The organism is Paenibacillus jiangxiensis (genome assembly GCF_046098255.1).
GTDB classification, from domain to species: domain Bacteria; phylum Bacillota; class Bacilli; order Paenibacillales; family Paenibacillaceae; genus Paenibacillus; species Paenibacillus jiagnxiensis.
In genome coordinates, this window is the sequence record NZ_JBJURI010000016.1 from 1 (window position 1) to 57,671 (window position 57,671).

Sequence of the window (57,671 nt, forward strand, 5' to 3'; positions counted from 1 at the left end):
GGTGAGCATGATGTGCTTGGCTTGAACGGTGTGGGTTAGCATGAACGAGGACATCGGAAAAATTCAGGTTCAAGCGGCAACGAGGGCCAGGGTCTTTTATTTTTTCAGGGCTTTGCTCCGCTCCCTCCTTCTCTCTCGGTCGGTTTCACATCACCTAAACGCTTGCTTTCTCCTGAGATCGCCTCATAATCTCGAACCGATCTGTTTGCCCATAAGGCACGATAAAAAAATAATAGACCCATTCGATTGTCCTGAATAGCGTAACAACAGGCATTTTCGCGCCTCATTTGATCCGTTATTTTCTTTAACGCGCCTAAAGTATATTTTCGGTTCCCGGTTTTCTGGTTTGCTTCACCTGATCCAATGGGATAATCGTGCAAAGCTTCCGGGCAGCGAGTTCACATGACTTGCTATCAAGCGTTAACTTTCGGAGCATGAATCGGCAAACTTGCAAGGAGGGGATTCGAATTCCTCAGAACCCAGTAGCTACAAAGGTTTAAGTGGATTTAGACTCTGCGAAAGTTGAGTTATTATTTTCAACATATGAAAAATTCATAATAGAAAAGCTCTCCCCCGAATCTTCTTTTGTGCCCCAAGTAGCTTCCCACCGGAAACAGAAAAAAGAGGTGCGCGACCTAAGGTCGGCACCCCCTGCACCTGACAGTGAATTACCCCATATGATTGGCCAAATTAATCAGGACTGTCATCGTAAGCACGTTGACGATCGTGGAGAGCAGCACGGTCTGTGCCGCGAAATCCGGCTCATTCTTGTATTCCTCTGCCAGAATGGACGTATTGACACCCGTCGGCATCCCCGAAGCGATGAGCAGTGCCTGGGCAGGCACGCCTTTCAGGCCAAGCAGCATTATGATGGCAAAGCCGACCACCGGACCGGCGAGCAGCCGCAGAATCATACTGAGATATACAGCGGTCCGGCGCAGCCGGAACGGGTACTGTACAATTTGCGCGCCCAGGGTCAGCAGGGCGATAGCAACCATGGAGCGGCTTATATATCCCAAGGGCTCGGTCAGCATAGCGGGCAGTGGCGTATGCAGCACATTCAAGAGCAGGCCAAGAATAAGCGCGTAGGGAACAGGCATTTTCAGAAAGTTCAGCAAAATCTTTTTGGCGTTGGAGCTGCCGTTTTGGACAACGAAGGTGCCGTATGTGAACGTGATAAAGCTTTGAAAGGTCATGATAAGCGCCTGCACGGAAACGGCGGTCGGTTCTCCTCTAAAGACCAGCTCATTGATCGGCATCCCGTAATTGCCCGAATTGTCCAGCATTACGCTGTTGGTAAATGCTCCCCTCATGCCGGGAGAGTATTTCAATGAGCGTGCGACCGTCCAACTGATCAGGAAAAGAATGAATATATAAATGGCGTAGAAAAGTGCCACTTCACCAAGCAGCACCATCGAAATATTCGATTGATACAAGCTGAAAAACACAACTGCCGGTGTTATGTAGTAAAAATTGATTTTGGCAAGCGTGTACAGATCAAGCCGGAAGGAATACTGCATGATGCAGCCGAAGCCGATCAGCACCACAATGGGTAGCACAACATTGAGCAAAATCGTTAAAATCATGGAAGTTCATCTTCTTTCTGTCTGGTTCATTAAAGCTAAAAAGCACAGCATGCTTTTCATTATACTGCGAAATCAGGCTGAAAAGAGTGGTTTTTTCTGAAAAAAATTAAATTACAGCGCAAAATCATTATTCACTATATGAAAAATTCACAATAGTTAAAAGCTCCATCCTGCATCATACCAGCTAATTCCCAAGTCTGCTCTCGTTCCGTCCAAAAAGAAGCGAACGAACGTTCTTGATCACTCTTTGTTCCCTTTCAACATAAGGTAAACAAATTGAACACCTATTTACCGGTTGAAGGAGAGAAATAAATGCATCGTTTTTGGGAAAAGGTGATTAAACCCGTCATAACCGCCCATCAGCCAAAAAGCATTGTTGAGATCGGATCACTATCAGGCCTGAATACCGTGAAGCTGCTTGATTATTGCCAGCATACCGATGCGGTATGTCATGTGATCGATCCTCTGCCGAGGTTTGAAATTGAATGGGCGCAGCTTTGGTATGGAGAGAAGTTCAAGCTTCACCAGGATTTAAGCCTGAATGCACTGCCTCAAATTGAACGCTATGACATGATTCTTATAGACGGCGACCATAACTGGTATACCGTTTACCATGAGTTAAAGCAAGTGTCCGAAATGGCTGAAAAAAGCGGACAGTTCCCGCTTGTTCTGCTGCACGACACGGCTTGGCCATACGGAAGGAGAGATATGTATTACAATCCTGAAACAGTACCGGAGGAGTTCCGTCAAGCCTGCGAACTGAAGGGGATCGTGCCTGGCTCGTCAGCGCTTGTGGAAGGAGCTTTTAATTGGATGGTGCATAATGCGGTACATGAATACGGAGAGCGGAATGGAGTGCTTACGGCAGTGGAGGATTTTATAAAGCAGTACCCGGTTCCCTTGCGTCTTCACCTGCTTCATTCCAACAACGGTCTGGGGGTCCTGCTTCCTGAAGATTCCCCTCTGAACCCGATCGTATCCTTTATTTTAGATACTTCAGGATTGTAATGAGAAGGAGGCATCAGCAGCATGGTTTTGGTATCCATCATTATGTTGACCCATAATAAAACGGACATGACCCGGCGGTGTGTTGACAGTATTTTCAGGCATACGGATGTTCCTTTTGAAATCATATTTATAGACAATGCCTCAACGGACGACACGGCAGCCTATCTAAAGACCGTGCCCAAGTCAAAGGTGATTGAAAACAAGGAGAACAGAGGTTTTGCCGCCGGCTGCAATCAGGGAATAAAGTCTGCAGCCGGAGATTACATTCTCCTGCTTAATAATGACACCGTGGTTACGGCAGGCTGGCTGACCGGGCTGCTGGAATCGTTGAATGCTGATCCGCTGCGCGGAATTGTAGGGCCGGTGTCGACGAATGTAGCTCCCATACAATGTGTGTATGACCTGAAAGGTACGTCCATCGAGGACATTGACTCCTATGCGCATGAACGGAAACAGGCTTTTGCGGGCCAGGGCTTTTTTCCGCACAAGCTGATCGGTTTTTGCATGCTGTTCCGGCGCAGCCTTGTGGATTTAATTGGCGGGCTGGATGAACGCTTTTATCCGGGAAACTATGAGGATGACGATTTTTCCATTCGGGCACGGGCTGCAGGCCAAAAGCTGTGGGTGGCACAGGATACGTTTATTTATCATGAAGGGCAGGGCTCTTTTTCGGGTACAGCACGAACCAAGGAATACAGGCTGCAGTCTCTTGAAAATGCGCAGCGCTTCCGCGATAAATGGAATATCGGGCTGTCCGCCTTCGAGATTGATCTGAGGGGCTATAATCCGTCTGAGATCGTTGCCAAGGAAAATGTATTTCTTCCCGAAAGGCATGTTGTGCCGCTGTCATAACTGGAAATTGACGAACAGGCGGTCGGTAATATATATTAGCTGAAGAAATAGGCTTGCCGGGTAAACTTATCGTGAGGAGGGGGATTATGAATATAGCAAAAATAGAAGCCAACGGGGAGATTATTGCCGTCGTAAATGACAGCGAGATCAGGATTGAGGATGTTCAATCGGCATTGGATTTTGTGGCAACCGTAAGGTATGAAGCAGATTGTGATCGCATTGTAATCCCCAAATCGATGCTGAGTGAAAGCTTTTTCGATTTGAAAACACGGCTCGCAGGCGAAATTCTGCAGAAGTTCATCAATTATCGCGTGAAGGTCGCCATTATCGGCGATTTCTCAGCATATACAAGCCGCAGTTTTAAAGACTTCATGTACGAATGCAATAGCGGAAACGATATTTTTTTCTTGCCTGACGAACAATTGGCGATTGGGAAATTAAGTAAGATGAAATAGAGCGGAACAGTAGGTTTATAAAAGTGTCAGGGGATCAATAGTTCAATAACATAGCGGCAGCCCGGGACGATGCTTTTCGTTCATGGCTGCCGCTGTTTATTTTGTTTATTCTTTCCCGTCTCCTGGCGGAATTTCACAGCCATCCTCTGTACATACAGCACCGTCTGACTGGTCTTTGGGTTCTACAATTGTAAAAGGAGAGCGCTCGTTCCAGGCCTGCTGCAGCGCATCAGCGAATACTTCATCCGGCTGGGCACCAGAGATGGCGAACTTTCCGTTTAATACAAAGAAGGGGACGCCGTTAATACCGAGCTGCTGCGCCTGCGCTTCGTCTCTGCGCACTTCCGCTGTAAAGCTGTCGCCGGCAAGAACAGAAGCTGCTTCGGAACGGTCGAGGCCGACTTCCCCGGCCAGATCAGCCAGCACTTCAACGCTCCCGATATGCTGTGCTTCCTCAAGTACGGCTTTAAACAACCGTTCGCTCAGCTCTGCCATTTTACCCTGAGTGTCCGCCCAGTGAGTCAGGCGGTGCGCGTCAAAGGAGTTGGTGGGGACGATCGCATTCAGGTTGTAATTGAGTCCTACAGTCCGTGCCTGAGCCTCCAGGTTTTTATTCATCGCCTCGGCTTGCTGCAGGCTTACGCCATATTTTGCTGCCAGTTCCTCCGGCATGGTAAACTCTGATTCTCTGGCAGCGGCAGGATTCAGCTCAAAGCTGCGGAACTGCACCTTAACCTGATCCCTATGCTCAAACTGCGCCAAAGCATTTTCCAGCCGCCGTTTGCCGATAAAGCAAAAAGGGCACATAAAATCAGACCAAACTTCAATCATCATGAGGAAAACCTCCAATATATCCGAATAGCTATAACTCCATCAGTTACAACTATCTCATTATAAAAGATCATTACGTATAACGCAATTTGCGATTCCCAGAAAAAAACAAATTGTCAAACAGAAAAAAGTATGATATTTTTAATGCTGTAACCGGTTACACATTGAGGTGATCATATCATGGCAACAATCAAAGATGTAGCTGTTCTGGCCGGCGTATCGGTAGCCACTGTGTCACGAGTCATCAATGAAAGAGGCTACGTGCACGCCGATACACGCAAGAAGGTGGAGGAAGCCGTCAAGCAGCTTAATTTTTCGCCAAATGAAGTGGCACGTTCTTTATACAAACGCAAGTCCAAGCTGATTGGCCTGCTGCTGCCGGACATCGCCAACCCTTATTTTCCACAGCTGGCCCGTGGTGTTGAGGACCGGATGCAGGAGCAGGATTTCAGGCTGATTTTCGGAAACAGCGATGAGGATGAAGAGAAAGAGCAGGATTATATCCAGACTTTTATCCAAAATAATGTTATCGGTCTAATCTCTTCGACGAATTATCCTCACTCTTCAATATATGAAAAGTTGAAGATCCCGGTCGTGTTCCTTGATAGAACACCACTGGATAGGCCGTCTGTCTATGCGGATGGCAGAGAAGGCGGCCGCCTGGCCGCCAGAGAAATCATCAATCGCGGCAGCCGCCGCATCGCGGTCATGCAGGGTCCGGTACATATCAGGACTGCGCAGGATCGTTTTGAAGGCGCGGTCGAAGCGATCCGCCAGGTTGGCATGGACTACCATGTGGTGCGGACTACGTCCTTTTCTTTTAACGAAGCTGCATTGTGGGCGGAAGAGCTGTTCAGCAAGCACAGCGATACCGACGGGGTCATTGCCAGTAATGACATTACGGCTACAGCGGTGCTGCATGAAGCGCTGCGGATCGGAAGAAGGGTACCCGAGGATCTGCAGATTATCGGCTTCGACGATATTCCCATGAGCAGCCTGCTGACGCCGGCATTGTCGACCATCCGTCAGCCTGCTTACGAGATGGGCAGGGAAGCGGCCGAGCTGCTTATCAAGCTGATAGAACAGGCTCCAATCGATCATAAAAATATACAGATGCCCGTCGAGTTTATCGAAAGAGGCACAACGAGAAAGGTGATTTCGAATGGCTAAAATTTGCGTAATCGGCAGCAGTTCCATGGATCTGGTTGTTACATCCTCGAAGCGTCCGGGTGCAGGAGAAACCGTGCTGGGCGAAAGCTTTAAAACCGTTCCTGGCGGCAAGGGCGCCAACCAGGCCGTGGCTGCGGCAAGGCTCGGTGCGGAGGTAACGATGATCGGTCGGGTAGGCGACGATCATTTTAGCAAGGTTATTTTGGATAATTTTAAAGCCAATTCTGTAAATACACGGTATGTGGAACCGGTTACAGATATGGAGAGCGGAACAGCTCATATCGTGTTGGCGGAAGGCGACAACAGTATTGTCTTCGTTAAAGGAGCAAATGATGAGGTTACGCCCGCATATGTGGATAAGGCGGCTGAAGCGATCCGCAGCGCCGACATTGTACTGATCCAGCAGGAAATTCCGGAGGAAACGGTTGTTCATGTGAGCGACATTTGTGCCGAGAGCGGAGTCCCGCTGCTGCTGAATCCTGCGCCGGTAAGAAGAGTGCCGGAGGAGGTTATCAACAATACTGCTTATATCACACCGAACGAGCATGAAGCTGCAGTATTGTTTGAGGGTTTGACCCCGGCGGAGGCCTTGCGCAAATATCCGAACAAGCTCTTTATTACGGAGGGAAGCAACGGAGTCCGCTATTTTGACGGGGAGCAGGAGATCGTAGTTCCGGCTTTCAAAGTGGAAGCCGTAGATACTACAGGCGCTGGCGACACATTTAACGCCGCATTCGCCGTCGCTCTGGCGGAAGGAAAACCGCTGCAGGAAAGCATACGCTTCGCCAACCGGGCGGCATCGCTGTCTGTTACCAAGTTCGGAGCACAGGGCGGCATGCCGACACGCCGTGAAGTAGAGGAGAGCTTGTCATGAAAAAGCATGGAATACTGAACAGCCATATTTCCAAGGTGCTGTCTGATCTTGGTCATACGGACATCATTGTCATCGCCGATGTTGGCCTGCCCGTACCCGATGGAGTGCCCAAAATCGATTTGGCCTTAAAGCTGGGCACTCCCGGCTTCCGGGAGGTCGTAGACCTGGTCGCCGAGGATATGGTGATCGAGAAGGTCATTCTGGCGAAAGAAATCAGGGATGAGAATCCGGAAGTTATGAAGTTTATTACTGATAAATTCGGGGCCGACACGATTGAAGCTTCTGTCGGTCACGAACAGTTTAAAGCGCTTACCCGACACGCCAAAGCGGTAATCCGCACGGGAGAAGCGACACCATTTGCCAATTGTATTTTGCAGGCGGGTGTCCATTTCGGTTAAAAGGAGGGCTGCAGCATGCATATTCAGATGAAAGGCATTTATAAAGCGTTCGGAACGAATCAGGTGCTGAGCGGAGTGGATTTTGAACTGAAGGAAGGCGAAGTCCATGCCTTGATGGGCGAGAACGGAGCCGGCAAGTCAACATTAATGAACATTCTGATCGGTTTGCATCAGCGGGATCAGGGCACCATTGAGATTAACGGAAAAGAAACTTATTTCGGCAGCCCGAAGGAAGCGGAGCAGCAGGGAATCGCCTTCATACATCAGGAGCTGAACGTATGGCCGGAAATGACCGTGCTTGAGAACCTGTTTATCGGCAAGGAGCTGACTTCAAGCCTGGGACTGCTCAATACGAAGCAGATGAAAGCGCTCGCGGAAGAGCAATTCGCCAAGCTGGCGGTTCAGATTCCGTTGGAACACCCTGCGGGAGAATGCTCGGTCGGACAGCAGCAGATGATTGAGATCGCCAAGGCCCTGATGACGGATGCCAAGGTGATCATCATGGATGAACCGACTGCAGCGCTTACGGAACGCGAGATCCGCAAGCTGTTCGATGTCATCGCTTCGCTCAAGAAAAACGGGGTATCCATCGTATATATTTCGCACCGAATGGAGGAAATCTTCACCATCTGTGACCGCATTACTGTGATGCGTGACGGGAAAACCGTGGATACCAAGCCGATCCCGGAGACTAACTTTGATGAAGTGGTCCGCAAAATGGTTGGCCGTGAGCTCACAGAACGGTATCCTGCCCGTAACCCTTCATATGGAGAAGTTGTGCTGGAGGTGCGAAATGCAAGCCGCAAAGGACTGTTTCAGAACGTCAGCTTCTCTGTAAAAGCGGGCGAAATTCTCGGCTTCTCCGGGCTTATGGGCTCAGGGCGCACCGAGATCATGCGCGCCATCTTTGGACTTGATGTTTTGGACAGCGGTGATATTTTGATTCGCGGCAAGAAGGTTCACATTCGCAAGCCTGACGATGCTGTCAGACACGGAATCGGTTTTATTACGGAAGACCGCAAGGATGAAGGGCTGGTGCTGGATTTCTCCATCCGCGAGAACATGGCCTTGCCGAATCTGTTCAGCTTTTCAGCCAAAGGGTTCATTTCCGCCAAGAAAGAACAGGACTTCGTTGACACACTGATCAAGCGGCTGCAGATCAAGACCCAATCCTCGGAGACGGCAGCCCGGAATCTGTCCGGGGGCAACCAGCAGAAGGTGGTCATCGCCAAGTGGGTCGGTATCGGTCCGAGCGTGCTCATCCTGGATGAACCGACACGAGGTGTCGATGTGGGTGCCAAGCGGGAAATTTATCAGCTGATGAATGAACTGACAGACCGCGGCGTTGCAATCATCATGGTTTCGTCGGAGCTTCCCGAGGTGCTGGGCATGAGCGACCGGATCGCGGTAGTGCACGAAGGACACATTACCGGTGAGCTGGCCAAGGAAGAAGCAACACAGGAAAACATTATGACATTGGCCACAGGGGGGCAATGAGATGACAACTTTGCAAGACAACAAAACAGCCAAAGGCGGCTTCCGCCTTTCCAATCTGACACAAAAATTGGGGCCGCTGCTTGGACTGATCATTCTGATCGTTATTGTTTCGGTATTAAATCCCAGCTTCTTGGAACCGCTTAACATATTAAATCTGCTGCGCCAGGTCTCCATTAACGCGCTGATTGCCTTTGGCATGACGTTTGTTATTCTGACCGGCGGGATCGACTTGTCAGTCGGCTCCATCCTTGCATTATCGAGCGCCTTTGTCGCCAATATGATGCTGTCCGGTGTAGATCCGATTCTGTCCATCATCATCGGGGTGGCGCTCGGCGGCGTCATGGGTATGGTGAACGGCATCATGATCACCAAGGGCAAAATGGCTCCTTTTATTGCGACATTGGCTACGATGACGGTATTCAGAGGTTTGACACTTGTGTATACGGACGGCAACCCGATTACGGGATTGGGCGACAGCCTGCTGTTCCAATTGTTCGGTCGCGGTTACCTGTTCGGTATTCCGGTTCCGGCTGTAACGATGCTGATTACCTTCTTGATTCTGTGGATGGTTCTGCATAAAACAGCCTTTGGCCGTAAAACTTACGCCATCGGGGGCAATGAGAAAGCCTCCATTATATCCGGGATTAAGGTGTCGCGTGTCAAAATCATGATTTATTCTTTGGCAGGCATGCTGTCGGCATTGGCTGGAGCGATTCTGACCTCCCGTCTGAACTCGGCACAACCAACGGCCGGAACGTCCTATGAGCTGGATGCCATCGCTGCCGTCGTGCTGGGCGGAACAAGCCTGTCAGGCGGGCGTGGCCGGATCGTCGGTACGCTTATCGGTGTGCTGATCATCGGTGTTCTGAACAACGGCTTGAACCTCCTGGGGGTTAACTCCTTCTATCAAATGGTTGTCAAAGGTGTCGTTATTGCCATTGCCGTCCTGCTGGACCGCAAGAAAACGGCTTAAGGAGAGAGACGAACATGAAAAAACTAAGCTTATTCCTTCTTGTTAGTGCATTGATGATTGTTCTGGCTGGCTGCTCCCTGGAGCCTCCGGGCTGGGCGAAGCCTAATTCCGGCGGAAGCCAGGGACAAGTGAAAATTGGCTTATCGGTTTCAACCCTGAACAACCCGTTCTTCGTATCCCTTAAGGACGGGGTAGTTTCAGAAGCGGAAAAACTGGGCATGCAGGTGATTGTCGTTGACGCCCAGAACGATTCGGCGAAGCAGACCAACGACGTAGATGATTTGATCCAGCAGGGTGTAAACGTGCTGCTCATCAATCCGGCGGATTCTGCAGCCATTTCCACCGTTGTTCAATCTGCCAACAGCATTGGCATTCCGGTCATTACGCTGGACCGTTCGGCCGACAAAGGTGAGGTTGCAGCACTGGTGGCATCTGATAACGTCAAAGGCGGCCGTATGGCGGCGCAGTATATCGTAGATCAGCTTGGCGAGGGAGCGAAGGTGATTGAGCTGGAAGGTGTACCTGGGGCTTCCGCAACCCGTGAACGGGGACAAGGCTTCCATGAAATTGCTGACAAGCAGCTTAATGTTGTAGCCAAGCAAGCGGCAGACTTTGACCGCTCCAAGGGGCTGAATGTGATGGAAAACCTGCTGCAGGGCAACCCTGACGTGCAGGCGGTATTTGCCCATAACGACGAAATGGCGCTGGGGGCCATCGAAGCGATCCAAAGCTCCGGCAAGGATATACCGGTCATCGGCTTTGACGGCAACGATGATGCGATTAAGTCGATTCAGGAAGGAAAATTGACGGCGACGGTTGCCCAGCAGCCTAAGCTGATCGGCCAGCTGTCGGTGCAGGCGGCACGTGATGTGCTGGACGGCAAGAAGATCGAGAAGTCCATCCCTGCTGAATTGAAGCTGGTTACGAAAGAAAATGCAAATAAGTAAAGTTCGGTGAATGCAATCCCGTTCTGGGCATCAAGTGCCTGGGACGGGATTTTTTTCTTTTCAGTCTGGAAAAAAGTTAATTTTCGTACAGTACATGGATGTGTTGTAGGGCGGGAAAAATAAGCAGGAACACATAAGGAGGCGAGAGTATGTCAAATGACTCCACAAACGACACTTCCCGTTCAGCGGGAGGTTTCGGTGTCCATGAAAAGCTGGAGCTGCACGAGCTGCTTGTATTTAAGACAGGCTGCCTGACCAAAAGCCAAATGATGCTGCCTCAGGTTCAGGAAGATGATCTGAAAAGCATCCTGCTGACGGACATTCAATATGGAATGGAAGACGTGAAACAGCTTAAAGAAGCTTTCGAGCAAAAAGACGGAGGAATCCAAAAAGACGAAGGGGCCCAAAATGATAAAAATAAAGGCTGAACACAAATCGGACAAGAACGCGTTAACGGATCAGGCAATTGCATCAGAGCTTTTGAGCTCCGTAAAAAGCGGCATTATGAACTCCGCCATGGCATTGACCCAGGCAGCGACCTCCGAGACACGCAGTATGCTTTGCGACCAGCTCAGCAAAGCGGTGACGCTGCATGAGCAAATTTTTGATTATATGCATAAAAAAGGATGGTACGAGGTTCATGATATCGATAAACAGCTGCAAACGGATTTGCGGGCAGCGGACACGGCTTTAAATCTGCAAAATGACGATCAGGCAAAACAGTAATCACCGTCCGGAGAGCTTGGCGTGCAAGCCAGATCCTTTCCTTGAGAACCGCTGAGGTACAATCGGGAGTGTGAACTTACTATCATGACTATGGCCAAAAAGAATTCGCGGAAATGGAAGCTTGTGATTGCAGCCACTGCCTTGGCCGGTCTGGCCATGTTCGTTGGCATTGCTTACCATGAAGGTCATATGCCGGCAAAAAAGAAGATAAACACAATGAATACAGGCCTGCAGTCCACCATTCAGGCCATTCAGCAAATGGAGGAGACTTACCCTTACCGGAAGTATAAAAAAGCGGGGGCGCCAGCCTATTTCGGGGCCGGAAAGGGCTGCAATCTGATCGTCGTCCAACTCGAGTCTTTGCAAAATTTTCTGTTAAACACCTCTATAGATGGCAAAGAGCTGACGCCGGTCATGAACCGGCTGGCCGCGGAAAGTCTGTATTTCCCATACATATATCAGCAAATGGGACGGGGCAACACCTCGGATGCCGAGTTTTTGAGCAATACCTCCGTGTATCCGGTAGGCAATAAGCCGATGTCCTATGCTTATAGCGAAAAAAAGCTGCCCAGTCTGGCCCGGCTGATGCACAAGCAAGGGTATACGGCCAGAACATTTCATGTCAATAATATTACCTTCTGGAACCGGGATCAGCTGTATAAGGCTTTGAATTTCGATAAGTATTATGACAAGCCTTATTTTCGCAAGCAAAACTTCAACCGCTTCGGCGCTTCCGATGAAGAGCTTTTCCGGGTAGGTTTGAACAAGCTGACAGCACTGCAGTTCAGATGGAAACCATTTTACGCCCAGCTCATTACCGCCTCCAGCCATGCTCCCTTCACCATGCCTGCTGAAAACAAACGGCTGAAGCTGCCGGAGCGGCTGGAAGGGCAGCCGCTTGGAGATTATCTGTCGGCCGCGAACTACGCGGATTATGCGTTGGGTACTTTTATTGACGGTCTGAAAAAGAACGGTTTATGGGAGAAAAGTGTCGTTGTCGTGTATGGAGACCATTTCGGCCTGAACCGCAAAAAATTCAAGGCGAAGGAGATCAGCCAGGCGCTTGGCATTCCATACCACCGTCATATCACCAGATTCAATGTGCCGCTGATGATCCATCTTCCCGGCCAATCCGGGCGGGTGGTTGAACAGGTGGGCGGACAGGTGGATATTTTGCCGACTGTGGCCAACATCATGGGCATTGACCTGGCTGAGGAAGGATTTACCACCTTCGGGCATGATCTGATGAACATAGACCACAATATTATCGGTATCCGTTATTATTTGCCTACAGGATCGTTTTTTAATAATGATATTTTGTTTATCGCAGGCAAAAAGGGTTTTAAAGACGGCAAGGCGGTTTCGATCCGAACGCTGCAGCCGGTCAAGGATTTGTCGCCCTATCAGCCCGAGTATGAATATATCAGGAAATGGATGAAGCTTTCGGACAAGTATGTCAAGGAGCTGCCTGAGCTTGACGAATTTTAAATATGGTCCCATGCCAGGGGAGACCTTTCCATTCAGTGGAAGGTTTCCCTTTTTGCTTTTTTCGCGATTCACCCCGCCAATGTCCGAACCATATACATAACGGGTAGGCATGAGCCCGCTTTTTGAACGAACTAACCGGACTTGCGGGTGATCAAAAGGATACAGGAGGAGGGGAGACTTTATGATTCGGGCAACCAGAATAGCTGACCGTATTGGCGGAGGCGTAATGATTCTGACAGGTCTGCTTTCGCTGCGGGAAGCATACCGTCTTTATCCCTATCGATTGACAGAAGCTGTGGGAGATCATAGCGTTCCGGCGCTGCTCGGGATAGCGCTTGTTATATTGGGAGGCTGTCTGCTTTCAGGATGGAAAGCGGAATGGACGCGGGCCGATGCGAGGCAGGACTCCAAAGCTGGCAGGATCATGCTTCTTTGCGGGATATTGCTGATCTATGCTGGAGTAATGCCTTATTTGGGGTACTCCATAAGCACGTTCCTTGCAGGGATCGGGTTGTTTTTCATATTTGGCCATGGCGGGCTGTTGTTCTCGCTGCTGGCATCCGCAGCCGTTACGGCTTCGCTGTATGTGCTGTTCGTCGTTTGCATGCATGTAACACTGCCTGCAGGCTATGCGGGGTTTTAGGAAAGGGGGCATTTCATGGATTCGTTAAGCATGTTGATGCATGGAATGGCCATTGCGCTTTCGCCGCCCAATCTGCTGATGGCCGCCCTGGGCGCGCTGCTCGGCACCTTTGTGGGCATACTTCCCGGGTTTGGACCGACGTCCGCCATAGCTATTCTGCTGCCGGTCACGACCCTTATGGATCCGGTCCAGGGCATGATTATGCTCGCTGGCATTTATTACGGCTCCATGTACGGAGGCTCTACTACAGCCATTCTGTTAAATATCCCGGGCGAAGTGTCCTCCGTGCCGACCTGTCTGGACGGCTATCCCCTTGCCAGACAGGGCAGAGGAGGCCCGGCGCTCGGGATCGCCGCTATTGCGTCTTTTGCAGCGGGTATTATCGGAACGCTGGGCCTTGTCCTGTTTGCTCCCTTTCTGGCAGAGCAGGCGCTCAGCTTCGGTCCTCCGGAATATTTCGCTCTGATGCTGCTGGCCTTCTCCGTCATTATCGGTATTGCCGGCCGTTCCATGATCAAGGCATTGGCCATGTGTGCGCTTGGTTTTCTGTTTGCCTCAGTGGGGCTTGCGGCGACATCGGGCATGCCACGCTTCAGCTTTGGCAGCACAACGCTGACAGGCGGTTTTGAAATGGTGAGCATCATCATTGGGCTGTTTGCCATCACCGAGGTATTTAAAGGCATGGCGGAGGAGCGGGTGACGATTTCCAGTGTGGCCGCCGGCAGCCTCTATCCGGGAAGAAAGGAATTGCGCGCAAGTGCACCTGCCATGCTGCGCGGCGGGGTGCTGGGCTTTCTGCTTGGCCTGCTTCCGGGCTGCTCGGCTGCCGTTACCTCTTTTCTCGCTTATGATCTTGAGAAAAAAGTTTCGCGGAACCGCAAGCGGTTCGGCAGCGGAGCCATCGAGGGAGTGGCCGCGCCCGAAGCGGCGAACAATGCCACCAGCTCGGCCGGCTTTATTCCATTATTTGCGCTGGGCATTCCCGCTTCCCCGCCTTTGGCCATCCTGCTTGCCGGGCTGATGATCTACGGGCTGGCGCCTGGTCCTGTCCTGTTTGAGGATAACGGTCCGTTTGTGTGGACGATCATCGCCAGCATGTTTATCGGCAATGTTATGCTGTTAATCCTTAACCTGCCGTTGATCGGTCTGTGGACGAAGCTCACGAACATCCCTTACAGCCTGATGGCGCCCGTGATTCTGCTGCTGAGCGTGATCGGGGCCTATACGGTGCGCAACAGCATTTTTGATGTGCTGACCGCTGTGCTGTTCGGCGGCCTCGGCTATATTTTTCACCGTTATGGCTGGCCTGTGCTGCCGTTTGTGCTGGGCTTCATACTCGGGCCGATGCTGGAAAGCTCCTTCCTGCAGTCGATGGCTCTGTCAGGCGGAAGCTTTAGCGTATTTTTCTCCTCACCGCTCTCAGTAGCGCTGCTGATTCTGTCAGCGGTGCTGGTAGCTGTCTCGGTTTTTCTCAAAAGGCGTACGCTGCAGCGGGTCGAGGAGACGACAGGGGAGAATGCCGGAATGATTTCTTGAGGAGGTTATTAATGAAAGCTTGGTGGAGAAAAATTATTATGGTTGTGTCTGTTGTAGCTTCAGCCGCTGTGATCCTGTCCGCCTGTGCGGAAAACACCGCAACGGACAACGCAAGGGGCGCGGCAGCTGCTGCGGGTTATCCTGAACATGAAATTCAGTATATTGTTCCTTTTTCACCGGGAGGCGGGGTGGATTTGGTCGCGAGGGCGACGGCGGAATATGTGGGCCAGAAGTGGAACCAGACCATTGTCGTCGTTAACAAGCCGGGAGGAGGCGGGGCGGTCGGAGCTCAATTCGCGCTAAAGCAGTCCCCGAATAATGGTTATACCGTGCTGGCAGATAATAATTCAAGCACATCGATGCTGACTGCTGGTAGCAGCACACCGCCTGTACAGAATGATGACAGGGTGTTCGCGGCCCGCATTGTGGAGGACGCCCCGGCCTTTGCTGTTGCTGCCGACGCGCCCTGGAAGGATTTCAAGGAGTTTTCGGATTGGGTAAAGGCAAATCCGGAGCAGTTGACATGGACCAGTGTGGGGAAAGCCGGATTCTCGTCGTTTATCATGGCTGAATGGATGGAAGCGATCGGGGCGGATTTTGCCAAAACGCGCATGATTACGACCAAAGGGGCCTCCGAATCCGCGCCCATGGTTGCCGGCGGCCATGCCGTATTGGCCATTCATACGGTATCTGAGCTTTATCCGCTGGCCAAAGCGGGCAAAATCAGACTGCTGGCCGTGCAGGCGGAGGAGCGCAGCCCTTATTTTCCCGAGGTGCCGACCGCGGCAGAGCAGGGTGTCGAAGGTTTGACAATCCGCTGGTGGACCGGTCTGTCACTGCCTGCCGGTACGCCGGACGTCATCCGCCAGAAATGGGAGGAGACTATTGCACAGATGGTTAAGGACCCGGAATTTATCCATAAGTTAGAAAATATGAAAATGAAGGCTTCCTATGCCGATTCGGCCGCTTTCCAGGAAGAAATCAGGCAAGAGACGGAATATCTGAAAGAGATGGCACAGACGCACGGAATGAGAACTGAGTAAGCCGCAATAAAGGGGCACCCCTCAAAACCTTTTCAGGCGAGGTGCCCCTTTTCCTAAAGAGCCGGCGCTTGTTCAGCGGTGGACTGTTGTTCACGGCTGGCAAGACGCCGATGTGCGATATACAGGAAAGGAAGACCGGCGGCGGTCATGAGCGTCAGCGGAATAAACACGGTCAGGCCGCTCTCGGCGCCGAATTGATCAAGCAGCAATCCGCCAAGAACTGGTGCCAATACGTTGCCGAAGTTGTTGAAGCCGATGGTGCCGAAATACGTTCCCTTCAGCTCCGGCTTGGCAATGCGGTCCACAAGCATGTCCATCATCGTAAACAGCATCACTTCTCCGATGGTAAACACCACAACACCGATCATCATCAATGCGATACCTTCCGCGATGCCAAAAAGCAGGAAGCTCGCAGCGACACAAACATTGCCAACCATCAGCGGGACAAGCGGAGGCAAATGGCGCATCAGCCGCACGATCGGAAATTGCACAACCAGCACGGTTACCGCATTCAAAGAAAGCATATAAGAGAACACTTTCGCTCCATCGGCAAAGTCGGTGTTCAAGGCCAGATACTGCGCCAGTGTTGATTCAAAATGTCCATAACCCAGCACGCAAAAAACGGTGCCGATCAGCACGGGCAAAAAGACGCGGTCGCTGCCCGTAACCCGCAAAGCCTCGATCAGCTTTGGCGGATTTGTATCCGCATGGCGGGACAAGGCGGAACGATGAAGGGAAAACTGGAAAAACAGGACAGCTCCATAAGCTGTATATACGAGCGCGGCGATCAGAAAAGGAAATGTCGATTGCGCGGTACCCAGCTGCAGTCCGATCAGCGGCCCAAACACGACACCCATGTTGATCGCGGCATACCGCAGGTTAAATACAAGCAACTTATGCTCCGGCGGCGTAATGTCAGACAGCATGGCCCGTGATGTTGGCTCAAAGAAAGCGCGGGCCAGTCCGTTCAAAGTATTGAAGATAAAGAACATCACAAGATGCTCCGCGGTGGAGAAGCCAACAAACACGGCCGCCCAGCCAAAGATGGAGACGAGCATAACTATCCTGCGTCCAATGCGATCGGATATGTATCCGCCGTAAAAGCTGACAAGCACTCCGGCAAGCGAGCTGACGGCGACCGTGACGCCTGTCTGCGAAGGAGTGGCCCCCAGTACCTGCGTTAAATAAATGGAGAGAAAGGGAATGCTCATGGATGTTACAAGTCTGCCGAACAAGGTGCCGATAATGATCGTCCAGGCGAGAGGATGAATCTGCCGAATCGTGTGTGCCATCTTTTAGTTCTCCTTTAAGTGTGTACTTGCCATGGTGCTTCCCGGATCGGTCAGGGAACGATGTTCTCATTCTAGGGCAAGAAAAGGAGAAGAAAAAGTGTAAGCTTCAATTGCAACATTTCACCTTTTACCGGACGTATAATGACTTATTATCCATTGGTTCTCCTCTTGTCATGATCCCCGGATCTGATTGCGGAGCAGCCGGTTGATCGTTTCTCTGCGCAGGCCGATAAACTGGCCGATTTCGTCCTGGGTCAGAACATCCGTCAAAGTGGACGGTGCGATATAAGGCTGAATCCACGCTTGCAGCTTCAACAGTCTTTCAGCGGGAGATACTTCAGTTAATTGATCAATGCGCTGCTGCATCATGCGCAGCTTATCCTGCAGTTGCAGAGCAATGGCGCGGCACCGTTCCGGATTCTCTTCAAGCTCACGATACCAGTCTGAGCGGGGCAGAACGTCCACCTCGCTTTTCACCAGCGCGATCGCCGAACCGAAATACGGGTTGGGACTGATCAGGGAATGGTGGGGAATGGTTTCATTGGGTACAATGACGTTTACCAATAATTGCGAACCGTCCGGATGAATACGCACAATTTTTAACATACCGCTTTTCAGATGATAGAGAGGCCCCGTTTCACCTTGTCTGAACAGAGTCTCGCCTTTTTGCAAAATCATAATTATGCCTCCACATATACCCCAACAAAATGCCGAGATTATTTCCGTACAACAATTTATGAGATCACAATTATTATAGCAGTCCTCACTTTTGAGCTCCAAGTGACAGATTTGGGTCGCTATCATTCAACCTGAAATAAGGTACCCACAAGGCATATTGTGACTGCAATCACAATATGCCTTCCAGGCACCCTCTACAATGAACTTAACAGATGAAAACCATTCTCAAAAGGAGGGTGTAGACTTCCTGGTATCTTAGTTGGGACGGGGTGAGTACTCATATGTTCAAGCTTCCTTTTTCCTTTATTATTACGGGAATGATCAGCTTTGTGCTGTATCATGTTTTGACACTGCTCGACTTCGCAGGTTGGATTACTGACTATCCCCGGACTCCGGACGGCTGGTATATGGTGCATCTATTGGTTCTGGGCTGGGCGACCATGATCGCGATGGGGGCGGTTTATCAGCTGGTTCCCGTTGTTCTTCAATCCGCCATTTATAGCGAAAAACTTGGGTTTGTCCAGTACGGGCTGTTTACTTCGGGCACGGCAGGTCTGCTGTTCGCATTTCGTACGGCCAATGCCGGATGGATTGCCATTTGCGCAACAGCGGCATTTCTGGGCATTATGCTGTTTTTGTGGAACATCGGAGTCACTTTGTTAAAGAGCCGCCACTGGAATCCGGTTACCCTATGTACGGCCGCCGCAGTCAGTTATTTGGGACTTACGGGGATGAGCGGCATGCTGCTGGGCATGGATTTTCATTTCAATTGGCTTGGAATTTATCACGACCGTTTGTTCGGAGCCCATGTATGGCTTGGGATGACCGGATGGTTCGGGTTGCTGATCGTTGGTTTCAGCTATAAGCTGCTGCCCATGTTTTTATTGTCCCATCATTATCCTGAACGTTTGCAAAAAGTTATCATTCTATTGTGGAATGCTGCTGTGTGGTGTGGTGTTCTCGGTTTTATGACGGACTGGAGATTCGCCAAATCCACTGCCTTTCTTCTGCTGGCAGGGGCGTTGGTTCTGTACTGCTGTCATGTGCAGCAGTTATATGCCGTCCGCCATAAGCCCGATCCCGGCGCAGGTGTCACCTGGGCGGTATGGGCTGCAAGGCTGCTGGCGGCAGAGGCGGTAATTGCGTCTGTATCCTATCTGCTTATCCCGGATCAACTTTCTCATTCTTTCATTGTAATGATGGTGTGGAGTTATTTATATGGATGGGTCGGGATCACCATTATGGGTTATTTGTCCAAAATCGTGCCTTTTTTATGGTGGACACACAAGTACGGCCCGCAGGTGGGAAAGACCAAGGTTCCAACTATGGGTCAGCTTCTGCTGGACCGGCCGGTTCATACCAGTCTTGCGGTATTGGCTTTCTGCCTGCTGCTGCTTCTGATTGGCATGGGTTCAGGACAAAGTGTATTGGTGGGAGCGGCCGGCAGCACGCTGTCCATTGCGGCCTTGATCTACATGAGTTTAATAGCGCGTGTGTTTACAAAATAACGCAAGAAACAGGAGGGATAAATCATGGGCTTGCATGAAGAAACGGATATGACTGCAGCAATTATAGCCATGCTGAAGGAGGTATACGATCCGGAGCTTGGTGTGAATATCGTGGATTTGGGATTGGTTTACGGAGTGGAGTGTATAGAGGGGACCGCAAAAATCACCATGACCCTGACCACACCCGGCTGCCCCATGCATGACATGCTGGTTGGCGGGGTAAAACGGGCAGCTGCCGGACTCCCGGGAGTCCAGGAGGTTCAAGTGCAGGTTGTATGGGAGCCGCAGTGGAGTCCGGAGCAAATGTCCGAAGAAGCTAAGGAATGGCTGGGCTATATTTAAATCAGGGGGCGAAGGATATGGAGAAGATTAGCCGAACAGAATATCAGCAATTTAATAATGAGCATTTTACGAAAAAAATCTTGTTCAAGCATGGCCAGGCGGTCGTGTTTACACTTAGCTTCAGACCCGATCAGCAGCTTCCGGCCCACAGGCATCCTGGCAGCCGTTTGTATCTGACCGTGCTGGAAGGGGAAGGGACGCTCACTATCGATGGCAGCGATACGGACATTGTAAAAGGTGACGCTGTCCATTGCGAAGGAGAAGAGGAGTTCTCATTCCGCAACACGGGAACCGAATCGGCGGTCTTGTACGTCATGCTGAATCATATACCGGATGAACGATACGCACAGGATTTTTGATGAATGTGGGGTCCAAAAGAAAGGAAGATGCCTATGTTCAGGCACTGGTTAAATCTATTTATCATGATTGCGGTTTTCGCTGTCCTGGTTTTGACCGGATGTGAATCCGTCCCAGCACACGAATCGTCTGCATCAACGGAGACCGCCCAGCCAGATTTGCCGGAGGAAAAGCTTGATCAGCCTCCGGTAAAGCCGGTGATCCGCAAAGAAGGCGACCAGGTGTATGTCGATCTGACTGCCCAGGTAACAGATATTGAAATTGCCAAAGGTACCACCTATCATGCATGGACATTCAACGGCACCGTGCCCGGACCGGTATTGCGGGTGAAGGAAGGAGATACGATTCATATGACGCTGCGCAATCTGGATCCGAATTTGCCGCATTCCATGGATATGCATGCCGTCCAAGCGGCACCCTCCAAGCATTTTATTGATGTGAATCCCGGTGAGGATGGGACCTTTAAATATAAAGCGGATAATCCCGGCGTATTTATGTATCATTGCGGCACCAAACCTGTGCTGCAGCACCTCGCCAATGGCATGTATGGTATGATTATCGTTGAACCGGCGGCAGGATATCCGACTGATAAGATCGTTGATCGGGAGTATACGATCGTACAAAGCGAATTTTACAAGGAAAATGATCTGCAAGCCTTTAGTGAAGGGGAGCCGACACATGTGGTGTTCAACGGCAGCACGGAAGCGATGAAGGATCAGCCCTTTGCTGCCAAGGTTGGGGACAGAGTACGTTTTTATGTTGTAAATGCAGGGCCCAATCATGTCAGCTCGTTTCATATCGTAGGGGCTATCTTGGACCGGGTATACCTGGACGGAAATCCGCACAATGTGCTGCAAGGAATGCAAACCGTACTTATTCCTGCAGGCGGCGGGGTGGTCATTGAGACCGAGGTGAATGAAGAAGGAGAGTACACGATCGTTACCCACCAATTCAATGATGCGGACAGAGGGGCAACAGCGACTTTGTCGGTTACACGGTAGCTTCAAGATGGAGCGTTTGCGCAAGCGGAGGTTGTTATGTTTAAAATCAAAAGAATATATGATCAGCCTGACCCGGACGATCAGATCCGGGTGCTGGTGGATCGGCTATGGCCGCGCGGGATTGATAAACAGCGGGCACAGCTTACGACATGGATGAAGGAAGTGGCTCCAAGCGGTGAGCTGCGCAGATGGTTTGGACATGATCCCGCTAAGTTTACGGAATTCAGCAGCCTTTATATGGAAGAATTGCGGGGCGAGCCTGCTCAGCCTTACCTGCAGCAGCTGTGTGCTTGGGCCGATCAGCAAACGGTGACCCTGCTTTATGCGGCAAAAGATGAGCAGTGCAATCATGCGCTGGTTCTCAAACGAGTACTTGAAAATGCAAAACAGGAGCTTTAATAACTGTTCGCCCGAAAAAAAACTGTACACGCCAGATGGCGCGGTACAGTTTTTTAGGTTTGAATAGAGGAACAGCAGAACAGCAATCCGTCCATGATACGGTTTTACCGTTTCGAAATTTTCACTTTTGCCGTGCCATCTGCCTGTTCTTCCACCGTATAGGAGTAACCCAGGTTCGTGAGTTCCTCCATCAGGAATACGGGTACACGGTCATTATGAATCCAGATCTCATCCCCCGGGTGGCTTCGTTCCAATGCGGACAGCGTCCGAACCATGGGTTTTGGAGGCTCCAGTCCCCGGTTATCCAGCTGAATGATTTGCGGATCTGAGTTTTCAGTCCTTGTCCCGTGATCAGCATCAATTTCCTCTTCAGCAGGTGAAGCCGTGGTATGAACTTCTTCATGAAGCCACTGCCTGTTCTCTTTCCGGACAAGGGTGACCACCCAATGGTCCTGTGCTTTTCTCTCTGTTTTACTTACAAAACCCTTCATCTTAAGAAGCGTGATCAATGGAGAGGGTTTGATTGTAGCGTGGAGAATAAACATGTCGTCTTTATCCAGTTTTTTGACCGCGTCCATAATGATGTGAAACGGGTCGTTTTTATTGCGCAAATACGCTCTTACATCCAGCTCTACAATGTTGAATTGTTCCTGTTTCATGGATTTATCCCTCCCTCCCAGCCTGGGGGCTTTAACGAAACTTCTCACAGGCTTTTAAATTTTGCCGATTTTGACCTGAAAAACGTCAGGCCCCTCTTCGACGTACTCCCATGTGAATTCATTGGGGTGCATCGCTTCAAATTGATAGCGGAGAGGGAGCGGATCGTGGTCGTTCACCAGCAGCATCGCTTTGGACGACGGCAGAGCAGAAAATGTATCAAAGATAACCTTGTGCTTGAATTTAGGGGGATACTCCGTAGCGTTAATCATTGCGGCATATTGATTCATAATTGATTCCTCCTGATTGTTTGTAATTCCATTCACAACCTGATTATAAAATTGCTAGGGATTCAACCCTGTGATTAGACTCACTAAATGCAAAGCTAATGTCAGACGCAAAAAGGAAATCTGTTATAATACTCAGTAACTGAACCTAGGAGTGGAATTGCATGCATATCGAAATGAATGACATAACGAGAGATAAACTAAAGGACAGCCTCGGAAACCGTCCGGGATGCTTTAAACTTTTTATTGATACAGAGGACTGCGGGTGTAATGGTGTTATTGTTGTACTCATCGTTGATGGGCCTAATAAAACGGATATCCCTTTTCAGACCGAGCCGTTTACGTTTCTCGTAGACCCCCAGCAGAAGCCGCAGTTTGAAGAAAAGATGCGTTTACAAGCGGACGAGAATTATCCGTCATATAAACTGTCGAGCGATTCTACGTTCTACAGCAGCAATGTGCGGTTAAGGGATATGCGCGCATAATTCATTGAAATTTGGAGGGGGGGCAATAACAACAAAATTCATGTGATTCGACAACATTATTTGCGAGACTTCGACATTATGATTCTGGTATTTTGTTTCTATACCATAAACTTTGTATTTATGTAAATGATTTCAAAAGGAATCATGTATAGGTCAAAGATATGATTTTTTCAACAGATTCCACTTCTCTTCCAATGTAATCTCCACAACACAGTTGAACTATCCTCTCTTTCAGCAGTTTTTCTTCTATGTGAAACAAAAATCAATCATGACATGCATAATCGTAACGAAATCTTCTTTAGAAAAACCATATCTTCGTATAACAAGCGTATTTTATACCTATTTCTATTCTACTAACTATTTTTACTACGAACTGGAGGAGAGTAATGAACCCAATCAATGCGCTTAATAGAAGTATCCTGACCGGCCGGCTGTTGGATCAGCCCAGTTCTTTCATCCATGACGAGATCCTGGACCCCCAATTCAGGTATGAGGTTAATCATTTATTGCCCTATTACATACTGATAGAGAAAGTAATAACCATAGAGTACGAGCGAATGGGATTACTGGGATCTGAAGCCCGGCAGGATATTATGTTTCTGCTAGACCAGATTGACGCTGAGACATTAGCAGGCAGCCCCCAGGGCAACATGACGGATATTTTGTTTGCTATTGAGCGTTATGTGGAACAGAATGCAAGCTGCCCGATTACAGCGTGGCATCTCGATAGAAGTCGAAATGATGTACAGGCAACAGCCCAGCTGATGATGGCAAGAGACAAACTGTTGGAGATTGTTGAATCGTTGTTCGAACTTTCCGATGAGACTCATAAATTGGCGCAAGAACATATAGATGTTCGAATGCCAGGTTATACGCATTATCAATCAGCGCAAATCATTAGTGTAGGCTTCTTTTTTACAGCTCTCATTGAACAGTTAGGCAAAATCATCGATCGTTTAATAACTCAATGGGTGAGCATTGATGAATGTCCATTAGGTTCAGGTGCCATGTCTGGCCTGGAATTACAGTGGGATCGAAAACGAATGGCCCGTATGCTTGGCTTTGAAAGACCTTGTCGACATGCATTGATGGGCGTCGCTAATAAGGAATATATGCTGCTTATTGGTGCTGAACTATCGACTGCCAGTGTAACGTTAACTCGGTTTGTAACGGATTTTATGAACTGGGGAAGCAGCGAATACAGATTCATTGATCTGCCGGATCATTTGTGCGGGATATCTTCAGCCATGCCTCAAAAGAAAAATTTAACTATTTTAGAACGAATTAGAGGAAAGTTGACCCATATTTCAGCGTATTATGTTGATTTTGTAATGGGACAACAAAGGACCCCTTACACCAATTTAGTCGAGACAGCGAAAGAAGGGGGGAGCAACTTTTTATCGATGCTCACGACAATGCATTTGGCGATCAAGCTGTTAACTCATGTGATATCGAATATGCAATTTAATAGAGACCGAATGGACAAAATTTGCAATCAGGAGTTTTTCGGAGGATTTTCTTTAGCTAACTATCTGACTCAGCAGTTTGAAATTCCTTATCGGACCTCGCAAATTGTAGCCGGAAAATATATTACTAGCATGATTGAGCAAGAAAGACTACCCACGGACGTTGACCAGTGTTTACTTCAAGAACTGTGTCTCGAGTTTGGATTTCCGGCAGAGATCACAGAGGATGTATTGGTACGCCTGTTTTCTGTTGATTCTGGCTTATCCATGAAGCAATCTCTGGGTTCTACCCATCCTGATCAAGTGGCTGCTCTGCTTTCCATGCAGGAACGTGAACGACAAATACAAAGGGAGGACTTGCGCAAGAAAAAAGAGCAATGCCAAACATATTTACTTTAGTGAATCTAGGGGGATGGCCAGATGAGCTCGCATTTGGAAGAAAAAAATGTAGCCAAGCATATCGGAATCGGTAAGTCATTCGGAACCTTTGGTGAATTACTTCAGGGTGTGGGAACAGATAACCAGAACTTTCTGATTACCCTCCCTATCAGCCGTTATTCACAAGTAACGTTCGAGTCACAGCCGGACTTTCCTGATTTGATTGTGTCTCCTAGCTATAAATTGAAATCCAAACAAATAGCACTCCGGCTTCTTGGACTTTATAACCTTCCCATCGGTGGAGTGATTGAGATCTGCAGCAATATTCCGGTCGGAAAGGGATTGGCTAGCTCTTCGGCTGATATTGTGGCAACGGCTCGCGCCATTGATCATTGCTTTACTTTGAATATGTCAACAGAACTGATTGAACGGTTAATTCTGGAAATTGAGCCGACTGACGGTGTGATGTATGAGGGGATTGTTTCTTATTACCATCGTGATGTTAGGCTTCGCGAACGTTTGGGCCCCGTGCCAGACCTGTCGATTGTAAGCCTTGACGAAGGAGGTGAAGTGGATACCACCGAGTTCAACAAAATTTCCAAGCCTTTTGGCGCTGCAGAAAAAACGGAATATGATGAGCTTCTTGCAAGCATCTCCTCCGCGATAAAGAAAAATAACCTCAAGATCGTGGGCGAGATTTCTACACGCAGCGCGTTAATGAATCAGGGACTGCTGGAAAAGAAGCAGATGCATCAGGTGCTTGATATTTGCAATACGGTCAATGGTCTGGGCATTGTGATTACACATAGCGGTACCTGTATCGGAATTTTGCTGGACAAGTCCGATACGAACTACTGCCGGCAATTACATAAAGCTTACCATTTGATGAGGGAACTGAACGGCGAGGTTACGATTTTTCATACAAATGCGTAGCATTTTTAGGCATTACCTAATCAGAAACTATGGGAGGAGAATCAGAGTATGGAAACGGGTACACGCAAGTCCGCACTTTCTGCCGCCAAACAGGAGTTGTTTTATAAACTGCTGCACCAAAAAGGTGAAAGTCATGCCGTGCAGACAGCCATCCGTCCCGTATCGCGAACAGGGGATACGCCGGTGTCCTCGGCTCAAAAAAGACTTTGGTTTTTGGACCAGTTATATCCGCAAAACTCCTTTTACAATATCCCGTTCTTGTTTCGTCTCCAAGGGAAACTTAACACGGCCGCATTGTTAAGCAGCCTCCAGCACATTGTTGGCAGGCACGAATCCCTCAGAACCACATTTTCCGTCAACGATGGAGAGCCTGTGCAAATTATCCATGACCAAGCCGAATGCAAGTTTGAAGTGGTGGACTTAAAGGAGATCTCCGAAAAGGACAGAGAAGCTGCTGCAATGGACTTGTTTCAGCAGGAAGCGCAAACGCCGTTTGATTTATCCAAAGGCCCGCTGATGCGTTCCATCTTGATTTGCATGCAGCCGGAGGACCATTTTTTTATTCTCAATATCCATCACATTGTTTTTGACGGCTGGTCGACGGGGGTGTTGTGCCATGAGCTGGAGGTTCTGTACCGTGCCCACATCAACGGAGAAACTTCACCTTTACCGGCATTGACTATCCAATATGCAGATTATACTTACTGGCAGAATGAATACTTGAAAGGAAGCGAAATTAAACGGCAGCTTGCCTATTGGGGGGACAAACTGAGCGGAGAATTGCCTGTTCTTCAGCTGCCCTATGATTTTCCGAATCCCACCCACCAAACGTTTAAAGGAAAATATGCGCCGTTTGAAATTCCATCCGAGTTGACTGCTGCATTAAAGCAGATTAGCCGGGACCACGGGGCAACTCCATTCATGGCATTTTTAACGATTTATAAAATTCTCCTTTTTAGATATACAAGGCAAGCGGACCTAATAGTTGGAACGCCTATTGCTAATCGAAATCTGGAGGAATTGGAGAATCTGGTAGGTTTTTTTGTGAATACCCTGGTGATTCGCACATCCGTGTCAGGGGAAATGTCCTTTGTTGACCTTCTACGCCAGGTTCATCAGGAAACCCTGAATGCTTATGCTAATCAGGATGTGCCGTTTGATAGGGTTGTCGAGGCGGTGCAGCCTGAAAGAAATTTAAGTGGAACCCCGTTATTTCAGGTGTTGTTTAATTTGATCGATGATGTGAGTTTGAAGCTGGACGGATTGCAGGTTAAGTCACTTGAGGTTGATAATAAAACGTCAAAGTTTGAGATGGAGCTGACCCTGGTCGAAACCGCTGAAGGCATGTCAGGTGGGGTAGAGTACAGTACGGAACGGTTCAAGGAACGCACGATCACCCGGCTCATCGAACACTATATCCTTCTGATCAAGGATATCATCGAGAAGCCAAACCTGCCGATTTCACAGCTGCAGTTCATGTCTGATGAGGAACGCAGACAGCTCTTGTACGAATGGAACGAGACCGCGGTCCCTTATCCGAATGATATCTGTCTGCATGATTTTTTTGTACAGCAGGCTCAACTTATGCCCGATGAAATCGCCGTCTCTTTCCATGATGAATGCCTAACGTACCGGGAGCTGGATCATCTTTCTAACGGGCTGGCATGGAAGCTGCGGACGTATGGAGTAGGGCCGGATGTTTGCGTAGGCATCTGCTTGAACCGGTCTACGGAAATGATTGTTGCGGTACTGGGCGTGCTGAAGGCGGGAGGAGCTTATGTACCTCTTGATCCGTACTATCCGCAGGACCGTCTGATCTATATTTTAGAGGATACACAAGTTCCAGTAGTGATCACCCAATCCTCCTTAACCTCACTGCTTGGTAAAGTGAACACTAACCTGTTCCTGCTGGATAATATTGAAGAACTGGAGGCTTCCCCAGAGGCTCCAGAGACCGGGGTAGGTCCGGATCATATCCTTTACATTCTTTATACTTCTGGTTCAACAGGTAAGCCGAAAGGCATCATCATGAATCATCGTCCAGTTGTGAATTTGATCGCATGGCAAAATAAAAATTTGAAGTCGAGGCATCAGGCGAATGTACTTCAGTTCTCTACCCTCAATTTTGACATGTCCTGCCATGAGATATTTTCGGCATTCAGTAACGGGGGGAATGTGATTGTTGTAGATGAAAAGACTCGTAAAAACCCGGAGAGGCTGCTTGAGTTGATTGCAGGCCATCAGATTAAGCGTCTTCATTTACCTTACATCAGTCTTCAGCAATTGGCCGAAGCCGCTGAACAAATGGAAGAGATTAAATATGCGGTTACGGATATTACGGTCTCGGGCGAGCAATTACGGGTGACACCGCAAATTAGAAACTGGCTGAAAAAGCTGGGGAATTGTACGGTGCAAAATCACTATGGGCCAACAGAAACCCATGTTGTTACCGCCTATTTGATTGAGGATATCGATACGGTCCCATCGCTGCCTCCAATCGGCAAGCCGATTGATAACTGTGAGATCTATATCCTGGACAACCATCTTCAGCCTGTGCCCGTCGGCGTATACGGTGAACTGTACATTGGGGGAATCTGCCTCGCCAGGGGATATTTGAACCGGGAGGACATAACATCGGACAAATTCATTCCACATCCCTTCTCCAAGGAAGCGAATCAGCGCATATACAAATCGGGAGACTTGGCCCGCTTCCTGCCGAGTGGAGATGTTGAATTTTTAGGCAGAATCGATGAGCAGGTCAAAATTCGCGGCTTCCGTGTGGAGCCGGGTGAGGTCGAAGCGGTCATTAGCGCTTATCCGGGAATCCGCGAGACGGTGGTGGTTGGATGGAAGGACAATCATGCGCCGCAGGAGCTGGCTGCTTATATTGTTGCGGAGCAGACCATCGTGGAATATGAATTGAGGGACCATATGAAAAAGAAGCTGCCTGACTACATGATTCCTTCCATTTTCATGCAGATTGAGAAAATGCCTCTTACGCCAAGCGGAAAGGTAAGCCGGTCATCACTGCCGCAACCTAAACGCAATCTGGCTGCTAAGGAGAAAATCGCACCCATAACAGAGACCGAAAAGAGTATCGCCACGATTTGGGCTGACATTTTAGGCTGCGAGAGAGTTGGACTTAATGACCACTTTTTTGAGCTTGGTGGACACTCTTTATTGGCCATCAAGGTGATCTCGCGGATTAGAAACGCTTTTCAGGCGGATTTACCTCTGTATACGATTTTTGAGTTTCCACAGTTAAGCGACTTCGTCATGCAGTTGGAAACATACCTTGCACAGCATGAAAGCCTTGTAAATGAGAGTATCGTTCCTGTCAAGCGCGAGCCCTATATGCCGCTTTCCTTTGCCCAGGAGAGAATATGGTTTTTTGAACAGCTTCGGCAGGGGACATCGATGTATAACATCTCCAAGGCTTTAAGAATCAGAGGGGCGCTTGACACCGCTGCTCTGAAACAGAGCTACCAGCAGTTGATTAGACGCCACGAAACCTTGCGCACCAACTTTGTGGATGTGAACGGATTGCCGATGCAAGTCATTCATCCTCCCCGGATATGTCCAATACATCAGGTGGACCTGATGAGGTATGTAGATTCGGAGCGTCAAGAATCGGAACTCAAGGCACGGATTGCCAAGGAGGAACAGCGGCCGTTTGATCTCGCCCAGGATCCGTTAATCAGGACCTTCTTATACCGTTTGAATGATGAAGAATGGGTTCTGCTGCTGGTGGTGCATCATATCATATTCGATGGCTGGTCCATGTCTGTACTCGAGCAGGAGTTGTGGGAAATTTATGAGAGCTGCAAGCATGACCCAGCTTATCAACGAGAAGCTTTCCCCCTGCAATATGTTGATTATGCGGTGTGGCAGCGCGGCATGCTTCAAGGTACTCTATGGGACAGGCAATTGAGCTACTGGAAGAGCCAGTTGTATGGCAAACTCCCAATATTGCAGCTGCCAACCGATCGGCCGCGCGCTATAGAGCAGTCGTATAAAGGAGCAAGCATCCGCTTTGCCATGGATGAGCGGCTTGCTGCCCAGGCAAGGTTATTCAGCCAGCAAGAAAACGTATCTTTATATATGACGCTGCTTACTGCATTTAAAGTGCTGCTTTATCGGTATACCGCGGAGCAGGACCTGCTGGTTGGGTCCCCCATGACAAACCGCAACCGAATGGAATGGGAGAAACAGATCGGATTTTTCATCAACACCCTGGTGATCCGGACGAACGTGTCTCCGAAGCTTACGTGGAGGGAAGTGCTGTCCAGGGTGAAGAAGGTGGCCATGGAGGCCTTTGCGCACCAGGATATTCCCTTTGAGAAATTGGTGCAGGAACTGCACCCTGAAAGATCACAAGGTTTTTCCCCCGTCTTTCAGGTGATGTTTTCCGTGCAAAACGCGCAGCATGATGCCTATCCAACCTCAGATCTGCATTTCAGCCATTATGAGCTGGAGAATATCAATTCACTGTTTGATCTGAGTATGTTCGTGGAGGAAGAAAGGGAAAAAATCAACGTAACGATTGAATATGCCGCGGACTTGTTTGAGGAGGCGACGATAGAGCGATTTGCCGGGCATTATTTGCAATTGCTTGCGGGCATGTTACGACAGCCAGACGAATGCATTTCCCATGCCCCTTTACTGACGGAGGAGGAGCGGCTGCTGCTCGAAGATTGGAACCACACGAATGCGACCTATTCGGAGAACAGCAGCATGTACGAGTTATTTGAAAAAAACGTACATCGACGTTCGCAGGCTGTGGCCATTGAAGACGGTGTCCGGCAGGTCACTTATCAGGAGCTTCATGCGCTGGCCGAGGAAATTGCGTCTATGCTTCGTGCCAGACAGGCGGGAGCAGGCATGGTCATTGGCATTTATCTGGAGCGCTCGTTGGAGCTGGTTGCGTCTATGCTGGGGGTTTTGAAAACAGGTGCCTGCTTTGTCCCGCTCGATCCTGAATATCCGGCTGACCGGATCATGTGGATGGTTGAGGATAGCCGTATGCCTGTCATCCTGACTCACTCCCAGCTTACGAGCCGGTTGCCGGTTGAAACTAAGCGGTTAATACAGGTTGATCAGCTCGCTCCAGGAGAAGGAACAGACTGTATATTGGATCACTCTGCCGTATCCGCTGATCAGCCCGCGTACGTGATCTATACTTCCGGTTCCACAGGCAAGCCCAAAGGGGTTATGATTTCGCAGCGCTCACTGGTGGATCATGTCCAGTCGGTCATGGTGGATAACAAGCTGAATGAAGAGGATCGGATTGTACAATTTTCAGCGATCAGCTTCGACTTTTCTATCCATGAAATATTTCCGGCTCTGCTGGCGGGAGCGACATTGGTGATGCGTCCGAAGTCGGTGCTGGATACACATGAATTTATACGCTGGTTAAGTGTCAAGCGTATTAGTGTGCTGTACCTGCCGACGGCATATTGGCATCTCATGATCAGTGAATGGGAAGACACTGATGCCTTTCCTCCTTCCTTAAAGCTGCTGTCTGTCGGGGGAGAGAAAGCCTCATCGGTCATGTACAAGAAATGGAGGCAAATCACGCAAGGGCGCATTCGTTGGAGCAACGCCTACGGACCGACAGAAACAACGGTAGCGGCGACTGCTTTTTACGATGATCTTGACCCGCTCCATGGGGAACACACCGATATCCCTATCGGAAGGCCTTTGCCGAACACGCAAATTTATATTTTGGACGATCTATTGCAGCCTGTCCCGATTGGGGTTGCAGGAGAATTGTATATAGGTGGAACTCGCCTGGCCCTAGGCTATCTACAACAGCCTGAGTTAACGTCGAAGGCGTTTATTCCGCATCCGTTCCGTCAAGGGGAACGTTTATATCGGACAGGAGATTATGTGCGTTATCGGCCCGACGGTCAGGTCGAATATATCGGAAGAAAGGATTCACAGGTAAAAATCAGGGGCTATCGTGTGGAGCTGGGAGAGATTGAAGCCTGCCTGGAGCAGCTCTCTGAAGTTGAACAGGCACTGGTAATGGTCAGAGAGGATCTGGCTGCTTCGGAGAAGCAACTTGTTGCTTATGTGAAATGCGCAGACGGGGAGAACGCACTGGACCGAATTCGCCGGGAAGTAAAGCAGCATCTGCCGGCATATATGCATCCTTCCTTATTTATCGCACTGAAGTCTTTCCCAGTGACAGCGGGGGGGAAGGTAGACCGGGAGCTTCTACCCAAGCCGGATGTTTACCCGGCAGCAGGTCCTGCTCAGGAGATGCCCTCCAATGAGACGGAGGTTAGATTGCATCGGATTTGGCGCCAAATCCTGCAGCGTGAAGCTGTCGGCACGACGGAGAGCTTTTTTGACATTGGTGGCCATTCTCTGCTCGCTACCCAGGTCATCTCACTGATCCGAAAGGAATTTGCCAAAAATGTGCCGATGAAGACGATATTCGATGCGCCGACGATTGTCGAGCTGGCTCAAACCATAGATGTTATAAATTCGGATGAGCCGGACAGCAAGATATCCATTCCGAAGGTATCCAGACAAGCCAGAGGTATAAAATCTTAAAGTTGTCATTTTATGCTTATAGGAGGCTGTCCAATTGAGCACATCGTTCATTAGTAACCACTATGTGTTTCCAGCTTCTTTTGCCCAGAGAAGGATATGGTTTGTACAGGAAACGATATCCGATCCTTCCGTCTATCATGTGCCGTTGCTGTATAAGCTTCAGGGGCCGATTCAAATGGAGCTGCTCCAGCAATCTGTCAATAAACTGGTGGAGCGGCATGAATCCTTGAGAACGTATTTTGCGATGGAGGACAATGAAATTGTGCAAGTTATCGTTCCTGAGCTGGACTGTGCCATAGACCATGTTCAGGTCCACGCCGAAGCTGTCATGCAAGTACAGGGGCGGATTATGGACGATATCCGCAGACCGTTTTCATTGGAGCAAGCTCCGCTTTTTCGTATGACTCTTTATTCCATCAATCCGCACAATCACTATCTGCTGATCAATATGCATCATATTATTACGGATGGTTGGTCTTACTCCGTCTTCATGCGGGAGTTGAGTATGCTGTACTCAACTGCGCTGAGAGGAGAGGAAGTTGAGTTGCCGGAGCTGCCTATTCAGGTCGCTGACTTCTCCCAATGGCAAAAAGAGAATTTACAGGGAGGATTACTGGAAAAGCAACTTTGCTTCTGGGAAAAGCATTTGGAAGGGGAGCTGCCTATTCTCGATTTGCCCGTGAATCCGTCCAGGCCGAGTGTGGTCGACAATACAGGCTCTTCCTTTGATTTTACCGTTCCACTTGAGCTCTCCGAGAGATTTGCCCAGCTTTGCAGCAGCAGCGGAACGACCTTATATATCGGCTTATTAGCCGTATATCAAGTGCTGCTTGCCCGCTATTCGGGACAAGACGATATCATTACCGGTACACCGATTGCGAATCGCCATCATGATCAGCTTGAGAATGTAATCGGGATGTTTGTCAACACGATAGTCTTGCGCTCTCGGCTGCGTCATAATCCGACTTTTCGGGATATGCTGCGGAAGCTGAGAATGGCGGCCATAGAAGCCTATGAGCATCAGGATACTCCCTTTGAAATGCTGGTAGATCGTCTTTCTCCGGAAAGAAACCTTGGACAGACACCGGTATTTCAGGCGATGTTCTCTTTCCAGAATCATCCCAAGCTGGAATTGGAGTTGCCTCATATTCATATAACTCCCGTGGAGTTGGACTTGGGTACCGCCAAGTTTGAGCTTTATCTGGACATCACAGAAACAGCGGATGGTTTGTATGGGGTTCTCGAATACCAGAAGCAATTATATGATCACAAACTTATAGAGCAGCTGTCCGTGCATTTTATCGGCTTGTTGGAGAGAATTTTAGAAGACCCTGACCAACGTGTATGGCAAATTCCTTTTATAAGTGAGCAAGAAAAGCAGAGTCTGCTTGACCAGCTTCACCATCAGTCCAATATCGGTCTCCATTGGCAGGACGACGAATGCTGCCATCAAAGATTTGAGAGGGTAGCCGCTTATGCACCCGATGCCATAGCCGTTAGCTGCAGTGGACAGACGCTCACCTATTTTGAACTAAACCAAAGGGCCAATCAAATAGCTTGGCATTTACGGAAGCGTGGCATTGGCCCCGGGTCTGCTGTAGGAATATGGCTCGATCCTTCCTTGGACTTCGTTCTCGGCATACTTGCAATTTGGAAAGCAGGCGGCTGTTATGTTGCCTTGAATCCTGATTATCCAGTGGAGAAGAACCGTTCCACGCTGCAAGCAGCGGACTTATCTTACATCCTTACGAATCCAATGAATCAAAAGGATATTCCGGAAGGCCTTCATACGGTCATCTGCCTGGAACAGCTTGGGCCTTTGGGAGAGTCAGACAGCAATCCTTGCTTCCCAGCAGCTTCTCATCATGCGGCATATCAAATGTATACCACCGATGCGTCCGGCAGCCTTCAAGCTGTCATTGTGCCTCATTACAGGCTGATGCATTTGTTCGAAGCGGCAGCTGGGGAATTTGGGTATCAGATCAACGATGTCTGGACTTTACTGCATTCTCCGGATAGTGGGCTGGCTGTTTGGGAAATGCTTGGCCCTCTTCTGTCCGGTGGGAAATTGGTGATCGTACCCAACTGGATTGCGAAGTCACCTAAATATTTGCATGAGCTGCTGATCAAAGAGAAGGTGTCGATGCTTACTCTGACGAATGCGTCGTTCTTCTCATGGGTCGCTATGGACGAGATCAACATGAAGGACAAGCTTTATCTTCGTACAGTCTTTGTCAAAGGAAAGATGCTGGCAGCGCCACCCCTGGATGACTGGTTTAAACGCCATGCCCATTCACGCCCCGAGCTTATTCAGATGTACAGCAGCGATGAGCTGGGAGGGCCAGTTAGCTATCGGACCATTCAGACGCATGGGGACATTGGAGGAAGAACGAATCGGAGGATAGGTGTTCCTGTGGGCGGACTGGCGATTTATATTTTGGATGCCAATGGCGAATTCGTGCCTGCAGGCGCTGCGGGAACGCTTTATGTGGGAGAACCGGACACAGGCAGCGCAAGACTGTTTCATACCAAGTGGGTCGATAGGCGCTGGAGTTATCATACCTTGAATCAAAACAGAGGCGTCTGGTTGTACCGGACTGACGATGTCGGACGCTTGTTGCAAAATGGTGAAATCGAGTATTTACGAAGCGCGGGGGAACACGCGGAACTGGGCGAATTTTATGCCGGGCTTGAAGAAATAAGAAGGGCTTGCATTCAACACAGCTTCATACGGGAGGCTGCCATCCGGGCTGTTCGGGATGAACATGAAGTGGAGCAGTTGACGGCTTATCTGGTCGCTGAAGCTGATCAGGGCGTATCCATGCAAGAGGTGCAAGCTTATCTGCGGGATAAGCTGCCAGAGTATATGATTCCGCCAACGATGCATTGGGTTGAGAGCCTGCCTCGTCAAGAAGATGGAGAGATTGACTATAACCTTCTGCGAAGACAAACGGAGCATAAAGCAAAACAGCGTTCCTATTCTCCGCCTTCCAACTGGATGGAAGAGGAATTGGCAGGTATTTGGGAGCGTAGTTTGGAACTCCCAAAAGTCGGTGTGGATGACAATTACTTTGTGTGTGGAGGAGACTCCATTCGCATGTTATCGATGATTGCCCTGGCAAGAGAGTGCAATTTGCATTTTGACATCAGGGACCTGCTGTCCCATCAGACGATCCGGGAGCTGGCGCCGCATGTCAAGATGGTGCAGCAGACATCACAAGCCCCTGAGGAAACGTTTGATTTGGTCCCGGATACAGATCGGGCAAAGCTTCCTGGGGATGTAACAGATGCTTATCCGCTGACTCAACTGCAAAGCGGCATGCTGTTTCATAGCGAATTGTATCCCGAATCCAGGCTGTACCATGACATGCTTCGCTTTTCAATTCATGGCCCTTTCCCAAAAGATGTGTGGGAGAATGCTTTACGGAAGTTGATTGGCCGTCATCCGATTTTGTGCACCACCTTCGACTTGTCCAGTTACAGTATGCCTCTGCAATTGGTGCACGAAGCAGGTGAACTGCAGTTCAAGTTCTTCCAATTAAGCGGATTGAACCCGGAGCGTCAGCAGGAATGGATTCAGAATTGGGTGGAGCAGGAACTGGATACGCCCTTTGACTGGAGCCGTTCATTGTTCCGAGTCTATATCCATCAGCTTGCGGATGATTGGATTCAACTGTTTGCAGTGTTTCACCACTCCCTTCTGGACGGCTGGAGTGTGAACCTTATTATGGTAGAGCTGTTTGAAACGGTAGATCGTATCCTGCAAGGGCAGGAGTCAGAAAAAGTATTACCGTTGCAGTCCACATTCAGGCAGTATGTCAAAGAGGAATTGGATGCTGTTCATTCCGCAGAGCATAAGCAATACTGGCAGAGGCAACTGGAGGGATTTTCAAGAGTCAAGTTGCCACAATGGCAGGAGAGCACACCCAAACCTCCGGAAATGAGAATCAGGGAGGTAGAGCTATCTACATCTCTTTCGCAGGCTGTGCAGGCTTTGGCACAGAGGACGCTGATTCCGGTCAAAAGCTGGCTGCTTGCTGTTCACATGCAAATATTAAAAACGTTGACTAATCAGCAGGACATTACGACAGGGGTGCTTTTTCACGGTCGTCTAGAGCAGAAGGACGGAGACCGGGCCCTGGGTTTATTCCTGAACACGCTGCCTTTCCGTATGCAGCTGAATGGCGGAACCTGGGCACAGATCGCGGAAAAAGCATGGGAGACCGAGAGGGAAATGCTGCAATACCGCCGATATCCCATGGCACAAATTCAACAGGATGCAGGTGGAGGCAAACTATTTGAAACCTTTTTTAACTTCACTCACTTCTATGTGTCTGAACAAAAAATAAATTCTTATGCGAAATTGCGCATTCGTGAGGAGCTGGGCTTTGCTGACAACAGTTTCCCGTTCGGGGTTGAATTTTCGCTGGAGGGGGAGAACCCTGAGTTAATCTTGAGGCTCCGCTGGGATCAAGCTCTCTTCACCGAGGCGCAAATGGAGCGGATTACCGGGTACTATCAGAAAGCCCTGGGAGGAATCGCTTACCATACCCATGAAGTGGCTGACCAATTTACCTTGCTGCCGGACTGGGAGCTTCATGAAATTGCACAGTGGAATCAAACGTCCCATCATTTTCCGGAAACCCACCTGATTCATGAGTTGTTCGAGCAGCAGGCGATGAGAACGCCTGACCAAGTGGCTCTGATTTATAAGGAGCATCGGTTAACCTACCGCCAATGTAATGAAGAAGCAAATCGAATCGCCCATTACTTACGAAAGCAAAACATAGGATCGGAGGTAAAAGTAGGAATTTGCCTGGAGAGGTCGGTAGAGATAGTTACGGCCTTGATCGGTATCTTAAAGGCGGGCGGCGCGTATGTACCTATTCATCCGCTTCATCCAGTTGCCCATGTCCGTGGATTAATCCATGACGCTGAGCTGGGGCTCGTCATAACAAGCGAAAAATGGTCTTCGTTATTTAACGATTACGAAGGCACCGTTTTGTACATGGAGCGGATTGGAGAGAATTTGGCTGTTGAGTCTGTGGAAAATGTGAATGCCCCGGCCAATCCGGAGCAGCTTGCTTATATGATTTATACGTCCGGCTCTACCGGAAAGCCCAAAGGTGTCTTGATAGAGCATAAGGCGATTGTCAATCGGCTGCTCTGGATGCAGAACAGGTATCAGCTGAATGAAAATGACCGGGTGCTGCAAAAAACGCCATTCACATTCGATGTCTCGGTATGGGAGTTCTTCTGGCCTTTATTGGCTGGAGCCGCCCTTGTCATTGTGGAGCCAGACGGACATAAAGACCCGGAATATCTGGCAAGGCTCATCGGGGAGGAGCGCATTACAACTATTCATTTTGTCCCTTCTATGCTTAATGCTTTTCTATCACAAGCCGGAGTAGAGCAGTGCACAAGCCTGCGGCGGGTCATCTGCAGCGGAGAAGCGCTATCCCCCGCGTTAAAGCAGCTATTTTTCGAGAAGCTGTCCTGTGAACTGCATAATCTATATGGCCCTACAGAAGCGGCCGTGGATGTGACCAGTTGGGAATGCAAACGTGAGGATACCCAGGTGCCCATAGGTTATCCGATCGCCAACATCTATATCCGATTGTTGAATGAACAGATGCAGCCAGTACCTGTTGGTGTGCCCGGTGAGCTGTATATTGGCGGCGTTGGCTTGGCTCGCGGGTATCATAACCGTCCGGAGTTAACCGCCGAGCGATTCATAGCGGACCCGTTCAGCAAAGATCCGCATGCGCGTCTCTATAAGACAGGGGATGAAGCAAGGTACCTGCCGGGCGGGGCAATTGAATATATTGGCCGCCTGGATCATCAGGTGAAAATACGCGGTCATCGTGTCGAATTGGGAGAAATCGAAGCCAGGCTGGCAGAGCATCCTGACGTTAGAGAATGTGTGGTTCAGACCATGGAGGACCCGCACCAGCACCTGCAATTAGTTGCCTACATCGTCAAAAAACAGCCTGACATTCAGATTTCTGTAAAACAGTTTTACGATTTTCTGAGAGAACGGATTCCTGAATATATGATCCCGGCCCGTTGGATGTTTATCGATGAGCTGCCGCTTACGTCGAGTGGAAAAGTGGACCGAAAAGCTCTACCGCGTCCGGATATCAGTTCTATCACGCAGCAGGATGCCGAATATCAGGTGCCAAGGGATGACTTGGAGCAAAAGTTGGCAGCCATTTGGGAGAAGGTCCTTCATATATCTGAACCTGGCATCAAGGACTCCTTTTTTCACCTGGGTGGAAGCTCGCTGCATGCCGTTCAGCTTATGGCAAGCGTGGAGCGGGAGTTCGCTCGTAAATTACCGTTATCCACCATACTGGAGAATGATACGATTGAGCGTCTGGCAGAATTGCTGAGGAATAAACAAGAATCGGAGCAGAAACCGCCGGCTCTTGTAACTTTAAGATCCTCCGGCTTCCAGCCACCCCTGTTCTGCATTCATCCTGTGGGAGGAAGTGTCATTTGCTACAATGCTTTTCCAAAAGCTTTAGGCGAAGATTGGCCCGTGCATGCCATTCAAGCAGAGCACGGAATGGGGGACCATCCACCTTCTTCAATCAAGGAGATGGCCAAGCAGTATGTCCGGCTCATAAGGACGGTACAACCCGCTGGACCTTATTCACTGCTCGGCTGGTCGTTCGGCGGAGTTGTCGCTCATGAAATGGCCTGCCAACTCCGGATGGAAGGAGAAGCTGTTGCCATATTGGCGCTGTTGGATGCAAGACTCAAGTCCCCGGATGATGGCGAGCCTGAGCTTTCGGAGAAAGAATGGAAGGATTATTTCCTGAATGATTTGGCAGCTGTGCAAATGATGGGAAGAGACAACGGGGAAAAGGAGGCTTGGGATCAGGGAGAGGAAGGCTTGAGTCATTTTTATAGTTTATTTAAATCCAACTATAGGGTGATGCTTAGGCATGTTCCCCAATGGTTTGATGGAACGTTAATCTGGTTCAGGGCTAGAGAGGAAGAACCAGACTTCGCCACGGATAACGTCTGGAGCAGTCATGCAAGGCAAGTCAACAGCATCATGCTTGAGGGAGACCATTATTCCATCATGAATGCCGCGAATGTACAGCGGATTGCAGCCTATCTGAAATCCTATAATCCTGAAGTGAAGGGGTCGGTCTGATTGTCAGTCCAATTGCTGTATAAAACGCTTATAAATAACGAGGGGCAATATTCAATTTGGCCTGCGGAAGAAGAAAATGCTTACGGCTGGCAGAGTACGGGCTTCGAAGGAACGCTTGAAGAATGCCTGAAGGAGATTGGGAGTGTCTGGCAGGATATGCGTCCATTAAGCTTGCGGCAGAAACCTGCGAATGAAGATGAGATACTGAATGTGGGGGCGATTTCCGCCAGCTCCGAGCATTTGGAGGAGGAGAGCTCTTGGAACGGGACCGTCAAGCCATTGACACCTTCCTCCTGCATTCACCAGTTATTTGAGCGCCATGTCCGCATGGCTCCCGATTCCTATGCTTTAACCTATAATGGCCGCCATATGACTTACCGGCAATTGAATGAAGAGGCGGAGGCATTAGCGAACAGATTGGCACAATTTCAGATTGGGCCTGACAGCATCGTTATGGTGTTAGCCGAGCGTTCCTTTGAACTTGTGATCTCTCTATTAGCTATCCTGAAGGCAGGTGGCTGCTATCTGTCCCTGGAGACAACGATTCCGCGGGCACGGCTGGATTTTATCATGGGGGATGCCGATCCTGGGCTTATCCTAACCCAACATAAATTCAAAGAGCATTTCACGAATCAAGCTGTTCCGATACTGCTGCTGGATGACAAAGAGGTTTTCGTCGGCCATAACCCTCAAAGAATCAAGGTGGAAGCAAATCCGGAGCATCTAGCTTACATCAGTTATACATCAGGTTCCACAGGCACTCCGAAAGGGGTATGTGTGCCGCATAGAGCCGTTGCGCGTCTGGTTAATAACCCGAAGGATTTCTCTTTTACTTCAGAGGATGTATTTCTTCTCATTTCACCGGTAGCTTTTGATGCCTCGACCTTTGAAATTTGGGCACCGCTCACCAATGGGGGACGGCTCGTTATTTATGACTGTGGGATGATTCAGCCAGATTTGTTGGCAGATATCATTCAAACGGAAGGCGTTACGACCTTGTGGCTAACGGCTGGACTATTTCAGGTCATGGTTAATTCCTATCTTGAGGCCTTTGCCGGCCTGAAGCATGTTATAGCGGGCGGGGACGTGATTTCCCCCGTACACCTTGAGCTTCTGTTGAAAGCTCATCCGCATTTGTTGTTTACCAACGGATATGGTCCCACTGAAAATACGACCTTCTCCACTTGCTGGACAACAAATCAGATGACTACCCATTCAACGGTGCCGATTGGCTCGCCAATAAACGGAACCTGGGTTATGATCTGTGATTCCAATTTGAACCCGTCATCCGTGGGGCAGGAAGGGGAATTGTATGTTGCCGGAACGGGATTAGCCCGCGGTTATCTCAATAATCCGGTGGAGACGGCGAGCAGGTTCATTCCCAATCCTTGGAGCAAGGTTCCGGGGGCAAGAATGCTGAGGACCGGTGATCTTGCCCGCTGGCTCGAGGACGGCAGTATCGAGTTTATTGGACGAGCGGACAGGCAGGTCAAGATACAAGGCTACAGGGTTGAACCGGATGAAATTGAGCTAGCTATAATCAAACATTCAGATGTACAGGCTGCAGTAGTTGCGACGCAAGAGGATGGGTTTGGGAACAAGCGCTTGCTCGCGTATGTTGTACTCCGGGATTTCGTCACCAATGAATCAGAGTCTTTGGCCAGTTTGCATGCCTATTTGTCCCGACAACTGCCCCCCTATATGATTCCATGGGCCATGATGCCCATAGCGGAAATGCCATTGACGCCCAATGGGAAGGTGGACCGCAATCAATTACCTGCGGCCGTGCGCTCACCACGCAGATTGAATACCCCATATACTGCGCCACGAAATTCGGTGGAATCAGCTCTTGCCAGGCTGTGGGGAGAGACTTTGGCGGTTGAGCCTGTCGGAATCCACGACAATTTTTTCTCGATTGGCGGCGACTCGCTTACACTATCCGAGTTGATTGTAAGAATGGAGACCATGTTGGATACGGCTATATCCGCCCGCTTTCTCTATCTGAAACCAACAATTGCTGAGCTTGCCGTGATGATCGAAGACAGTAAACGGGCCGTAAAAGGCTAACCCAAGGAGGAGAGGACTATGCCAAACACCAATGTTATGGATTCATCCCATGTGAACATAGCGGAGGTCAATTTATTGGACCCGCTGTTATACAGCCACGGGGAGCCTCACGTTATATGGGACGCGCTGCGCCGCCAGGCTCCGGTTCATTGGCAGCAGGTTAATGAAGATATAGGTTTTTGGTCGATTACCAAATATAAAGATGTGGTCCAAGTCTTAAGGGATTATGACACATTTACCTCCGAACGGGGAAGCCTGCTGAACTTACTTGGCAGGAAGGACCCGGCGGGAGGGAAGCAAATGGCGGTTACAGACCCGCCGCGCCATACCCAAATCCGGCGTCCATTGCAGCGGGGCTTCAATCACAACTCGATTGATAAGCATGAGGATCAAATACGTACGGAAATTCGGAGACTGCTATCTCCTTGCCTGGAACCAGGCGGGGTTGATTTTGCCCGCGCGATGTTTACGATGTCGATTGCCGTAGCCGGGTGTATTTTGGAGCTGCCGGAGGAGGATTGGCCCATGCTTACCCGGCTTACCACCATGGCGATTGCTCCAGATGATGAAGAGTATGTACTGCAGGAGGGCAGTGCGGCGACCCTGCAAAGAGCACATCGGGAGTTGTTTGCTTATTTTCAGGACATTGTGGGTCAGAGACGGCGGTCTCCCGGCGAAGACTTGATCAGTATTCTGCTGAACCTGGAGGTGGATGGGACCAAACTGGACATGGGAACGGTGATTTCCAACTGCTACAGCATCCTTCTTGGAGGAACGGTGACCACACCTCATGCAGCCAGCGTGTCTTTTCTGGAATTAATCAGGACTGATTTGTATAAGGAATTCGCTGCACATCCTGAATGTATGGACAGCGGACTGGAGGAGGTATTCCGCTGGTCGTCGCCAGCCAGCCATTTCATGAGGTATGCAACACGGGATACCGAAATCAGAGGCACGCGAATCAAGGAAGGGGAGGCGGTTGTTGTATGGCTCGGTTCTGCCAACCGGGATTCGGATATTTTTACCGATCCTTACACATTTGATATCCGTCGCACACCCAATCCTCATATTGCATTTGGCAGTGGCGCCCACTATTGCATTGGGCATAAAACTGCGAAACAAACGATGAACATGTTGTATGAAGAGTTGTTTGCCAATTATGATGGCTTTGAAATCATGGGTCCTGTTGAATATTTGGGCTCGAACTTTATTTCCGGTCTCAAGCATTTGCCAGTCCGCGGACACCTGCGAAAATCGTAAGGAGTGGATGTACAGTGGAATATGTGTATCAAGGAGCGGAGGCTCAGAATAGTCCATGGTTTCTCAAAGAGCCCTCTCCATTGTCAAAGGCTCGGCTGTTCTGCATTCCTTATTCCGGATGCGGAGCGAGTATGTACCGTCATTGGCCCGAGTTCATTGGAAGGCTTGAGGTATGTCCGATCCAGCTGCCTGGCCGTGAAAACCGGTTTCATGAACCGACCTACGCCTCCTATGAGCAATTGGCGGGAGAGATGAATGAGGCGCTGCTGCCATACATGGACCGTCCGTTTGCTTTTTTTGGCCACTGCGGTTCTGCGCTACCCAGTTACGAGGCATCCTTCCAGCTGGTGCAAAGAGGAGGACCGCCGCCAGCGCACTTGTTTATATCGTCACAGGTAGCGCCGCATCAGGGGCCGTATGGAAGGTTTTTAGATTTGAACGATCATGAACTTGCGGCCGAAATTGAATTGTTAATGCGCAAAATGGGGGGCACACCGCTACCTGATATCATCGAACTGAATACAGGAATCATGCGGTCTGATTTGGAGGCGAACCGACGTTATATTCAGAGTCAGCCGGTTCAGCTTCCCTTTCCGATTACAGCGATCGGCTGGAACGGGGACAAAGAGGTGGCCCCGTCTCTACTAAGCGGCTGGGAAGAATATGGGGAAGCTTCCTTCAAAGTTCTGGATGGGGATCATCATCAATTTCTACAGGCGCCATTAGAGCTTATATCTGTTATAGCAGAAGCTATGAGACTTTATGTTTGAGGGGGTAATACATGGATAATCTCAATAAAATTGAAATGCGCAGCGATACCTTTACCTTGCCTACCCCTGAAATGATGGAAGCAATGCTTCATGCTGAACTGGGGGATGACGTCTATGGGGAGGACGTTACGGTCAAGAGGCTGGAAGCCAAGGCGGCAGAAATGCTGGGGAAGGAAGCGGCAATTTTCATGCCCAGCGGAACGATGGCGAATCTTGCTTCGATCATGGCTCATTGCCCGCGCGGCTCAAAGGTGCTGGTGGGTGATGAATCGGATATCTACATTTATGAAGCGGGAGGCGCGGCTGTCTGTGGAGGAATCATGTATGAGCCGGTCAAAACTCAGGCTGATGGGCGGCTGGATTGGGAGGATTTGCAGAGAGTCTTTCCTCGTGACCCGACCGATCCGCAATTCGCCTTGCCTGCACTGCTCTGCCTGGAAAATCCCCACAATCGCATGGGAGGACGGGTACTGCCGCTTTCCTATCTGAAAGATATCCGTGCTTTTGCAAGTGAGCGGCAGATCGCTGTACACATGGATGGTGCACGCATTTGGAACGCTGCTGTAGCTTTGGGGGTTCCGGCGGCAGCAATTGCTCAATATGCCGACTCGGTGCAGTTTTGCCTTTCCAAAGGACTGTCTGCTCCGATTGGCTCGATGGTGGTTGGAAGTGAGGCTTTTATCGGGAATGTATACCGGATCAGAAAAATGCTTGGGGGAGCAATGCGTCAGGCTGGCGTGATTGCGGCCGCAGGTTTGGTGTCACTGAACGAAATGATAGAGCGACTGGCGGAAGATCATGCGAATGCCAAACAACTAGCTTTAGGATTATCCTATATTTCAGGAATCTCATGCGACCACCATGCCGTTGAAACCAATATTGTATTCTTTCGTGTTACGGATCCCAGGTTTACGTGGGAACAGCTTGTAGAAGAATTGCGTCACAAAGGCGTGTTTGTTGATGAACTCGGCCATGGCCGCATACGCGCGGTGACTCATGCGGGGATAAGCTCCAGGCATGTCGAGCAGGCCTTAACAGTGATCAAAGAGACTTTTACGTAAACAGTTAAGGGAGGGGATGGCTTGAAATTTCCGGATCATTGCATTCACGAGCTTTTCGAGAAGCAGGTCGAGCAAACTCCGCGACATACCGCTGTCATCATGAATGATACATGCATTACATTTGAGGAATTAAATAGACAGTCTAATCGGTTTGCACACTATTTAACCCAAAAAGGAGTAGCTCCGGATGTGGCGGTAGGCGTGCATATGAATCGCTCGCTGGAGCTAATTGTTGTGCTGCTCGGCATCTTAAAAGCTGGCGGCGCCTATGTGCCGCTGGATACGGAAGCCCCGTTATCCCGGAAGCAGCAGATTTTAGAGGACGCCGGTGCCCGAATCTGTGTGACCGAGCCTGATTTACTGACAGATACTCTATTCGAATCCGTAGCGGCAATTGAATATGGAGGGTTATTCTCCGAATTGAAGTTCTTCGCTGATAGCAACCCGGGTATTAGAGTTGAGCCTGAACATCTTGTATCCATCTATTATACTTCCGGTTCAACTGGCAGGCCCAAGGGAGTAGCAAATATGCATCAGGGCTGGGTCAATGCCATACTTTCCATGCAGCATGCCCTTCAGCTTCAACAGGGAGAGACAGTGCTGCAGAAGACCACATTAACCTTTGACGACGCTGCTCTTGAAATATTTTGGCCATTACTTACTGGTGGCCGGATTGCCCTTCTTGATCCGGGAATGCACCGGGATCCTGAAGCGATCATTGATGCTGTCCTTCGTTATGATGTCTCCTTCTTGGTACTTGTTTCAAGTATGCTGAGCCGAATACTGGATGTTATTACACCGGAACAGGCGCAGAGCATGAATTGCCTTAGAGGTTGCTTCGGTGGAGGGGAACCCCTATCTACACAGTTGGGGCGCCGATATATGGAGAAAATGCCTGGCACTCTATACAATCTTTGGGGTGCAACGGAGGTATCCATTGGTTCTACGCTGCACGCTTGTACCGAAAAAGACTTGGAAGTAGATGGCCAAATGAGTATCGGTCAGCCGCTGGTTAACAGCCGGGTCTATATTTTGGACCACAACTTGCAGAAAGTGGCGGCGGGTGTAACAGGAGAGCTTTATGTTGCGGGTAAAGGGGTCTCCAGAGGATACATCAATGATCCCGAGCGGACAGGCAGTTTTTTTACCGAAGATCCGTTTGTAGCCGGTGAACGCATGTATAGAACGGGAGATCAAGCCTATTTTCATGAGGATGGGAGCGTTCAGTTTGTAGGGCGGTCGGATCATCAGGTCAAAATCAGGGGGATCCGCGTAGAGCTTGGCGAGATTGAGGCAGTGTTAGGGGCCGATGCTGCTATTAAAGAAGCAGTGGTTCTTCTCCGGGAAGACATTCCGGGCATCCAGCGGTTGACCGCATATGTCGTACTGTATCCGGATCAGCCTAAGACCGTCCGGGAGATCAAGGAAGACTTGAAGCAACAACTGCCCGCGTATATGATCCCGCATTTTTTCATGCTGGTAGATGAGCTGCCTTTGAACAGTAACAGTAAACTAGATCGGCTTGCCCTGCCGGCACCAGGACTTTTTCATAGTGAACATCAGGCGACCTATGCAGCACCGCAGACACCTATGGAGGAATTTTTGGCGGCCGCGTTTGCGGATGTTCTTCAACTGGAGCGGGTGGGAATAACAGATGACTTTTTTGAAATCGGTGGAGACTCCATATCCGCATCCAGGGTGATCTCTATCCTCCGTTCACGTGTGGATGCCGCTCTTCCTTTGACCTTGATATTTGAGAAAAGAAATGTACAAGAGCTGGCACACTTTTTCAGCGAAAAGGGTTATGTAATCCGCGACGCGGACAGGCATCCTTTATGGATAGCGGAAAAACAAGACAATAAATATGCCGAGATGTCTTTTGCACAGGAGCGCATATGGTTTGTTCAGCAAATGGACCCGCTTGAGCCTGCTTATAATGAACCTTTGGCTTATTGGATTGAAGGAAGGCTGGATACAGAGGCGCTTCATTCCGCTCTAAACGAGATTGTACGGCGGCATGAGGTGCTGCGGACCTCTTTCACAGTCATCAATGACCGGCCTGTACCGCAGATCGCCGATCAGCTTGTCCTTGATATGCCTGTCCTTGATTTGGCCATGAATATGAGCGGGGATGCGGAAGAGTTTATTCAGTTCAGGCTGACCGAAGAATCCCGGGTGCCTTTTGATTTGGAAAAGGGGCCACTAATCAGAACAGTTTTGTATCGAATGAACGGGGAAAAATGGATTCTGTTCATTAATATGCATCATATTATCACCGACGCTTGGTCGAATGTCATTTTTCTGGAAGAATTAAATCTACTGTACACCGCTTATCTGGGGAACAAACCGAGTCCGCTGCTGGACCCGCCTTTTCAGTACACAGCTTATGCTTCGTGGCATAAAAATTGGCTGCAGGAGAGCAGACTTCAAGAGCAGCTTGCATTCTGGAGAAGAGAATTGGCCGGGGAAACGCCGGTTTTACAGCTGCCGACTGATTTTACAAGACCACCGCTTCTGACCTATGAAGGGGATAAAATCCATTTTATGCTGCCGCCGGAGCAGGCATCCCGGATTCAGGGGCTGGGCCGGCAGACAGAAGCATCCGTATATATGGTATTGCTGGCCGCGTATAATATTTTACTTCACCGGTATTCCGGTCAGAAGGATATCTTCGTAGGCTCACCAATCGCGAATCGGAATCAGCATGGGCTGGAACGGATCATCGGTTTTTTCGTGAACACGGTAGCCATCCGCAGCCATTTCTCGGGAAACGATAGTTTCCTTGCCTATTTGCGGCAGGTCAGGGAGCACTGCCTTAACGTTTATGATCATCAGGACATACCGTTCGAATATTTAGTAAGAGAATTGCAGCCAGAAAGAAATCATACATATTCTCCACTAGTCCAAGTGATGTTTGCCTATCAGAATGACCTGGAGGAAATGTTGCAGCTCGGTGATCTTACTGTAAATTCGATCGAGGTCAATAGCAAGACATCGCGCTATGACCTTACACTTTTTTTCAAAGAAACGGCTTCCGGCCAGTTGGCAGGCACGTTCGAGTTCAATACCCGATTGTTCAAGAAGGAAACAATACAGCGAATGCTTGAAAGCTTTACAACCTTGTTAGACGCGATTTTGACCCAGCCTGAAAAAAGTATAGCAAATCTGCCCTTACTGTCGGCTGACGAGCAGCGGCGTGTCCTGTTTACGTGGAATGATACCTATGTGCCTTTTCCTTCCGAGCTTTGTCTGCATGAGTTGTTTGAGCATCAGGTGCAGAAGACCCCCCAACATATAGCGGCAGTTTACAAGGGGAAGGAAATCTCCTATGAAGAACTTGAAAAGCAATCCAATCAATTGGCTCACCATTTGCGGCTGCACCATTTAGGTGACAAGAAGGTTGTAGCTGTATGCGTGGAGCGTTCTCTCGAGCTTGTGATCAGCCTTATGGCGATTTTAAAAGCAGGAGCCGCCTTTTTGCCCATAGATATGGAACTTCCGCTTGGCCGTATTCAACATCTGCTGCAAGATGCGGACGTGAAGGTCTGTCTTGTACAAGAACATTTGAGACAAAAGCTGAGGCTGGATGGAGTATCCTTCGTATGTCCAGATTCGGATGGGGAGATCATCAGACAACAACCGGCACACAAACCCGAACGCAGTGCAACAGCAGATTCGCCAGTCTCGATTTATTATACCTCCGGGTCTACCGGCAGGCCGAAGGGGGTGATCAACCTGCATCGCGGCTGGGTGAATAGAATGTGCTGGATGCAGAACCATTTTCAATTAAAACCGGGCGAAACCGTCCTGCAAAAAACGACCTTGACCTTCGACGATGCAGCGGTGGAATTTTTCTGGCCACTGATGTGCGGTGGCCGTATAGCCCTGCTGGAACCGGGCTTGCACCGCGATCCGCGTGCCATCATTCAGGCATGCATACAGTACGAAGCCGTTCATGTCCAGTTTGTGCCCAGCATGCTGAATTTGGTGCTGGATGAGGTTACACCGGAGGATCGGAAGCAGCTTCATAAGCTTCGAAGCACAATATCCTCTGGCGAGGCACTGACGGCCAACACGGTCAGACGTTTCTTTGCCAAGATGCCCGGAACGCTTAATAATACTTGGGGAGCAACAGAGGTTTCTATTGATTCCACGGTCCATGTGGCTGTGAAGGAAGATATGGAGGTGGAGGGAGCAGTATGTATCGGGAAACCGATTGATAATAATCGCTGTTATGTGCTGGATGAAAACCTTCAGCCCGTACCGCCAGGAGTTACAGGCAGCCTGTATCTTGCCGGCACTGGGCTCGCTCAAGGCTACTTGAATCTGCCGGAGAGGACAGCGCAAGCGTTTATTCCGGACCCTTTTGTCCCGGGTGAGTTGATGTACCGAACAGGCGATCTTGGATTTTATCGTCCGGATGGTTCGCTGCGGTTCATTGGCAGGTCTGACAATCAGGTGAAGATTCGGGGCATGCGAGTGGAATTGGGCGAGATTGAAGCCGTTCTGTTGCAGCACATGAAGGTGAAGGAGGCTGTGGTTATTGTCGATGAGGAAGAGCCAGGCATCCAGCGGCTGCTGGCTTATGTGGTGCCGCTGCAGACAGAGAACGATATAAGCGAGGAGCTTCGGCAGTTGGCAAAGGAGATGCTGCCGGATTATATGGTGCCTTCATTCATTATGCTGCTGGACCGGATGCCTCTAAATGCCAATGGAAAGGCTGACCGCAGCCAGTTAATCAAGCCGGACCGAACTCTGCATTATACCGGCGCCAGCCTGATTCACCCGCAGACGCAGATGGAGGAGTATCTTGCCGGGATTTGGCGGGAGCTGCTCAGCATGGAACTGATCGGGGTAAAGGATAACTTTTTTGACCTGGGGGGGCACTCGCTATTAGCTACGCAAGTTGCATCCCGCATCCGCCGCCAGCTGGAGGTAGAAGTACCTTTACGGGAATTTTTTCTCCACCCCACGATTGAGCAGTTGGCTTTGAAGGTGGAGGAGCTTCTGTATGAGAAGCTTGAACAGATGAGTGATGAAGAAGTAGATACGTTATTGAAATCATAACCAACCCATTCCATGCATAACCAGAATATCTGAGCTTGAAGGAGGTTGCCGCTTGATCTGCACAAATATGATAGATGCCATAGGGAATACTCCACTGGTGCAATTAAGGCTGAGTAATCATGAAGGTGGAAACGTGTATGCCAAGCTGGAAATGCAGAATCCTTTTGGCATGAAGGACCGGGTTGCCAAGCAAATTATATTGGAGGCAAAACGCACCGGCCAACTGAAAGAAGGAGCCCCCATTATTGAGAGCTCCTCCGGGACGATGGCTTGCGGTGTTGCCATGGTTGGAACCTATCTGGGACATGAGGTTCATATTGTTACGGATCCTCGTATCGACCCGATTACATTGGCAAAGCTGACGGCAATGGGCAGCAAAATTTATATTGTAGATCAGATGGGCGTAAATGGCTGGCAGAGCGCGCGCTTGAACCGTCTATATGAATTGATGGAAGAACTGCCTGGCGCCTACTGGCCAAGACAATATGAAAATCCGGATAATCCCGGTGCCTATCACTCGCTTGCGCTGGAGGTCATGAATGAGCTGGAGCATGTGGACGTCCTGGTAGCATCTGTGGGGAGCGGTGGATCAATGTCAGGTACGGCCCGCGCTCTAAAAAGCTATAATCCGAATCTCAAAGTAATCGCGGTAGATTGCATAGGCAGCGTTATTTTTGGTCAGCCGGACAAGCCCGAACGGCTGCAAGGCGGTCTTGGTAACTCTTTGGTTGCCTCTAATGTGGATCATGCGCTGGTCGATGAGGTTCACTGGCTCAATGATGAGGAGGCATTCGCCGCAACGCTTGCGCTCGCGGCGGAGCAGAAGATATTTGCCGGCAATTCCTCCGGCTCCGTATATGCCGTAGCCAAGTGGGTCCATTCAAACGTGCCTCAAGGGGTTAATATTTTGGCCATCTTCCCTGACAGGGGAGACAGATATGTAAATACGATCTATAGCGAGCGTTATAGAATGGACAAACAAATTGAAAGGCTTCATCTGCCTGAGAACCCGCAGTATGTGCCGTACCAGACGGTCGTTACCTCATGGTCGTATTCCAGCCTTTCAGGGGTGATGCATCGTGTCTAGGTTGCTTTTTATTGAGGCCAATACAACGGGGACGGGGATGATCGCACTAACCCGTGCCGCATCCTGGGGGCTGAAACCACTATTTTATACGAACAATCCCGACAGATATTCAGGATTGGCAGAAACGGGCTGTCAGGTTCAGGTCTGCGATACAAATCATCTGGAGAGCCTGCGGCAGCATATTAGGGACACAATGGACCCACAGGACATCCGCGGCATTACGACCACAAGCGAATTTTACTTAGAGCAGGTGGCTGCGCTAACCGCTGAATATCATCTCCCGGGGAATCCCGTTGAGGTTGTCCGCAAGGTGCGAAATAAAGGCGAAACACGCAGGACGCTTGCACAGGCGGGAATTCTTCAGCCCAAATTTGCGGTAATCCATAATGAATCTGAGGTTGAAGCAGCAATTTGGAAGATTGGTCTCCCTTGTATTATAAAGCCGGTTGATGATAGCGGATCAAATGAAGTCCGTCTGTGTTCAAACCTGGAGACTGTACTACAGCAGATATCGCAAATCCTTGGACATAAGGTTAATGTGCGCGGGCAAGCGACAGCGGGAGCGGCTTTGGTGGAGGAGTATGTCCAGGCCCCTGAGTTCAGTGTGGAGACAATGAGTTGGCAGGGGAAGACAGAGGTCATTGGTATCACGCAAAAATCGCTTGCAGGACTTCCTTATTTCGTGGAAGCGGGGCACTTGTTTCCTGCTCTGTTGGACAGGGGGCAGTCCAATTCGATGATCCGTTCCGTGTTGGATGCCCTTCATGCGGTGGGCTTCCGCAATGGAGCAGCTCACACGGAGGTGAAGTGGACCACGCAAGGCGGCTCCATTATTGAAATCAATGGCCGTTTGGCGGGAGGAATGATTTCTGAGCTGGTCCGTTTGACGACAGGGATCGATCTTCTGGAACAGCAAATATTTTGCTCCTATCAAGGTCCAACCGTGAAAGAGGTGGTGTGCCAGGGTACGGCGGGAATCCGGTTTCTAATCACAGAAGCAGCTGGAACGGTCGAGCAAATCAGTGGCCTGGATGAAGTAGCCCAAATGAGCAATGTGAAGGAAGTAAAGCTTAACATTCTTCCGGGAGATTATATATCTCCTCCACAAAACGCTTACCAGCGTTTAGGATATGTGATTGCTCATGGACCTACAGCCGAAGAAACGACTCGAATTCTTGACCATGCTATTCAAAATATTCAAATTATGACTGGTTAACATGATTAGGGAGGCTCCTATGAGCAGAATTTCACTTGGTATATTAAAAAAGCCGGATTTTAGGAATTTCTGGCTTGGCCACACTGTATCATCATTTGGTGTTCAAATTACAACAGTGGCCGTTCCCTTAATTGCGGCGCTGACGCTGGAGGCTTCTTCTCTTGAAATGGGGATTCTGTCCGCTGTCGAATTTTTGCCTTTTTTGCTGATCAGCTTGTTTGTTGGTGTATGGGTGGATCGCAAGCCCAAGCGACCGCTCATGATTATAGCCGATATCGTGCGGGCAGTTGTTTTGATCGGCATCCCAATCAGCATCTATTTTAATATATTATCCATGCCTATCCTTTATGTGATTGCAGCCGTGGTAGGAATCAATACCGTTATATTTGAGATAGCCCACGCCTCATATCTGCCAACGGTGGTCAAAAACGAAGAGCTGGTTGAGGGAAACAGTAAATTGGAATTCAGCAGCTCCAGTGCCACAGTCGTGGGACAAAGTATCGGCGGCGCATTGATTCAGGTTTTATCCGCCCCCTTGTCCATTATATTTAATGTCGGGACCTATTTATTATCGGCCCTGTATCTTGCATTAATCAAAAAGCAGGAAGCTCCGATCAAGGTTCCGGAGGGAACCGAGCAAAATATGTGGGCAGATATTCGCGAAGGAACCAAATTTGTTTTTCATCACAATATCATTCGTCCTATTTTGATAGGAACCGTGATTTTTAATCTGTTCACTTATGTAATTGAGCCCATTTTCATCCTGTATATTTCACGAACCTTGGCATTGGACCCCATTTATATCGGCTTGATTTTCTCCATGTCCGGAGTAGGGGCGCTGCTGGGAGCCTTTATAGCGGGGCCTATGGCGAACAGGCTGGGGCTTGGTAAAACGCTGGTGTTCTCCTTGTTTGTGGCAGGATTCGTATCCTTAATCATCCCTGTAGCCACCTTATTGCCAACACTGCCGGCTGTAATATTAATTATGGTGATGTATATGATCGATGCTGCGATGGTCATTGTGTATAACATTAACCAACGCAGCTTGCGGCAGGCCGTTACTCCTCCAAATCTGCAGGGCAGAATGAATGCTTCCATACGTATGTTCGGCATGGGGGTTGTCCCGATCGGAGCCGTTCTTGGAGGGTGGCTGGGAGGAATTATAGGTACAACGCCTACCTTAATTGTTGGTGCTATTGGTCTGATGTGTTCGTCGATATTTATTATTTTCTCTTCTGTGCGTACGGTAACCCAACCTGCGGCATCGGGAATTACACAAGACGGAGGATGAGTTTGACCAGTCTGGGAGATAGTTTGGGATAAAGTTCGGGGTAAAATAAATGCACCTTCCAAAGGAGGATTTTGGTATGTCTGGAAATTGGGATTGGAATAATTGGAGAGCACAATTTCGCAATCGAATTCAGACAGTTGAGGCTTTACAAGAATATATTCAGCTAAGTCCTGAAGAAGAAAAAGCGATCCGAAAAAGTGAAGGACTCTATCGTTGGGCAGTTACCCCTTACTATGCATCCTTGATGGATCCAAATGACCCCAATTGTCCGATACGGCTGCAAGCTTTGCCTACCGCTGAAGAACTGAGCCCCAATATGTATTCGGACGTAGATCCGGTGGGGGATATGAAGTACCGGGTCACCAATCGTATCATTCATAAGTATCCGGATCGGATCGTGATGCTGGTTACGGAGCAGTGCTCCGTCTATTGCAGGCATTGTACACGCAAATATCACACAACGGATGTCAACGGCACTTATTTTGAGCGTCAGGAAGCAGAGTCCTTTGAAGAGGATTTTAAGTACATTGAAAAGCATCCCGAAATACGTGACGTGTTATTAACCGGTGGCGATCCGTTAACCTATTCCGACGAACGGCTTGAGCATATCATATCCCGTCTGCGAAGCATTCCCCATGTGGAGATTATCAGAATTGGGACAAGATATCCCGTACTGCTTCCTCAGCGAATTACCAAAGAATTTTGTGAGATGCTGGAGAAATATCATCCGATTTGGCTGAATACCCACTTCAATCATCCGAAAGAAATTACAGAGGAATCGGCAAGAGCCTGCGATCTGCTGCTGAAGCATGGTGTTCCAGTACAGAATCAATCCGTTTTACTTAAAGGTATTAATGATGATTTGGAAACCATGAAAGCTCTGCTTCATGGTCTGTTAAAGATTCGTGTAAGGCCGTATTATCTCTATCATTGTGATAATGTGACAGGTGTCTCTCACTTTATGACCTCATTGGAAAAAGGAATCGAAATTCTTCGCGGCCTTGTTGGATTTACGACCGGGTTTGCAGTACCTACTTATGTGCTTACTACAATCAATGGTAAAATTCCGATATCTTTAGATACGATCATTAGCTATACTGAGGAAGGCTTAACCCTTCGAAGTTATGAAGGCAAGGAAACGTTCATCCCTTATCTTCGGCACCAGGTTACAGTAAGGTCAGAAGTTTAAGTGAAAGTCACGACAATGTACATTGCTCAATTCCCGGCCGGGAATTGAGCAATTAAACTTTAGGGGGAACTATGGAGAAAATAAAACTTTTTTGTCTCCCTTACGCTGGCGGTTCAGCAGCATTATATATGAAGTGGAAATCCTTTTTGCATCCTTCTATCCATATTGTTCCGATTGAACTGGCAGGCCGGGGGAAGAGGTATTCAGAGCCGTTCTATTCAGATATTGAACAAGCTGTTCATGATATATATGAAAAAATCAAAGACGAATTAGATAAACTGCCTTATGCTTTGTTTGGGCATAGTATGGGAGGATTACTCGCATTTGAAATCGCCCATAAAATCCAGGTACAAGAACATAGAGCACCTAAAATTATCTTTTTATCGGGAAAGAATCCCCCTCATTGTCAAAACCACAGATTCATCCATCATCTGCCAAATAAAGAGTTAATCAATGAGATTCTTGAAATGGGAGGGACTCCAAAAGAAATTTTGCAGCATAATGAATTACTTGAAATTTTAATCCCGATTTTACGGGCGGATTTTACTCTTGTGGAAAACTATCATTGCAATAAGAGAGAAGAAATTTTAGACTGTGATCTGGTAATAATGAACGGAAGACAAGATAACCTGACCAAAAATTCGGATATGAAGGAATGGAGCCGGTATACAAAAAGAGAAGTGCGGACTTACCATATTGACGGAGGTCATTTCTTTATAAATGAGCATTTGGAGTCTGTTTTAAATCTGATTCATAAAGAATTGATTCATATGTAGAAAAGAAGAGCCCTCCCGGACGACAATGAACGCTCTGCTTGAGATTGAGCTGCAGGCTGTTGTCCGGGAAGGCTTGCGATACTAAAAGTTATGGTTTCTGATTTTTATAATTGTTCAAGAACTCCTGCACCTTTGCCTGATCTGCAGTCAGCTCGTTTCCGGTCTTCACCAGCGGGCTGACCGTCGATGCGGCTTTGATTTTGTTCCCCTCATAAAATTGCAGGATTTCATCCTGATTGATCGAATACAGGACGGCCTTCCGCAAATCCACACTTTTGCTTACCTCACGGTTGCCGGTAACATTGAAGAGCAGATAAGTGACACCGTTACTTTCCAGCGTTTGCAACTTCAGCTTGGGATCGCTTTTTACGATTTCATATTTGGTTTCCGGTACTCCGTAATAGGCGTAAATTTCACCGCTTCTGAGCGCTGACAGCGCGCTGTCAGCATCCACGATAAAGCGGAGCGAAATTTTTGCGATTTTCGGTTCATTTTCCGTACCAGGCATATAAGCCGGGTTTTTCTCAAAAACCGCCTCATAGTCATTTTTATAAATCAGGATATATGGTCCGCTGGCATACAGCGTATTGTTGTATTTTCCGCCTTCGGTCACTGTGTTTTGATCCCCGTAAGGGATGTCTTTGTTGACGTCAAAGGTGGCGACATCGTAGGTGTTGATGCTTTTGACCTGCTTTTCGGATACAATGCCGGCGGATTGATGGCCCAAATAGTTCAGCACCTGCGGAAATGGCTCAGTAGTCGTCAGCTTAACCACCTGGTATTTGCCTTGATCATTGTTCGCTTTGTTCTTATCCGCAACCAGGGCGGAAATGGGGGCGCCCAGCCCTTTTTCCAGCGCATCACGCACGGTACCGCCGTCTGCGGAACGCACAGAGCTCAAGGCATTCAGATCGGTAACGGCTTCAACCGCCTTGATATGCTCATGGAGTGAGTATGTCCGGTGATCCGGCACCGAATTCTGGTCCTTGGCACGGTTCAGCGAGAAAATGACGTCTTCCGCACCGACCCGTTCACCGGAATTGGCCGCTTTTTTATTTTCTACCTTGGCGAAGTTAATATCATCTCTCAAAATAAAGTAGTACTCCGAATTGCCTTCGGCGATGGTGAAGTTGCGGGAGAGGGAACCGTCAGCCGTAATTTTGTCGTCATCTGTCAGATTGATCAGGCGCACATACATATTTGTGTTGATCGTATTAATGGAGCCATCATTGCCTTTAATCGGGTCCAGTGACGTCAGGGTTGAAATCGATTGGGTCAGAACCAAAGGGTCTGACGCATTGCGGGAGGAATCGTTAAATTCAATATCCTCCCAGGCCAGCGCACGGGATTTGGACAGCCGCACGGATTCTGGTTTCAGAATGTCCTTATTGACGGCCTGGCTCTTCAGCGAGATGTACAAGGGAGCAATGAAAGCTTGGTCAAAAACGAGACGCTGCTCCAGCTGCTTGTACGTTTCCGCATATTTCTCAGGTGATTCAGAAGCAGCCTGATCAATCAGTTTGTCGATTTCCGGATCGGACTGGATGCTGTAGTCGCCCCCGGTTTTAAACAGGGAACGGACGGCATAGTCCGGGTTGCCTGTCACCGTCGTCCAGCTCGAGAGGGCAATATCATAATTGCCGGCGTCCTTTTGCGCGCTGAAGCTGCCGTAGTCAGGCTGCAAATTGAGCTTGACGTTAAAACCGTTTTTGGTCAGCTGATCGCGGATGATGTTGACATCGGATTCCTGTGAGGTTTGCGCGAGCAGCTCGATATCCACTCCATTGGCAGTATTCGCAGACGGCTTCTCGGTAGCGGAATTTGCTGTCGGGTTGGCCGTGTCAGATTTGGTCGTTATGGAGCAGCCTGTTAATAGAAGTATTATAGCCAGAGTTACGAGAGCCGCCGATTTTTTGTACATGCTTGTTTCCTCCCCCAATATGTAGATTCACTAAAATTCCATGTAATATGAAATCCTCAAACTGCTCCATTTAGCTAGGCCATCTTCGGATCAAGGGCATCCCGCAGACCGTCCCCCAGAAAATTAAAGGAAAGCACCAGCGCGATAATGGCCAAACCCGGATACACGGCCAGATAGGAGTTGGTTTCCAGATAGGTGCTGCCCAGCTTCAAAATATTTCCCCATTCCGGAATATGCGGCTCCACGCCAAGCCCTAGGTAGCTTAAGCTGCTGGTGGCGATGACAGCCGAACCGATGGTCAAGGTCGCTTTAACGATCATGGGCGCCATGGAGTTCGGTACAATGTGCTTAAACAGAATGGACAGATTTCCCGAGCCCAGTGCCCGGGCCGCATCAACAAACTCATATGTGGACACCATCATGACATTGG

At 49.2% G+C, this 57,671-nt stretch carries 43 protein-coding genes (1 of these 43 running past the window's edge); 35 read left to right on the plus strand and 8 right to left on the minus strand.

What is annotated here, in order from left to right; translation table 11 throughout:
- Nucleotides 1-668: 668 nt before the first annotated feature.
- On the minus strand, nucleotides 669-1,586 hold the full coding sequence (locus ACI1P2_RS16125; protein ID WP_355320871.1) for an AEC family transporter: 918 nt from the start codon (nucleotides 1,584-1,586) through the stop codon (nucleotides 669-671).
- A gap of 312 nt (nucleotides 1,587-1,898) precedes the next feature.
- Between ACI1P2_RS16125 and ACI1P2_RS16130 the strand changes: the two genes are divergently transcribed.
- From ACI1P2_RS16130 to ACI1P2_RS16140, 3 genes are all read left to right on the plus strand, one after another.
- Nucleotides 1,899-2,594 carry a class I SAM-dependent methyltransferase gene (locus ACI1P2_RS16130; RefSeq protein ID WP_355320872.1) on the plus strand — a complete coding sequence of 232 codons (696 nt, stop codon included), beginning with the start codon at nucleotides 1,899-1,901 and terminating at the stop codon, nucleotides 2,592-2,594.
- A gap of 21 nt (nucleotides 2,595-2,615) precedes the next feature.
- Entirely contained in the window at nucleotides 2,616-3,446 is an 831-nt protein-coding gene (locus tag ACI1P2_RS16135) for a glycosyltransferase family 2 protein (protein ID WP_355320873.1), read from the plus strand.
- Between the two features lie 86 nt (nucleotides 3,447-3,532).
- Complete coding sequence (locus tag ACI1P2_RS16140; RefSeq protein WP_355320874.1) at nucleotides 3,533-3,901, plus strand: DUF4180 domain-containing protein; 369 nt, start codon at nucleotides 3,533-3,535, stop codon at nucleotides 3,899-3,901.
- 105 nt (nucleotides 3,902-4,006) lie between these two features.
- On the opposite strand, the gene ACI1P2_RS16145 is transcribed toward ACI1P2_RS16140, so the two are convergent.
- Entirely contained in the window at nucleotides 4,007-4,735 is a 729-nt protein-coding gene (locus ACI1P2_RS16145; protein WP_355320875.1) for a DsbA family oxidoreductase, read from the minus strand.
- Nucleotides 4,736-4,912: 177 nt separating this feature from the next.
- Here ACI1P2_RS16145 and ACI1P2_RS16150 point away from each other — a divergent pair, with 177 nt between their 5' ends.
- From ACI1P2_RS16150 to ACI1P2_RS16205, 12 genes are all read left to right on the plus strand, one after another.
- Entirely contained in the window at nucleotides 4,913-5,902 is a 990-nt protein-coding gene (locus tag ACI1P2_RS16150; RefSeq protein WP_355320876.1) for a LacI family DNA-binding transcriptional regulator, read from the plus strand.
- Nucleotides 5,895-6,776, plus strand: a complete 882-nt coding sequence (rbsK, locus tag ACI1P2_RS16155) for a ribokinase (protein ID WP_355320877.1) — start codon at nucleotides 5,895-5,897, stop codon at nucleotides 6,774-6,776. Before ACI1P2_RS16150 ends, rbsK begins: the two co-directional genes overlap by 8 nt.
- On the plus strand, nucleotides 6,773-7,174 hold the full coding sequence (gene rbsD, locus ACI1P2_RS16160) for a D-ribose pyranase (protein WP_355320878.1): 402 nt from the start codon (nucleotides 6,773-6,775) through the stop codon (nucleotides 7,172-7,174). Before rbsK ends, rbsD begins: the two co-directional genes overlap by 4 nt.
- A gap of 15 nt (nucleotides 7,175-7,189) precedes the next feature.
- Entirely contained in the window at nucleotides 7,190-8,671 is a 1,482-nt protein-coding gene (locus ACI1P2_RS16165; protein WP_355320879.1) for a sugar ABC transporter ATP-binding protein, read from the plus strand.
- Between the two features lies 1 nt (nucleotide 8,672).
- Nucleotides 8,673-9,644 carry an ABC transporter permease subunit gene (locus ACI1P2_RS16170; protein ID WP_355320880.1) on the plus strand — a complete coding sequence of 324 codons (972 nt, stop codon included), beginning with the start codon at nucleotides 8,673-8,675 and terminating at the stop codon, nucleotides 9,642-9,644.
- Between the two features lie 14 nt (nucleotides 9,645-9,658).
- The gene (gene rbsB / locus ACI1P2_RS16175) at nucleotides 9,659-10,591 is read left to right on the plus strand and encodes a ribose ABC transporter substrate-binding protein RbsB (RefSeq protein ID WP_355320881.1); all 933 of its coding nucleotides are present in this window, start codon (nucleotides 9,659-9,661) and stop codon (nucleotides 10,589-10,591) included.
- A gap of 149 nt (nucleotides 10,592-10,740) precedes the next feature.
- Nucleotides 10,741-11,019 carry a spore coat protein gene (locus ACI1P2_RS16180; RefSeq protein WP_355320882.1) on the plus strand — a complete coding sequence of 93 codons (279 nt, stop codon included), beginning with the start codon at nucleotides 10,741-10,743 and terminating at the stop codon, nucleotides 11,017-11,019.
- Nucleotides 11,000-11,317 (plus strand): spore coat protein, encoded by a 318-nt coding sequence (locus ACI1P2_RS16185; protein WP_355320883.1) that lies wholly within the window; start codon nucleotides 11,000-11,002, stop codon nucleotides 11,315-11,317. The genes ACI1P2_RS16180 and ACI1P2_RS16185 overlap by 20 nt, the downstream gene beginning before the upstream one ends.
- Before the next feature lie 90 nt (nucleotides 11,318-11,407).
- Nucleotides 11,408-12,805 carry an LTA synthase family protein gene (locus ACI1P2_RS16190; RefSeq protein ID WP_355320884.1) on the plus strand — a complete coding sequence of 466 codons (1,398 nt, stop codon included), beginning with the start codon at nucleotides 11,408-11,410 and terminating at the stop codon, nucleotides 12,803-12,805.
- 181 nt (nucleotides 12,806-12,986) lie between these two features.
- The gene (locus ACI1P2_RS16195; RefSeq protein ID WP_355320885.1) at nucleotides 12,987-13,448 is read left to right on the plus strand and encodes a tripartite tricarboxylate transporter TctB family protein; all 462 of its coding nucleotides are present in this window, start codon (nucleotides 12,987-12,989) and stop codon (nucleotides 13,446-13,448) included.
- Between the two features lie 15 nt (nucleotides 13,449-13,463).
- Entirely contained in the window at nucleotides 13,464-14,984 is a 1,521-nt protein-coding gene (locus tag ACI1P2_RS16200; protein WP_355320886.1) for a tripartite tricarboxylate transporter permease, read from the plus strand.
- An 11-nt stretch (nucleotides 14,985-14,995) separates the two neighbouring features.
- Nucleotides 14,996-16,027 (plus strand): tripartite tricarboxylate transporter substrate binding protein, encoded by a 1,032-nt coding sequence (locus ACI1P2_RS16205; RefSeq protein WP_355320887.1) that lies wholly within the window; start codon nucleotides 14,996-14,998, stop codon nucleotides 16,025-16,027.
- 53 nt (nucleotides 16,028-16,080) lie between these two features.
- Here ACI1P2_RS16205 and ACI1P2_RS16210 read toward each other — a convergent pair whose 3' ends face one another.
- Together ACI1P2_RS16210 and ACI1P2_RS16215 are read right to left on the minus strand one after the other, a co-directional pair.
- Complete coding sequence (locus tag ACI1P2_RS16210) at nucleotides 16,081-17,319, minus strand: MDR family MFS transporter (protein ID WP_355320888.1); 1,239 nt, start codon at nucleotides 17,317-17,319, stop codon at nucleotides 16,081-16,083.
- Nucleotides 17,320-17,490: 171 nt separating this feature from the next.
- The gene (locus tag ACI1P2_RS16215) at nucleotides 17,491-17,997 is read right to left on the minus strand and encodes a Crp/Fnr family transcriptional regulator (protein WP_355320889.1); all 507 of its coding nucleotides are present in this window, start codon (nucleotides 17,995-17,997) and stop codon (nucleotides 17,491-17,493) included.
- Between the two features lie 269 nt (nucleotides 17,998-18,266).
- Here ACI1P2_RS16215 and ACI1P2_RS16220 point away from each other — a divergent pair, with 269 nt between their 5' ends.
- From ACI1P2_RS16220 to ACI1P2_RS16240, 5 genes are read left to right on the plus strand one after another with little or no spacing between them, the layout of a single operon-like run.
- Nucleotides 18,267-19,505, plus strand: coding sequence for a hypothetical protein (locus ACI1P2_RS16220; RefSeq protein WP_355320890.1), 1,239 nt, complete (start codon nucleotides 18,267-18,269; stop codon nucleotides 19,503-19,505).
- Between the two features lie 24 nt (nucleotides 19,506-19,529).
- Nucleotides 19,530-19,847, plus strand: a complete 318-nt coding sequence (locus ACI1P2_RS16225; protein WP_355320891.1) for a metal-sulfur cluster assembly factor — start codon at nucleotides 19,530-19,532, stop codon at nucleotides 19,845-19,847.
- Nucleotides 19,848-19,864: 17 nt separating this feature from the next.
- Nucleotides 19,865-20,206 carry a cupin domain-containing protein gene (locus tag ACI1P2_RS16230; RefSeq protein WP_355320892.1) on the plus strand — a complete coding sequence of 114 codons (342 nt, stop codon included), beginning with the start codon at nucleotides 19,865-19,867 and terminating at the stop codon, nucleotides 20,204-20,206.
- A gap of 33 nt (nucleotides 20,207-20,239) precedes the next feature.
- Nucleotides 20,240-21,205 carry a multicopper oxidase domain-containing protein gene (locus ACI1P2_RS16235; protein ID WP_355320893.1) on the plus strand — a complete coding sequence of 322 codons (966 nt, stop codon included), beginning with the start codon at nucleotides 20,240-20,242 and terminating at the stop codon, nucleotides 21,203-21,205.
- 36 nt (nucleotides 21,206-21,241) lie between these two features.
- Nucleotides 21,242-21,604: a DUF488 domain-containing protein gene (locus ACI1P2_RS16240; RefSeq protein WP_355320894.1), complete on the plus strand. Its 363-nt coding sequence runs from the start codon at nucleotides 21,242-21,244 to the stop codon at nucleotides 21,602-21,604.
- A 104-nt stretch (nucleotides 21,605-21,708) separates the two neighbouring features.
- On the opposite strand, the gene ACI1P2_RS16245 is transcribed toward ACI1P2_RS16240, so the two are convergent.
- The gene (locus tag ACI1P2_RS16245; protein WP_355320895.1) at nucleotides 21,709-22,263 is read right to left on the minus strand and encodes a DUF2249 domain-containing protein; all 555 of its coding nucleotides are present in this window, start codon (nucleotides 22,261-22,263) and stop codon (nucleotides 21,709-21,711) included.
- A 54-nt stretch (nucleotides 22,264-22,317) separates the two neighbouring features.
- Nucleotides 22,318-22,551, minus strand: a complete 234-nt coding sequence (locus tag ACI1P2_RS16250; protein WP_355320896.1) for a DUF2249 domain-containing protein — start codon at nucleotides 22,549-22,551, stop codon at nucleotides 22,318-22,320.
- Between the two features lie 161 nt (nucleotides 22,552-22,712).
- On the opposite strand from ACI1P2_RS16250, the gene ACI1P2_RS16255 reads away from it, so the two are divergent.
- The 15 genes from ACI1P2_RS16255 (at nucleotide 22,713) to ACI1P2_RS16325 (ending at nucleotide 55,320) form a co-directional block, all read left to right on the plus strand.
- Complete coding sequence (locus tag ACI1P2_RS16255) at nucleotides 22,713-23,033, plus strand: iron-sulfur cluster biosynthesis family protein (RefSeq protein WP_355320897.1); 321 nt, start codon at nucleotides 22,713-22,715, stop codon at nucleotides 23,031-23,033.
- A 386-nt stretch (nucleotides 23,034-23,419) separates the two neighbouring features.
- Entirely contained in the window at nucleotides 23,420-24,898 is a 1,479-nt protein-coding gene (locus ACI1P2_RS16260) for an argininosuccinate lyase (protein WP_355320898.1), read from the plus strand.
- A 33-nt stretch (nucleotides 24,899-24,931) separates the two neighbouring features.
- A complete protein-coding gene (locus ACI1P2_RS16265) occupies nucleotides 24,932-25,810 on the plus strand; it encodes a GHMP family kinase ATP-binding protein (protein WP_355320899.1) in 879 nt (292 codons plus the stop codon).
- Nucleotides 25,811-25,858: 48 nt separating this feature from the next.
- Nucleotides 25,859-32,371, plus strand: coding sequence for an amino acid adenylation domain-containing protein (locus ACI1P2_RS16270; RefSeq protein WP_355320900.1), 6,513 nt, complete (start codon nucleotides 25,859-25,861; stop codon nucleotides 32,369-32,371).
- Between the two features lie 34 nt (nucleotides 32,372-32,405).
- Nucleotides 32,406-39,536, plus strand: a complete 7,131-nt coding sequence (locus ACI1P2_RS16275) for an amino acid adenylation domain-containing protein (protein WP_355320901.1) — start codon at nucleotides 32,406-32,408, stop codon at nucleotides 39,534-39,536.
- Nucleotides 39,537-41,603 carry an amino acid adenylation domain-containing protein gene (locus ACI1P2_RS16280; RefSeq protein ID WP_355320902.1) on the plus strand — a complete coding sequence of 689 codons (2,067 nt, stop codon included), beginning with the start codon at nucleotides 39,537-39,539 and terminating at the stop codon, nucleotides 41,601-41,603.
- An 18-nt stretch (nucleotides 41,604-41,621) separates the two neighbouring features.
- Complete coding sequence (locus ACI1P2_RS16285; RefSeq protein ID WP_355320903.1) at nucleotides 41,622-42,863, plus strand: cytochrome P450; 1,242 nt, start codon at nucleotides 41,622-41,624, stop codon at nucleotides 42,861-42,863.
- A gap of 23 nt (nucleotides 42,864-42,886) precedes the next feature.
- Nucleotides 42,887-43,633 carry a thioesterase II family protein gene (locus tag ACI1P2_RS16290; protein ID WP_355320995.1) on the plus strand — a complete coding sequence of 249 codons (747 nt, stop codon included), beginning with the start codon at nucleotides 42,887-42,889 and terminating at the stop codon, nucleotides 43,631-43,633.
- Between the two features lie 11 nt (nucleotides 43,634-43,644).
- Nucleotides 43,645-44,694: a low-specificity L-threonine aldolase gene (gene ltaE / locus ACI1P2_RS16295; protein WP_355320904.1), complete on the plus strand. Its 1,050-nt coding sequence runs from the start codon at nucleotides 43,645-43,647 to the stop codon at nucleotides 44,692-44,694.
- A 21-nt stretch (nucleotides 44,695-44,715) separates the two neighbouring features.
- A complete protein-coding gene (locus ACI1P2_RS16300) occupies nucleotides 44,716-49,761 on the plus strand; it encodes an amino acid adenylation domain-containing protein (RefSeq protein ID WP_355320905.1) in 5,046 nt (1,681 codons plus the stop codon).
- A 67-nt stretch (nucleotides 49,762-49,828) separates the two neighbouring features.
- Complete coding sequence (locus ACI1P2_RS16305; protein WP_355320996.1) at nucleotides 49,829-50,848, plus strand: pyridoxal-phosphate dependent enzyme; 1,020 nt, start codon at nucleotides 49,829-49,831, stop codon at nucleotides 50,846-50,848.
- On the plus strand, nucleotides 50,841-52,064 hold the full coding sequence (locus ACI1P2_RS16310; protein ID WP_355320906.1) for an ATP-grasp domain-containing protein: 1,224 nt from the start codon (nucleotides 50,841-50,843) through the stop codon (nucleotides 52,062-52,064). Before ACI1P2_RS16305 ends, ACI1P2_RS16310 begins: the two co-directional genes overlap by 8 nt.
- 19 nt (nucleotides 52,065-52,083) lie before the next feature.
- Nucleotides 52,084-53,355 (plus strand): MFS transporter, encoded by a 1,272-nt coding sequence (locus ACI1P2_RS16315; protein ID WP_355320907.1) that lies wholly within the window; start codon nucleotides 52,084-52,086, stop codon nucleotides 53,353-53,355.
- Between the two features lie 76 nt (nucleotides 53,356-53,431).
- Entirely contained in the window at nucleotides 53,432-54,544 is a 1,113-nt protein-coding gene (blsG, locus tag ACI1P2_RS16320; RefSeq protein WP_355320908.1) for an arginine 2,3-aminomutase, read from the plus strand.
- Between the two features lie 71 nt (nucleotides 54,545-54,615).
- The gene (locus ACI1P2_RS16325) at nucleotides 54,616-55,320 is read left to right on the plus strand and encodes a thioesterase II family protein (protein ID WP_355320909.1); all 705 of its coding nucleotides are present in this window, start codon (nucleotides 54,616-54,618) and stop codon (nucleotides 55,318-55,320) included.
- A gap of 88 nt (nucleotides 55,321-55,408) precedes the next feature.
- On the opposite strand, the gene ACI1P2_RS16330 is transcribed toward ACI1P2_RS16325, so the two are convergent.
- Together ACI1P2_RS16330 and ACI1P2_RS16335 are read right to left on the minus strand one after the other, a co-directional pair.
- Nucleotides 55,409-57,241, minus strand: a complete 1,833-nt coding sequence (locus ACI1P2_RS16330; RefSeq protein WP_355320910.1) for an ABC transporter substrate-binding protein — start codon at nucleotides 57,239-57,241, stop codon at nucleotides 55,409-55,411.
- 74 nt (nucleotides 57,242-57,315) lie between these two features.
- On the minus strand, nucleotides 57,316-57,671 hold the 3' portion of the coding sequence (locus tag ACI1P2_RS16335; protein ID WP_355320911.1) for an ABC transporter permease. The gene runs 1,153 nt beyond the window's last position; the window shows 356 of its 1,509 coding nt (coding positions 1,154-1,509); its start codon lies beyond the right edge, outside the window; its stop codon occupies nucleotides 57,316-57,318.

Bases quoted from the DNA above. Each gene is read 5' to 3' on its own strand.
- ACI1P2_RS16125 (WP_355320871.1), bottom strand. From the start codon at position 1,586: ATGATTTTAACGATTTTGCTCAATGTTGTGCTACCCATTGTGGTGCTG.
- ACI1P2_RS16130 (WP_355320872.1), top strand. From the start codon at position 1,899: ATGCATCGTTTTTGGGAAAAGGTGATTAAACCCGTCATAACCGCCCAT.
- ACI1P2_RS16135 (WP_355320873.1), top strand. From the start codon at position 2,616: ATGGTTTTGGTATCCATCATTATGTTGACCCATAATAAAACGGACATG.
- ACI1P2_RS16140 (WP_355320874.1), top strand. From the start codon at position 3,533: ATGAATATAGCAAAAATAGAAGCCAACGGGGAGATTATTGCCGTCGTA.
- ACI1P2_RS16145 (WP_355320875.1), bottom strand. From the start codon at position 4,735: ATGATGATTGAAGTTTGGTCTGATTTTATGTGCCCTTTTTGCTTTATC.
- ACI1P2_RS16150 (WP_355320876.1), top strand. From the start codon at position 4,913: ATGGCAACAATCAAAGATGTAGCTGTTCTGGCCGGCGTATCGGTAGCC.
- rbsK (WP_355320877.1), top strand. From the start codon at position 5,895: ATGGCTAAAATTTGCGTAATCGGCAGCAGTTCCATGGATCTGGTTGTT.
- rbsD (WP_355320878.1), top strand. From the start codon at position 6,773: ATGAAAAAGCATGGAATACTGAACAGCCATATTTCCAAGGTGCTGTCT.
- ACI1P2_RS16165 (WP_355320879.1), top strand. From the start codon at position 7,190: ATGCATATTCAGATGAAAGGCATTTATAAAGCGTTCGGAACGAATCAG.
- ACI1P2_RS16170 (WP_355320880.1), top strand. From the start codon at position 8,673: ATGACAACTTTGCAAGACAACAAAACAGCCAAAGGCGGCTTCCGCCTT.
- rbsB (WP_355320881.1), top strand. From the start codon at position 9,659: ATGAAAAAACTAAGCTTATTCCTTCTTGTTAGTGCATTGATGATTGTT.
- ACI1P2_RS16180 (WP_355320882.1), top strand. From the start codon at position 10,741: ATGTCAAATGACTCCACAAACGACACTTCCCGTTCAGCGGGAGGTTTC.
- ACI1P2_RS16185 (WP_355320883.1), top strand. From the start codon at position 11,000: ATGATAAAAATAAAGGCTGAACACAAATCGGACAAGAACGCGTTAACG.
- ACI1P2_RS16190 (WP_355320884.1), top strand. From the start codon at position 11,408: ATGGCCAAAAAGAATTCGCGGAAATGGAAGCTTGTGATTGCAGCCACT.
- ACI1P2_RS16195 (WP_355320885.1), top strand. From the start codon at position 12,987: ATGATTCGGGCAACCAGAATAGCTGACCGTATTGGCGGAGGCGTAATG.
- ACI1P2_RS16200 (WP_355320886.1), top strand. From the start codon at position 13,464: ATGGATTCGTTAAGCATGTTGATGCATGGAATGGCCATTGCGCTTTCG.
- ACI1P2_RS16205 (WP_355320887.1), top strand. From the start codon at position 14,996: ATGAAAGCTTGGTGGAGAAAAATTATTATGGTTGTGTCTGTTGTAGCT.
- ACI1P2_RS16210 (WP_355320888.1), bottom strand. From the start codon at position 17,319: ATGGCACACACGATTCGGCAGATTCATCCTCTCGCCTGGACGATCATT.
- ACI1P2_RS16215 (WP_355320889.1), bottom strand. From the start codon at position 17,997: ATGATTTTGCAAAAAGGCGAGACTCTGTTCAGACAAGGTGAAACGGGG.
- ACI1P2_RS16225 (WP_355320891.1), top strand. From the start codon at position 19,530: ATGGGCTTGCATGAAGAAACGGATATGACTGCAGCAATTATAGCCATG.
- ACI1P2_RS16230 (WP_355320892.1), top strand. From the start codon at position 19,865: ATGGAGAAGATTAGCCGAACAGAATATCAGCAATTTAATAATGAGCAT.
- ACI1P2_RS16235 (WP_355320893.1), top strand. From the start codon at position 20,240: ATGTTCAGGCACTGGTTAAATCTATTTATCATGATTGCGGTTTTCGCT.
- ACI1P2_RS16240 (WP_355320894.1), top strand. From the start codon at position 21,242: ATGTTTAAAATCAAAAGAATATATGATCAGCCTGACCCGGACGATCAG.
- ACI1P2_RS16245 (WP_355320895.1), bottom strand. From the start codon at position 22,263: ATGAAACAGGAACAATTCAACATTGTAGAGCTGGATGTAAGAGCGTAT.
- ACI1P2_RS16250 (WP_355320896.1), bottom strand. From the start codon at position 22,551: ATGAATCAATATGCCGCAATGATTAACGCTACGGAGTATCCCCCTAAA.
- ACI1P2_RS16255 (WP_355320897.1), top strand. From the start codon at position 22,713: ATGCATATCGAAATGAATGACATAACGAGAGATAAACTAAAGGACAGC.
- ACI1P2_RS16260 (WP_355320898.1), top strand. From the start codon at position 23,420: ATGAACCCAATCAATGCGCTTAATAGAAGTATCCTGACCGGCCGGCTG.
- ACI1P2_RS16270 (WP_355320900.1), top strand. From the start codon at position 25,859: ATGGAAACGGGTACACGCAAGTCCGCACTTTCTGCCGCCAAACAGGAG.
- ACI1P2_RS16285 (WP_355320903.1), top strand. From the start codon at position 41,622: ATGCCAAACACCAATGTTATGGATTCATCCCATGTGAACATAGCGGAG.
- ltaE (WP_355320904.1), top strand. From the start codon at position 43,645: ATGGATAATCTCAATAAAATTGAAATGCGCAGCGATACCTTTACCTTG.
- ACI1P2_RS16305 (WP_355320996.1), top strand. From the start codon at position 49,829: ATGATAGATGCCATAGGGAATACTCCACTGGTGCAATTAAGGCTGAGT.
- ACI1P2_RS16315 (WP_355320907.1), top strand. From the start codon at position 52,084: ATGAGCAGAATTTCACTTGGTATATTAAAAAAGCCGGATTTTAGGAAT.
- blsG (WP_355320908.1), top strand. From the start codon at position 53,432: ATGTCTGGAAATTGGGATTGGAATAATTGGAGAGCACAATTTCGCAAT.
- ACI1P2_RS16325 (WP_355320909.1), top strand. From the start codon at position 54,616: ATGGAGAAAATAAAACTTTTTTGTCTCCCTTACGCTGGCGGTTCAGCA.
- ACI1P2_RS16330 (WP_355320910.1), bottom strand. From the start codon at position 57,241: ATGTACAAAAAATCGGCGGCTCTCGTAACTCTGGCTATAATACTTCTA.